This is a genomic window from Sphingobacterium siyangense (assembly GCF_023277505.1).
In the GTDB taxonomy this organism is placed as follows: Bacteria; Bacteroidota; Bacteroidia; order Sphingobacteriales; family Sphingobacteriaceae; genus Sphingobacterium; species Sphingobacterium siyangense.
Map to the genome: position 1 here is coordinate 4,898,730 of NZ_CP080574.1, position 57,671 is coordinate 4,956,400.

49 protein-coding genes (2 of these 49 cut by a window edge) are annotated in these 57,671 nt (G+C 37.8%); 25 read left to right on the forward strand and 24 right to left on the reverse strand.

Translation table 11 applies throughout. The features are described 5' to 3' along the window. From K2F45_RS20660 to K2F45_RS20680, 6 genes are all read right to left on the reverse strand, one after another. Window positions 1-3,327: the 5' portion of a SusC/RagA family TonB-linked outer membrane protein gene (locus K2F45_RS20660; protein WP_248932331.1), read on the reverse strand. 135 nt of this gene lie to the left of the window's left edge; only the first 3,327 of its 3,462 coding nucleotides appear in the window; it begins with the start codon at window positions 3,325-3,327; its stop codon lies off the left edge, out of view. Window positions 3,328-3,473: 146 nt separating this feature from the next. Further along, window positions 3,474-4,508: a FecR family protein gene (locus tag K2F45_RS20665; protein WP_248932332.1), complete on the reverse strand. Its 1,035-nt coding sequence runs from the start codon at window positions 4,506-4,508 to the stop codon at window positions 3,474-3,476. 84 nt (window positions 4,509-4,592) lie between these two features. Next, complete coding sequence (locus tag K2F45_RS20670; RefSeq protein WP_120336435.1) at window positions 4,593-5,159, reverse strand: RNA polymerase sigma factor; 567 nt, start codon at window positions 5,157-5,159, stop codon at window positions 4,593-4,595. A 358-nt stretch (window positions 5,160-5,517) separates the two neighbouring features. Beyond that, complete coding sequence (locus K2F45_RS20675; protein WP_248932333.1) at window positions 5,518-6,024, reverse strand: DUF4304 domain-containing protein; 507 nt, start codon at window positions 6,022-6,024, stop codon at window positions 5,518-5,520. Between the two features lie 2 nt (window positions 6,025-6,026). Next, window positions 6,027-6,161 (reverse strand): hypothetical protein, encoded by a 135-nt coding sequence (locus K2F45_RS27545; RefSeq protein ID WP_420833007.1) that lies wholly within the window; start codon window positions 6,159-6,161, stop codon window positions 6,027-6,029. Between the two features lie 216 nt (window positions 6,162-6,377). Next, window positions 6,378-6,749 carry a response regulator gene (locus tag K2F45_RS20680; RefSeq protein WP_075993718.1) on the reverse strand — a complete coding sequence of 124 codons (372 nt, stop codon included), beginning with the start codon at window positions 6,747-6,749 and terminating at the stop codon, window positions 6,378-6,380. Between the two features lie 457 nt (window positions 6,750-7,206). Here K2F45_RS20680 and K2F45_RS20685 point away from each other — a divergent pair, with 457 nt between their 5' ends. Further along, the gene (locus K2F45_RS20685; protein ID WP_248932334.1) at window positions 7,207-8,382 is read left to right on the forward strand and encodes a GAF domain-containing sensor histidine kinase; all 1,176 of its coding nucleotides are present in this window, start codon (window positions 7,207-7,209) and stop codon (window positions 8,380-8,382) included. A gap of 198 nt (window positions 8,383-8,580) precedes the next feature. Here the strand turns inward: K2F45_RS20685 and K2F45_RS27385 are convergent, their stop codons facing one another. The 3 genes from K2F45_RS27385 to K2F45_RS20695 all read right to left on the reverse strand — a co-directional run bounded on the left by K2F45_RS27385 (window position 8,581) and on the right by K2F45_RS20695 (window position 11,823). Next, window positions 8,581-8,703: a hypothetical protein gene (locus K2F45_RS27385; protein ID WP_257787001.1), complete on the reverse strand. Its 123-nt coding sequence runs from the start codon at window positions 8,701-8,703 to the stop codon at window positions 8,581-8,583. A gap of 281 nt (window positions 8,704-8,984) precedes the next feature. After that, on the reverse strand, window positions 8,985-11,207 hold the full coding sequence (locus K2F45_RS20690) for a glycosyltransferase (RefSeq protein WP_145331011.1): 2,223 nt from the start codon (window positions 11,205-11,207) through the stop codon (window positions 8,985-8,987). Window positions 11,208-11,514: 307 nt separating this feature from the next. Continuing rightward, window positions 11,515-11,823, reverse strand: coding sequence for a hypothetical protein (locus K2F45_RS20695; protein WP_248932335.1), 309 nt, complete (start codon window positions 11,821-11,823; stop codon window positions 11,515-11,517). Window positions 11,824-11,932: 109 nt separating this feature from the next. Here K2F45_RS20695 and K2F45_RS20700 point away from each other — a divergent pair, with 109 nt between their 5' ends. Continuing rightward, window positions 11,933-12,529: a hypothetical protein gene (locus K2F45_RS20700; RefSeq protein ID WP_248932336.1), complete on the forward strand. Its 597-nt coding sequence runs from the start codon at window positions 11,933-11,935 to the stop codon at window positions 12,527-12,529. Window position 12,530: 1 nt separating this feature from the next. Here K2F45_RS20700 and K2F45_RS20705 read toward each other — a convergent pair whose 3' ends face one another. After that, window positions 12,531-13,562 (reverse strand): hypothetical protein, encoded by a 1,032-nt coding sequence (locus K2F45_RS20705; RefSeq protein WP_248932337.1) that lies wholly within the window; start codon window positions 13,560-13,562, stop codon window positions 12,531-12,533. Window positions 13,563-13,778: 216 nt separating this feature from the next. Here K2F45_RS20705 and K2F45_RS20710 point away from each other — a divergent pair, with 216 nt between their 5' ends. From K2F45_RS20710 to K2F45_RS20720, 3 genes are all read left to right on the forward strand, one after another. Continuing rightward, entirely contained in the window at window positions 13,779-14,372 is a 594-nt protein-coding gene (locus K2F45_RS20710) for a hypothetical protein (RefSeq protein WP_248932338.1), read from the forward strand. 89 nt (window positions 14,373-14,461) lie between these two features. After that, entirely contained in the window at window positions 14,462-15,400 is a 939-nt protein-coding gene (locus tag K2F45_RS20715; protein ID WP_248932339.1) for a hypothetical protein, read from the forward strand. Window positions 15,401-15,412: 12 nt separating this feature from the next. Continuing rightward, complete coding sequence (locus K2F45_RS20720) at window positions 15,413-15,610, forward strand: hypothetical protein (protein ID WP_248932340.1); 198 nt, start codon at window positions 15,413-15,415, stop codon at window positions 15,608-15,610. 210 nt (window positions 15,611-15,820) lie between these two features. Here K2F45_RS20720 and K2F45_RS20725 read toward each other — a convergent pair whose 3' ends face one another. Next, window positions 15,821-16,339 carry a hypothetical protein gene (locus K2F45_RS20725; RefSeq protein ID WP_248932341.1) on the reverse strand — a complete coding sequence of 173 codons (519 nt, stop codon included), beginning with the start codon at window positions 16,337-16,339 and terminating at the stop codon, window positions 15,821-15,823. Window positions 16,340-16,648: 309 nt separating this feature from the next. On the opposite strand from K2F45_RS20725, the gene K2F45_RS20730 reads away from it, so the two are divergent. Then, window positions 16,649-17,896, forward strand: coding sequence for a hypothetical protein (locus K2F45_RS20730; protein ID WP_248932342.1), 1,248 nt, complete (start codon window positions 16,649-16,651; stop codon window positions 17,894-17,896). A gap of 191 nt (window positions 17,897-18,087) precedes the next feature. Here K2F45_RS20730 and K2F45_RS20735 read toward each other — a convergent pair whose 3' ends face one another. Then, a complete protein-coding gene (locus K2F45_RS20735; RefSeq protein ID WP_248932343.1) occupies window positions 18,088-18,369 on the reverse strand; it encodes a hypothetical protein in 282 nt (93 codons plus the stop codon). A gap of 455 nt (window positions 18,370-18,824) precedes the next feature. Between K2F45_RS20735 and K2F45_RS20740 the strand changes: the two genes are divergently transcribed. The 7 genes from K2F45_RS20740 (at window position 18,825) to K2F45_RS20770 (ending at window position 29,672) form a co-directional block, all read left to right on the forward strand. Continuing rightward, the gene (locus tag K2F45_RS20740) at window positions 18,825-19,391 is read left to right on the forward strand and encodes an RNA polymerase sigma factor (protein ID WP_248932344.1); all 567 of its coding nucleotides are present in this window, start codon (window positions 18,825-18,827) and stop codon (window positions 19,389-19,391) included. Between the two features lie 114 nt (window positions 19,392-19,505). Next, complete coding sequence (locus tag K2F45_RS20745; RefSeq protein WP_248932345.1) at window positions 19,506-20,651, forward strand: FecR family protein; 1,146 nt, start codon at window positions 19,506-19,508, stop codon at window positions 20,649-20,651. A gap of 162 nt (window positions 20,652-20,813) precedes the next feature. After that, complete coding sequence (locus K2F45_RS20750) at window positions 20,814-24,191, forward strand: TonB-dependent receptor (protein ID WP_248932346.1); 3,378 nt, start codon at window positions 20,814-20,816, stop codon at window positions 24,189-24,191. Between the two features lie 21 nt (window positions 24,192-24,212). Further along, entirely contained in the window at window positions 24,213-26,081 is a 1,869-nt protein-coding gene (locus tag K2F45_RS20755; protein WP_248932347.1) for a RagB/SusD family nutrient uptake outer membrane protein, read from the forward strand. Window positions 26,082-26,111: 30 nt separating this feature from the next. Further along, a complete protein-coding gene (locus K2F45_RS20760; RefSeq protein WP_248932348.1) occupies window positions 26,112-27,428 on the forward strand; it encodes an IPT/TIG domain-containing protein in 1,317 nt (438 codons plus the stop codon). Between the two features lie 66 nt (window positions 27,429-27,494). After that, window positions 27,495-29,045 (forward strand): DUF1565 domain-containing protein, encoded by a 1,551-nt coding sequence (locus tag K2F45_RS20765; protein WP_248932349.1) that lies wholly within the window; start codon window positions 27,495-27,497, stop codon window positions 29,043-29,045. Window positions 29,046-29,264: 219 nt separating this feature from the next. Continuing rightward, window positions 29,265-29,672: a DUF5367 domain-containing protein gene (locus K2F45_RS20770; protein ID WP_248932350.1), complete on the forward strand. Its 408-nt coding sequence runs from the start codon at window positions 29,265-29,267 to the stop codon at window positions 29,670-29,672. A 145-nt stretch (window positions 29,673-29,817) separates the two neighbouring features. Here K2F45_RS20770 and K2F45_RS20775 read toward each other — a convergent pair whose 3' ends face one another. After that, on the reverse strand, window positions 29,818-30,711 hold the full coding sequence (locus tag K2F45_RS20775; RefSeq protein ID WP_248932351.1) for a helix-turn-helix domain-containing protein: 894 nt from the start codon (window positions 30,709-30,711) through the stop codon (window positions 29,818-29,820). A 149-nt stretch (window positions 30,712-30,860) separates the two neighbouring features. Here K2F45_RS20775 and K2F45_RS20780 point away from each other — a divergent pair, with 149 nt between their 5' ends. Together K2F45_RS20780 and K2F45_RS20785 are read left to right on the forward strand one after the other, a co-directional pair. After that, window positions 30,861-33,914 (forward strand): SusC/RagA family TonB-linked outer membrane protein, encoded by a 3,054-nt coding sequence (locus tag K2F45_RS20780; RefSeq protein ID WP_248932352.1) that lies wholly within the window; start codon window positions 30,861-30,863, stop codon window positions 33,912-33,914. Window positions 33,915-33,924: 10 nt separating this feature from the next. After that, window positions 33,925-35,436, forward strand: coding sequence for a SusD/RagB family nutrient-binding outer membrane lipoprotein (locus K2F45_RS20785; RefSeq protein WP_248932353.1), 1,512 nt, complete (start codon window positions 33,925-33,927; stop codon window positions 35,434-35,436). A 443-nt stretch (window positions 35,437-35,879) separates the two neighbouring features. Here the strand turns inward: K2F45_RS20785 and K2F45_RS20790 are convergent, their stop codons facing one another. The 5 genes from K2F45_RS20790 to K2F45_RS20810 all read right to left on the reverse strand — a co-directional run bounded on the left by K2F45_RS20790 (window position 35,880) and on the right by K2F45_RS20810 (window position 40,123). Then, the gene (locus K2F45_RS20790) at window positions 35,880-36,581 is read right to left on the reverse strand and encodes a lycopene cyclase domain-containing protein (RefSeq protein ID WP_248932354.1); all 702 of its coding nucleotides are present in this window, start codon (window positions 36,579-36,581) and stop codon (window positions 35,880-35,882) included. Continuing rightward, window positions 36,578-37,036 (reverse strand): sterol desaturase family protein, encoded by a 459-nt coding sequence (locus K2F45_RS20795; RefSeq protein ID WP_075993729.1) that lies wholly within the window; start codon window positions 37,034-37,036, stop codon window positions 36,578-36,580. Before K2F45_RS20795 ends, K2F45_RS20790 begins: the two co-directional genes overlap by 4 nt. A 9-nt stretch (window positions 37,037-37,045) precedes the next feature. After that, window positions 37,046-37,882 (reverse strand): phytoene/squalene synthase family protein, encoded by an 837-nt coding sequence (locus tag K2F45_RS20800; RefSeq protein WP_075994923.1) that lies wholly within the window; start codon window positions 37,880-37,882, stop codon window positions 37,046-37,048. 4 nt (window positions 37,883-37,886) lie between these two features. After that, a complete protein-coding gene (locus K2F45_RS20805) occupies window positions 37,887-39,365 on the reverse strand; it encodes a phytoene desaturase family protein (protein WP_248932355.1) in 1,479 nt (492 codons plus the stop codon). A gap of 116 nt (window positions 39,366-39,481) precedes the next feature. Further along, entirely contained in the window at window positions 39,482-40,123 is a 642-nt protein-coding gene (locus tag K2F45_RS20810; RefSeq protein WP_075993731.1) for a MarR family winged helix-turn-helix transcriptional regulator, read from the reverse strand. A 280-nt stretch (window positions 40,124-40,403) separates the two neighbouring features. On the opposite strand from K2F45_RS20810, the gene K2F45_RS20815 reads away from it, so the two are divergent. Further along, a complete protein-coding gene (locus K2F45_RS20815) occupies window positions 40,404-42,866 on the forward strand; it encodes a TonB-dependent receptor (protein WP_248932356.1) in 2,463 nt (820 codons plus the stop codon). Between the two features lie 201 nt (window positions 42,867-43,067). Then, entirely contained in the window at window positions 43,068-43,577 is a 510-nt protein-coding gene (locus K2F45_RS20820; RefSeq protein WP_075993733.1) for an STM3941 family protein, read from the forward strand. 84 nt (window positions 43,578-43,661) lie between these two features. On the opposite strand, the gene K2F45_RS20825 is transcribed toward K2F45_RS20820, so the two are convergent. From K2F45_RS20825 to K2F45_RS20835, 3 genes are all read right to left on the reverse strand, one after another. After that, window positions 43,662-46,010, reverse strand: coding sequence for a TonB-dependent receptor (locus K2F45_RS20825; protein WP_248932357.1), 2,349 nt, complete (start codon window positions 46,008-46,010; stop codon window positions 43,662-43,664). Window positions 46,011-46,252: 242 nt separating this feature from the next. Beyond that, window positions 46,253-47,473, reverse strand: coding sequence for a TCR/Tet family MFS transporter (locus tag K2F45_RS20830; RefSeq protein WP_075993735.1), 1,221 nt, complete (start codon window positions 47,471-47,473; stop codon window positions 46,253-46,255). Window positions 47,474-47,597: 124 nt separating this feature from the next. Next, the gene (locus tag K2F45_RS20835) at window positions 47,598-48,515 is read right to left on the reverse strand and encodes a helix-turn-helix domain-containing protein (protein ID WP_248932358.1); all 918 of its coding nucleotides are present in this window, start codon (window positions 48,513-48,515) and stop codon (window positions 47,598-47,600) included. Between the two features lie 167 nt (window positions 48,516-48,682). Between K2F45_RS20835 and K2F45_RS20840 the strand changes: the two genes are divergently transcribed. Together K2F45_RS20840 and K2F45_RS20845 are read left to right on the forward strand one after the other, a co-directional pair. Next, window positions 48,683-48,862 (forward strand): lmo0937 family membrane protein, encoded by a 180-nt coding sequence (locus K2F45_RS20840; protein WP_075993737.1) that lies wholly within the window; start codon window positions 48,683-48,685, stop codon window positions 48,860-48,862. A 38-nt stretch (window positions 48,863-48,900) separates the two neighbouring features. Next, entirely contained in the window at window positions 48,901-50,097 is a 1,197-nt protein-coding gene (locus K2F45_RS20845; protein ID WP_276521431.1) for a GAF domain-containing sensor histidine kinase, read from the forward strand. A gap of 93 nt (window positions 50,098-50,190) precedes the next feature. On the opposite strand, the gene K2F45_RS20850 is transcribed toward K2F45_RS20845, so the two are convergent. Both K2F45_RS20850 and surE read right to left on the reverse strand, forming a co-directional pair. Continuing rightward, window positions 50,191-51,219, reverse strand: coding sequence for an aldo/keto reductase (locus K2F45_RS20850; protein WP_248932360.1), 1,029 nt, complete (start codon window positions 51,217-51,219; stop codon window positions 50,191-50,193). 22 nt (window positions 51,220-51,241) lie between these two features. After that, a complete protein-coding gene (gene surE / locus K2F45_RS20855) occupies window positions 51,242-51,976 on the reverse strand; it encodes a 5'/3'-nucleotidase SurE (protein ID WP_248932361.1) in 735 nt (244 codons plus the stop codon). Window positions 51,977-52,027: 51 nt separating this feature from the next. Here surE and K2F45_RS20860 point away from each other — a divergent pair, with 51 nt between their 5' ends. Further along, window positions 52,028-52,936: a diacylglycerol/lipid kinase family protein gene (locus K2F45_RS20860; protein ID WP_248932362.1), complete on the forward strand. Its 909-nt coding sequence runs from the start codon at window positions 52,028-52,030 to the stop codon at window positions 52,934-52,936. A 61-nt stretch (window positions 52,937-52,997) separates the two neighbouring features. After that, window positions 52,998-53,264, forward strand: a complete 267-nt coding sequence (locus K2F45_RS20865; protein WP_075993742.1) for a hypothetical protein — start codon at window positions 52,998-53,000, stop codon at window positions 53,262-53,264. Window positions 53,265-53,363: 99 nt separating this feature from the next. Here K2F45_RS20865 and K2F45_RS20870 read toward each other — a convergent pair whose 3' ends face one another. Beyond that, window positions 53,364-55,382, reverse strand: a complete 2,019-nt coding sequence (locus tag K2F45_RS20870; RefSeq protein ID WP_248932363.1) for a site-specific recombinase — start codon at window positions 55,380-55,382, stop codon at window positions 53,364-53,366. 197 nt (window positions 55,383-55,579) lie between these two features. Here K2F45_RS20870 and K2F45_RS20875 point away from each other — a divergent pair, with 197 nt between their 5' ends. The 4 genes from K2F45_RS20875 to K2F45_RS20890 form a co-directional block, all read left to right on the forward strand. Then, the gene (locus K2F45_RS20875) at window positions 55,580-55,783 is read left to right on the forward strand and encodes a hypothetical protein (protein WP_248932364.1); all 204 of its coding nucleotides are present in this window, start codon (window positions 55,580-55,582) and stop codon (window positions 55,781-55,783) included. Window positions 55,784-55,788: 5 nt separating this feature from the next. Next, the gene (locus K2F45_RS20880; RefSeq protein ID WP_075993745.1) at window positions 55,789-56,151 is read left to right on the forward strand and encodes a VOC family protein; all 363 of its coding nucleotides are present in this window, start codon (window positions 55,789-55,791) and stop codon (window positions 56,149-56,151) included. Window positions 56,152-56,295: 144 nt separating this feature from the next. After that, the gene (locus K2F45_RS20885) at window positions 56,296-57,096 is read left to right on the forward strand and encodes a 3-keto-disaccharide hydrolase (protein WP_145330981.1); all 801 of its coding nucleotides are present in this window, start codon (window positions 56,296-56,298) and stop codon (window positions 57,094-57,096) included. Between the two features lie 205 nt (window positions 57,097-57,301). Further along, a protein-coding gene (locus tag K2F45_RS20890) for a nuclear transport factor 2 family protein (protein ID WP_248932365.1) crosses the window boundary here: on the forward strand, window positions 57,302-57,671 show its 5' portion. It continues 5 nt past the right edge of the window; the window shows 370 of its 375 coding nt (coding positions 1-370); it begins with the start codon at window positions 57,302-57,304; its stop codon lies beyond the right edge, outside the window.

The following is a 57,671-nucleotide window of genomic DNA, read 5'->3' on the forward strand; positions in this document are numbered from 1 at the left end:
TACCTTGATATTGTCGATCACTTTGCTCCGTAAAGTCTTTCTGTCGAGGGTATAGCCAAGTGTAATATTTCGCACCCGAAGATAGGAGCCATCCGAAAGGTATTTGGTCTGTGTTCTTCGATTCGCTGATGTATTTAAACCTGCATTTGCATAGACGCGCGCATAGGTCGCATCAGTATTGTCCGGCGTCCAATAATCTAGATTATCCTTATAGAGCGTACCGAATTCGTTATTATATGGCCACATCAAGAAATTGCTCAACCATAGATCCCGCTTTCCTACGCCCTGTATAAATACGCTCAAATCAATATTCTTGTAGGAGAAATTACTGTTCAGACCGAACTGAAACCGCCTGTTATTATTGCCTATAACCTTCATATCACCAGGATCGGATACAGTGCCTGTACCACTGAAGATGATACCATCACCATTTAAATCAGCATATTTAATATCTCCGGGATTCTGAGCAACACCTTTGAAATATGGAATTCCCTCTCTTAGCTTCCCATTTAACAAACTGGCATTTAAACTATTTTCCTGAAAATCATCTACCGTATAATAACGGTCTGTAACATATCCCCATATTTCACCGAGTTCTTTTCCTTTGTAGAAGCCATCGATTAAGCCAGCACTATTATTGATTTTGGTAATGAAACCTCTATTATCTGAAAGATTGAATGTAAATGAATATTTAAAATCTTTAATCTTATCTTTCCAGGAAAGTTCCAGCTCCCATCCCTTTGATTCAAGATCCGTAATATTCTGGAATGGAGGTTGTGACCCTAGAACTGCCGGAAGGTCGGCCCCCTGATAAAGCATGCCTATTGTCTGACGTCTAAACCAGTCAAAACTTCCGTTCAATTTGCTATTGAACAAAGCAATGTCAACACCGAAATTTAAAGTACGTGCCTTTTCCCAGGAAAAAGTAGAACTGATTAAATTTGGTGGATTTATCGTCAGGTAGCGGATGCCAGTATTCGGATCAATCCAATTTGCATTGCCTGTCCCCATCTGAGGTATTGCAGGAAAATAAACTTGATTTTTATTGGTATCAAATACGACCTGGTTACCGATTTCCCCATAAGAAGCCCTGAACTTCAACATTGGGATACTATTTTTTAACCCCGTCATAAATTGTTCTTCAGCAACATTCCAACCGGCAGAAACGGATGGAAAAAAGCCAAACCTGCTACCTTTGAGGAAACGGGAGGAACCATCTAGTCGACCGTTCAGTTCCAATAGATAACGATTCTTATAATCATAGTTAATTCTACCAAAATAACCTAGGATAGCATACTGACTAAAACTGTCGGATGTATTTTGTGTCCCTGTACTTGTCCCCAATGAAGGTGAATCAGGACTTAAAATCCCATATCTTGTTGCTGAAAATGATTCGTTATAACTTTTCTCATAATTTGTTCCCACTAAAACTTTCACATTATGGTCATCCAATGCACGGCTGTAACTCGTATAGAGATTTAAGGCATTATAGTCTGTCAGGGAATTAGAACGGGTATAAAAATCTTGATTGAACAGGTATTCCGTATTAAAATTATTCGGGTTCATATACCTATTTCGGTTCTGCGCATTTTTATTGTTCAGATTATTTTTACTGAAGGTGTATTCAGCTGTGATATTCCAGCCCGGTAAAGGATTATACTCCAGTTTACCAAAGAGTCTAAGATTCTCTTCATATCTGCGTGAAGGATCTTCATATTTTAGATAATTGTTGGGTGTACCGTAGGGTATAGCTTTCCCATCGCTGTCTATCGTCTCGCCGGGATTAAGGTACGACCCGAATGTCAGAGCCCGATAAAACATCTCCCCCATATTGGCCGGGGTAAGGCGATTATCCTTTTTATAAAAGACATTGACGCTCGCATTAAAATTCTTGAACAATTCAGCGTTTACATAAGCATTGAAATTATATCTGCTATAGCTATCTTTTTTGGTAATCATAATACCGTCTTCGTTGCTATACATACCAGAAAGCCTATACGCAATCTTTTCCGAACCACCTCTGATAGAAAGATTATGCAAGTGTTCAAATCCAGTCTGGAATACCTCATTGTATAAATCGTATTCCTTTAGGGGATACTTTGTGTTATTTACCTCGGCTATTCCATCAGGATATTTTGTTGGATCCGTTTGATAGTCTTTTAATAAATCAAGCCAGGTATCGACATTTTGTCCGGCCCAATTCGAAGTATTTCCAAAGTCTTTTAACGCCTGCACAAATTCAAGTGGACTCGCTTTCTCAGGGAGCGTTGAAGGACGGCTCCAAGTCAGATTACTTGAGTAATTGATGCTGGTCGGCTGATTTCTGGATCCTTTCTTTGTGGTGATCAGAATGACTCCAAAGGCTGCTCTAGCGCCATAAATAGAAGATGCGGCAGCATCTTTCAATACGGTGACATTTAAGATATCTTTGGGGTTTATATCGTCCATATTCATAGGAACGTTGTCGACCAATACCAAGGGACTACCACCATTTATGGAAGTAACGCCCCGAATATTTAGTTCTGTCGATGTTCCGGGACGTCCACCACCAAAAGTAACTTGTAAACCAGGTAAAGCCCCCTGTAATGCTTGAGAGCTGCTGCTTACAGGTCGATCTCCCAACACTTTTTCCATATCAACTGAGGCGACAGCCCCTGTAAGATTTGCTTTTCGTTGTGTACCATAACCAACAACAACAACTTCTTCCAAGGAGGTCAGATCTTCTTGGAGGACAACATTCATAAATGATTGGCTAACCGGAATCTCCTGGCTGATAAAGCCTACATTACTGACAAGTAAAATGGCATTTGGCCCGCTTACTTTTAGATTAAATTCGCCTTTATCGTTTGTACTTGTACCGCGGTCCTTATCCTTTTCGACTACCGTGACACCCGATAAAGGTAAGCCCTGCCGATCCAAAACCTTTCCTTTGATATCAAGCCCTTGGACTTCTTTATTGTTGACAGTGATCACATAGGTGTTTTCATTCATATTCTCCATCCGGAGCTGAAATTTATTCAGCAATGGCGCTAAAGCGTTGGTCCAATTTTGGTTCTCGACAGAAATAAGGGGAAGGCTTTTATTGGCGATCACGTTGTCAAAATATATAAATTTGACTTTAGTCTGCTTTTCAATGTTTTTTAAAACAGTCTTAAGATCCGTGTTCTTTATTTTTAGGGATACCTTTTCCTGTGCTTTGGTACTTATTCCGAAGACCTTTACGGTAAATGCAAAAGTGAGCGCTAATGTTAATTTTGTCATTAATGCATATTTAATGGTACTAGATTTTCGTGCAAAAAATACCTGACCATGTAAATTTTTTTTCATAGTTTTAAATTGATTATGGAACCATAGAGTGCTTTATCTTTCTCAGGGACTTCGCACTCTTATTTCATGAACATGAAGGATACATCATTGGGTGTATCCTTTTTTTGAAACTTTATGTATAATCTTTCATTATCGTTTATTTAGGGTTAATATAAAATAATTGATTCGTTTTCTTCTCTGATATGTAGCTTCGGATTGGCCAATAAAATAGTCTTTAAAACCATCTCGAGGCTATAATTCTCCATCGTCCCGGTAAAAGTGGTTTTCTCCAGTTCGGTATTGTCGATTACGATATTTCTGTTATACCATTTGCCTATTTTGGACGCAACAATATTCATCGGATCGGCCTCAAAAGAAAGTTTATTCTCAAGCCACAATGCTTCGGAGGGCATTTTTTCTCCGTCCTGAACAATAAGTGCTGTCCGTTTTACCCCATTTGCGCTGCTCTCATCACTGAATTTGGATCCTATTGAATTGTGGGCTATAATTAACTTTTCTCCGGGTACCATCTTATACGTTTCGCCACTATTTTGGCTTTTCAACTCGATAGCCCCTTCCACAAGTGAAGTCTGTGTTTTATTCTCGTCCTGATATGCCCTGATATTGAATTTTGTTCCTAATACTTTTACCTCGGAATCCTTACATGAGACAATAAATGGGTGTTTTTTATCTTTGGCAACAGCAAAGAAGCCCTCTCCCACCAATTTTACCCGACGTTCCTTTTTATTGAAATCTGTAGCCAGATAAAGTTTGCTGTCACCATTTAACCAAACGGTACTCCCATCAGGCAGGCTAATTATCCGTTTCTCGCCCTTATTGCTGCTATAACTCATTCTATACTCAACAACTTCTTGTTGAGACAAATACCGCCACATACCAACAAAAAAGAAGATTGCAATACTAGCCGCTACTAGATAAATGAGGTAGCGTTTTTTTACCCTACTCCTTATTGGAATGTTTTCGGGAGTACTGTCTTCCAATTTCTTCCATAGCTGATCAAATGCCATTTCAGTTTTTTCGATGGTTGATGACGGAGTTCGTGGCTGATTTTTAATAAAATGATAAAGGAGTTGGTGATCTGGATTATCAATGAGCAGCTTCTCAAACAGTAACTTCTCCTCAGGTGTTAGTTTTCCCTGAATTTCTTTGTTCAATAATACTAGAAGTTGATCTTGATCCATCTTACGCTTGAGTCTTTAATATAAGAGCCAATTACAGACGAATCTCACCAATAGAAATTTAAAATAATTTTAAAACACTAATTTCTAGCTGTTTATTTTTCTACAAGTAATAGAATCTCTTAAACGACGGAGCGCCAGTTGAATGTGTCGGTCAACGGTATTCGTAGAAATTTCCATAATGGCAGCCGTTTCATGGTAGGTAAAGCCAAGCTCCTTGACTAAAGTAAAAGCCATTTTACATTTGGAAGGCAATTCGTCTATGATCTGTTGTATAATTTTCAGGTTTTCGCTGGAAATATATTCTTGCTCTACACTTGGATATTGATAGTTAAAGTCAATAATTTCTGAAATATCCACATGGGTATGTTGCCTTTCAAGGTATTTTATGGCATTATTTCTTACAGACCTAAAAAGATAAGTTTTGATGTTTTCAATTTCCATTAACTTATCTTCCAATAGCCACAATTTCATGAAAATTTCCGAAATAATATCTTCAACTGGAACTGGTGACTTAATAATTGCATGACCAAAGTCATATAAATCGGGATAAAATTTTTTAAATAAAGTTTTAAATGCAAGCTGGTCTCGATCGAATACAATTGCATACCGCAATTCAGTCCATAAAAAGGGATCTTGATTCAACTTTTGCATTTAAATAAAAATATGAAATGGTCTATGGGAAATAAAGATATCAATTTTTGCAAGAATATAAGAATGCCATTATCCAAATTCTCCGATCTCTTTAATTCTTAATTTGGCCCATAGAGTTAAAATTGGTTCGACAAATTTACAGCAGGGCCGGCTCATATTGGATGTCATGTATGCCATCAAAAAGACAAAAATGATCGAAGTTCTCCTATTTTCAAATAGATTTTCGAGACGAAAGATAATACTTTTCCATGAATAGAATGGTACCTGACTGATACCATGCTCAGGGCAGATTTCTGATACCAATTGCCCTGACTCCTGAACTGATAAGATCCTTATGACCTGATTTGTATTTCGACTTTTATGCTTTATTGAAACCGAAAATTGTTAAAATTTTAGCAACCCATATTTTAACATTTTTACGATTGGTTAAATGGAAATAATTCTTCACCACAAGAGGAATCATATTTAAATTGGGAAACCCCTGAATATACTCCGATAAATCAGATGCTGTATTTACCTTTTCTAAAACTGACAAGGCTCTATCCTCAATAATGACTTTTAATTGACTAACTCTTTCGTGCTCTGACATAGAGCTGTTTAAACTTAATACGCTGTTAATAGAAATTTGCTCATTATAATCTGACGATCCTAGGCGTTTAAAAACGTGCATGTTAAGATCGTTCAATTCAAGATTGTTAATAATAAATCCATAGTCAATATAATAGGTATTAGAATAATTTGATTGATATACTGAGATTACTTTATTTATTTCAGGGCTTTTTAATATCCAAGTATTTTTATTTCTAACAAACTTGTGTGGTAAAAGAATTTGATCTATTGCTTGCTTAAATTTAATCTTATTCATAATTAATAAAACGCTAAAACAGTATTAAAACTTTCTCCAATTTTTTTTTCCAAAACAGCCCTATATCTTTCTAATTGACCAATTCCTTTACTGATCTGGTTAGGATTAAAAGGTTTATATTTAAATATCAATGGCAAAGCTAATTTAGCAAAAAGGCAAGAAACGACACCGTATAATTACCAAGAGTACAAATTATTAAGAGGAAAAATGTATTACCTTTTTTAGTTAAAAAATTCGGCTATCACTGTTTTTAAGAAACCTTGAACCAATTAAATTAACAATAATATTCTTCAAAAATATTGGAAATTTCAAAAAACATGTTTCTTCCTTATGGTCGTGCGTAGTATTTGATATTAAGATTCACTTTCATAAACAAATCTCCGTATATAGTTTTCCAAGTCGATAAGATCAAAAGGTTTAGCTAAAAATCCGTCGGCTCCACATTCCACTGAAATACTCCGTCCATCGATATGACCTGAAATCATAATTACGGGCAGCTTATCATGTTTAGATGAACTCCTGAGGTCTCGCAGTACTTGGTCTCCGTTACGTGCAGACATATGAATATCCAAAAAAAGTATATCAGCATCTATACTGTCCAACACGTCTATCAGAACTAAGCTATTCGCTACCGTTATAACTATCGTATCTTGATCCTCCAATACTATAGAAAATGCATTCAGTATTTCTATATCATCATCACACACCACAATTTTCTTTTTCATCTTGAGTTTTTTTAAATTCTATCGATCAGAGATACATTTTTCAGAATTTTCACTTGCGTTACTTTTATGTGTTGCCATGGTTAGAAAGTTTATTGCCCTAGAGCTTTTAAATTAGAACATCCATCGAACAGTATTAGTTCTATTAGCAGAGCTATCACCTGCATTTCACGTGTATATTCCAACGAAGACGTATAAAAACATCTTTTTGTATTGAAAATCAAGGTCTTTTTAACTGGAATAATAAGTATCTCCAATTGGGATTCACCACTATTTGATACGATTAGATTCTAAAAAACGATTAAATTTTGCTTATATTTAGACATAAAGTCCGCTAACACAAGATTCGAACAGAAAATCAAACATCTTATTCTCCAATTTGTAATTATATAGTCATTCCTTACAAAGTGATATATTTTGGTTATTGATATTGACTTCGATTTTACCAACAGCAACAGATATGAAAGAAAATAAGGATGCCATCTCCCATTTGCTCATGCGGATTGAAGATATTCCTGCAGTAAAGAATATATTGAACACCATATGTCTATATACAGGAATGGATCTAGGGCTGGTGACCTCTCACAATGGCCATCAATGGATAGCCTGTGCTGTACGGGATTCGCTCGGAGTCGGAGTAACAGCGGGGCAGCAGCTCGAATTACATTACACCTTAGGAGATGAGGCACATGATAAACATGCTCCTATTATTATCCCCGATATCGACCACTGTGAAAATGAAGATTGGAAAAGAAAATTGTATGCAAAAGGTTTTAAAAGTTATATCGCATTCCCGATCGTTGACAATGATGGATTGTTCTTTGGAACCCTCTGCACGATAGATTATAAAGCCGTGTCAATTGATAGAGAACGAATAGCACCACTATTTGAACTTCTAGCTGAACTGATCAGTTTTCATTTGAGTTCGATCGCCAAAATAAAAAATACCCAAGCCCTGTTAGGTGAAGAATTACAATACTCTGAACGCAGGGATACGCTATTATCCGTGCTGGGGCATGACCTAAAAAATCCATTGAGTGCTGTCATTACCTTATCGCAATATCTCGCCGACAAACTCGAGAATGCAAAACATAAACAAACGGCCAAGCTTATTTATGATTCGTCCTATAGAATGAAAGGTCTAATAGATAACATGCTTGATTTTGCCCGGAGTAAGCTCGGCACGGGAATACATCTGAACAAAAATCTGGTCGAATTAGATAAAGTGATCCTTCAGGCCCTTCGTGAGATCCAAACAAGTGCACCCCACAGAAAAGTACAGACAAATCTCGGAGCAAAACATCCAGTAACATGCGATCATGAGCGTATGGCACAGGTGTTTTCAAATCTCATAGGAAATTCATTTCGGCATGGTTTGGCAGAAAATACAATCGTTATAAAGTCCTCTATTGAAAGTGACAGATTTATCTTCCAGATAGAAAATGATGGCCATCAGATAGCAGCGCCTATATTCACTAACCTATTTAAGCCCTTTGTTGGAAGAAAAAACCAGAAAGAAGGTGGACTGGGATTGGGCCTTTATATTTCCAAACAGATAATCACGGCTCACAGCGGTGATATCCATGTCAAATGCTTTAATGAAAAGGTGGTTTTTACCCTTTGGATACCAATATGATAGATGCTTTGATCATTTTTTTATAGGATTTATGCTCGACAATTATGCATCATAAAGATATAATATACGATACTCAAATTCAGTTTTGTTAAAGAAAAAAGCGAGCAAAAGCCTGGTCTAATAATCCAGCCTTTGTACCCGCTCCAAATTAATCTGCCTTTGTGCAAGTGCAAACAAATAAGCTATCTTTTCAATTGCCTATTTCTTTTTTTTACGGAAAACATTCTCCGTTAAGTCTTTCGAAACAGAATCTTTTTCTTTTTGATAAGAAGATTGCGTTTTCTCTTTTGTGCTTTTTTCCTTTTTAATGTCTTTACTCATGATGTATGGATTTTATAGTGCGTATTATCCTTTTCCCTTTTCAATGTTTATACTTGATCGGGAGGAATAAAAGTAAACTAAAACGTGTGCTCTCTTTGAGGTACGCTAGCAGCTAGTTGTTGAACTAAAAATTTCCGGAAAATATATTGTGGAGAATTTAAAGATAAAACAAGTGTATTTATCATATTGGACCTACGAAATGGGGTTATATGAAATAGTAGATCATAGTATTAAATATACAAATAATAATTGACAATGAAGCACCTACTGTTCAAAAGAAACTAACTCATAGGTTCGTGCGTATGATCCTCCATTTTAAGTCTTGCCATTAGATAGCTTATGGTGGATTCTGCACCTTGATTGATATTGATAGCATGCTCTTCCAGTCCATCAAAACAGCCTCCGGTAACAGGATTATAAACAATCTGTCTAATATGATTCCGTCCCAAAAACCAGTCGAATACTATTCGGATGGTCTTCTTATATTGCTCATCTTTTGTAAACTTATAGAATCTATCTAGTGCAATAATAGTATAAGCAACATCAATGGGCTGCTCTCCACCCCTGGGATCAGTTCTCAGCTGGCCACGATGTGCCCAGCCTTTGTTGGAAATCACATGAATCTCTTCGTCGACAATAATCCTGCTCAATAAGAAATCAAAGGATTGATAGGCGATATCTCTATATCTGTTGTCCCTAGTTGTCTCATAGGCGATCAACATGGCTTCTGGAATAACACTATTGCCATAAGTCATATAAGATTCATACCATTGCCAATCTGAAGAGCTCTCATGTTCAAACATAGCTGCTAGACGATCTGCCAGGACTTCTATGATAGCCTTATAATTTTTGCCTTTCATAAAACTTAGGCCCTTAATGGTAAAGGCCATCGATCTTGTCGAATAGTAAACTAATGCATGCTTGGATGCCCGCTCCAAAAGCTCTATTGCAAGTTTTACTATCTTTTCAGGCAAAAGATTAGCCATGCCCACCACTTCACCCAAAGCCCAGACAGCTCGGCCGTTGGCATCTTCAAGATTCTCCTGTTTATTTTGTATTGTAAAATTGCCACTCCTGTCTACATAATTCAGAAATGTACCATCTGCTTGCATACAATAACCTATAAAATCCAGGTATTTCTGAATCAGAGCAATGGTTTCATATGATTCATATATTTTATAGTGATGTAACATCGCTATAAGTGCTCTTGCATTGTCATCCAACGCATAACCGCTTGCAAGGTCGGGCATAGAGATATCCGCAAATTGAACAAATCCGCGTTCTTCAGACATCCGAAAAATATGATCCAGGTTGACGGGGGGAACTGAGTATATCATTTCCCTCTTTTTATCTATAAGTAACTCAAAAAGATAAACATGAGCTATAGCAACGTTCTGCCAGGAGGTTTTAACCATCTTTTGAAGATTCACACGATGAATCTTGCTTAATTTAAGTTCATCATCTAAAATTTGATTGACCGCAGCCGCAAGCTGGTCAGAAGCTTCAAAATCAATTATGGTCCCCATATCTTCTTTTAAAACCTCTTTTACGTGAGGGATTGGTGTCGACACAATGGGACAGCCAGAGCTCAGCGCATAAGAAAATGTTCCACTAACCGCCTGCAAAGGGTCTTTTGACGTAAAAAGATACACATCGGTGATCGACAGATAGGACAATAAATTTTCTGTTGAGAGAAATTCATTAACAAAACGGACATGATCTGAAATGTTATATTGGTCTATTATTGTCTCAAGTTTGTTTCTATATGTCTCTCCTTCATATCGTAAAAGATTGGGGTGTGTCATCCCTAAAATAAGGAACATTACATTTGGATTTTGTTCGATAATAGCGGGGAGCGCATAAAGTGTAGTCTCTATACTCTTACTGGGTCCAAGTAAACCAAATGTACTGAGGATTTTCTTGTCCACGAGGCTGTATCGCTCAAGAATGGCGTGTTTATCCGTCGCTGGAGCTAAATGCGTACCATGCGCAATTACGGTTATTTTACTGGTAGGAACTTCGTAAGTACTAGTAAGGATATCGGCGGATCCCTGTGTCATCACGATGATTTGCGAACAATTATAAGCAATGGCATATACATGTTCGAGCAGCATGCGGTCTGGTGCTGGCAACACTGTATGGAAAGTCACGACAATAGCAAGCTGTGCTGAATTAAGATCCTTGAGAAAAGTTATGAACTCAGTTTCTTGACCAACGAAAAGGCCAAACTCATGTTCGATACAGATCAATTTAATATCCTGATCAAACAAAATGTTTTCAAGAATAGTGTCGAAAGAGAGCGGGTTTGTTATATCTAATTTCCCTAGTGGACCATCTTCCTGAGACGTATTGCCATCTACTATCGGTATAGGAATTAGTCGATAAGACTCTTCAAATTTACTCGCGATAGCCTTCATTAGATCTGTTGTGTAAGTTGCAATACCGCAGGCGCGTGGAGGATAAGTGGATAGGAAAGCTATTCCTCTTTTTGTTGCTGAAATCATTATTGGATTTTTAAGTGAAGTCCTTGCATACGATCTTCTTGTATCTTTGACAAGGTGCTGCACGTAGGGAGGTTTATAAATATACAAAAATAAATTGAAAGAAAATTTTTATTATGAGGGTAACAAGAGTAATATATATCCGATAATTTAACGCTGCCAAAATTTAATAAGCAGGAAACAGTCTGCTGGAGCTGTTCGCCTAACTATTTTTTTAATAAATCGGCAGTCCTTACGATCGATGATAAGTTGATTATAACATCCAACAATGAAGACATCTTATTTACAGGTTATTGAATTTCGAAGTCTATCATTCACCTGATGCCTTTAAGGCTTTTATCTTTTCTACCAGCAACTTTAATACTGGTTTCATCGCGATTAAATTAAAACTCCAAATATCATCCGTGATGAAAACGTAATGTCCCTCAAAACTGTAGATATAATCGCCCCCTTCCAGTCCAATTAACCAGGCTTCTTTCTTAAGGTCAGGGTAAGTTCTCAAAACCTTCCAGCAATATTCTTTAATTTCCGCCTCTTCCTGAAAATCATCGAGCAAGCGTAAAATACTGCGCTTTTCGCTCAGCCCATATAGGGATAACATTTCATCGATCTCATTCATAAAAGTATGTAATCCAAGAGCAATTTACATGCAATTCACTAATTACCAACAAAATATCCATATATTTATTATAAAAGGTTATGGTTTTTTACTAGAAATTCAACTTACGATGAAGAGCTATCAATTTCGTTTTAATAACCGCAGCAAAACCTCAGCCATTCTTGTTTGGTTTTTTACGGTTTTATTGGCTATTACACTAACAACTACCCTTTTTCTTGTACGCCCTGCACATGATCTCTCGAGCTGGTTGTTACTGATATTATTTCCGTTCCTCTTAATAGCTATTTATAAACTATTTAAGACGACTTCCGAACGACAATCGACAGAAATAGTAACGCTGAATAAGGACGGATTTACAAGTGCCTGTTTTGGTTCGGTTTTATTTTCCGACATAAGTGCAATCAACATTCCTGCCCGTGAAATATCATTGTTGGGCGGAGAAAACTATGATTACTACAAAAAAAACGACGTAGATCCCCCTAACATTGTGATTTCGATTACGACCGACAGGGGCGATATATTTTGTTGGAGCTTAAATGAGTGGGGTGGCTTTTACAACTCAAAAGAGGACTTTTCTGTTTGTTTTGACTTTCTGACTGCCTTAACCGATCAACTGGTTCAATGTTTTCAATTAGAAGAATCGCCTAAAAGTTATTTAAAAATTCTCGATGAAAATGGAATATGGAAAAGAAGCAATGGTTATTGAGTTAGTAAAAACTATAAATTGCCTTTAGAATACGATCTTCAAAATAATGAGCCTTGGCAGCATCTGACTTTCGTTGTATAGAGACCAAAAAGCCTTTTTCATCATAACTCATTCCCAGCTCACTTACTTTTCGTCCGTTCCAACTATCTTCCATTAGTTTCAGGTTTCGGTTTTGGTCGTAGACATACTTTTCGGTTTTGGGATCAGGGGAAGAAGGTGCATCAGTGAGCTGTACCAAAAGTCCGTCTTTGAATTGATACAATTCAGATGGTGTTTTCTCGACAGCACAGCCATTATGTAGAAACAACACTACCGGATGCCCTTTCAAATAGTAATACGTCTTTTTTTGATAACACGTGTCTGAACCGCCGCTATTTTTACTAAAATTGAAATATTCGGTACGTTCTTCTGCCTCGAATTCGTTTTCGGTATAGGAACGATATTGCATGGAAGAAAAATCATTATTCGCTGTCATTTTCTTCCAAAGGCTTTCGTCCGGTAAAGCACCTTCTAAAATCATGTTGTCCACTCCGGGAAATTGCTTTCCCTGCCAATCATTGTTTTGTGGCCTATTTGGCATCTGAGCATTCAATGTGAAGATTCGGATGATATCAATTTTATTATTCTTATTGTATTGGAAGCTACTCACTTTTACGATGCCATTGGAATAATCTATCCTTGCTTTTTTATCGATGAGTCCGTTTAAATTATAAAAATATCTGGTATAAAAAGCGGTATCAGATTTTTCGTTATTATATCGTATGCTCGTCATACTTACCACCATACCGTCGGTGTTAAAACTGTAAATATATTTCATACCAATCTTCTCTTCACTCTGCAGTAGAATGCTTTTTACTTTATTGCTTTTCATAAAAGCAGGATTGAATGAAAAAACAGTTTTTGTAAAATAATCATCGTCCTCCAAGGGGGTGACCTTATAGAATGGGAGCACCTGAGCCTTTCCCAAAGCCACAATACAAAAAAACAAAATAAGGGTTAAGAAGTAGCTAAGATTATGTTTTGTGTGCATCATAAAGAAAAATTTTTGTTCTTTTAAAATCGGGGGTTTCAGAAAAATCCAATTTACCCAAAAAACTTAGATAAATGGCATCAAATTTCCCGATGTCATCATTCGTAGAATTCATAATTGATATATACAATATGAGCTATTTATTGTAGCTTTATCTCCAGCTAGTTAATCTTAATAAAGTCTACAAAGAATATTTGTCAGCCAATATCTGCTTTAGAAATGAAACGTATAATAACACTATTCCTAGTTTTTTTATCAATACAGATTAATGCTCAAGATCTTAAAAACCTCAATGATGTCGCAAGTAACGAAGGTATACCGAAAGGGAAAGCTATTATCTATGGCAACTTCATACAACGATTAGGATTCAGCAGTGGCGGTTTTCCGCAGGACATACGTTTGATCAATACAGATACAAAGGAGGTTTGTGCATTTAGAGTGAAACCAACATTCAAATCATCAAAGGAAAATATCTTCATATATACTATCGAGCCGGGTAACTACGCTATTCTAAATTATTGGTGGACCCATAGTAAGTGGTATGGTGGCAAAATGTTTACAGAATATATTTTTAAGAATACGGATACAACGGATGGTTTTGAAGATAAAGTAAACGCTGGTCTGATAAGTATAGATGAATTAGAACGCTTTACTTTTAAGATCACAGAAAACTCATTAAACTATCTGGGAACCTGGCATTTTAAAACCCCTCCAGTTTCATTCACGGATGACAAAGTCATACTCGACAAGAAAATGGAAGATAGGTACAAAGCCATTGACTTTTCCCAAGCTAAGCTAGTTATACCAAACTAATAAGCTCAAATCTGGAAATGAAGAACATGTAGTATAAAAATCCTAAGTATTAAAAATATAACAACACCGGATCTTAGCCCCATCACAATATGAGAATCGAAAATAGAAGAGTTGTTAATAGAAGACAGATTAATAAGGCTATTGTAGAGGATGATAAAAAAGGTTTAATCTTAACAGATTCTAACCTAAATATTTTAAATAATCTTGGTTTCGAAGAATTCCGTCTCTTAGATTTTGCCCCTAATGGCCACATTATACTTTTGAAATCCAAAAATTGGCTAACAATACGCAATGCAAATAAAACGACAATTACAGCTTTTGACATTGAAACTAAACAACAACTCTTTTCTACTGACAAATTTCTGGGATATAGAAGCATAATTGATAAGTCATCTAACTATTTTTTACTCGAATATTATTCTGGATTATGTTGTGTAAATATTAAAAACGGTGAGGTGGTTTTCAAAAAAGATAAAATTCACAAAAGTCTTTACAATGCAGATTTACACCTTAAAAGCAACATTGTTTATATCCCAACAGAAAAAAAATCTATTCTGAGATATCACTTTGACGATCATTATTTCGATGAAATAAAACTTGAAAATATAGGCGGTACGAGTTGGATAAAATTTGATAATACCCAAACCTATCTATTGGTAAGTGACAAAAAAAATTCATTACACTGCTTTACACACGACAACTTTGTCAAACCAATATGGACAATAAATTTTTCGAAACTTAAAAAAGATAATAGAATTTGCTGTTACAATATCATAACTACTGAGAGCAATTTGGCGTGTATTCACGGATTTATGCCTGCGAGTGACCAAACTGCGTACGCCGGGGGTACACTACATATTTTCGATATCCTCTCTGGTGAAATAATTGATTCTTTGGATTATGCAAACATTCAAGAAGAAATAATCACTGATTTCCAAGAAGATGAAATCATTATTGACGACTTAAGGTCACTATCATTGAAAACTAAAACATTCCGACAGACGCCGATAGCATCATATCTACACTAGAACTAAATCGATATGGATCATTTAGACCTTATACCATTATGGCCATTAGTAGCTAACATCAAACAGGAAATTAGCTATGGTCAAGGGAAAATGGAAACCCACAATGGCACGAAACAGTTTATCCCAGGCACCGAGTATATTATCGATTGGTATGCTGGGATGTGCCAAGATATTACCGTAATTGGCTTGTCCAGGACACGAAAAAATTAATTACCCTTGTTATACGGGCTGGATGGATCGAAAACTTCTGGGTAAAGTTATGCTACAATCCTAAAGTTTGCTCAAAAATAAAGGCCAACTTTGATAGAGAGGAGGCCGGAATTTAATGGTATACAGAAAAATTTGTAAATGATATGCTTGTCGGTATACCTCAATGGAATATGCTTTATCTGTCATTTCTAATTTTTCAAGCATGCTCGATTAAATACCCAGAATTTTTTGAATACTTATTTTCCCCTTTTTAGAAAATCCAACTTTTCTAAGTCCATCTCGTGAGTAATAGGTCCTTTCTTTAATTTCTGGATTTGAAATCAATTTATTACAACTCATACTGATATTAATATATCCTACGATATCGTCTTTATTTCCGTAAAGTAAAACAGAATAGCCAGTATCAAAACAAGCAATATCTTCAGAGCCATAAGTATGATGATCTGTAATAATCTTTATAAATTTATCTTTATCCTTAATAGTCCTAATATAATCAAAACAAGGAGCTATTCTATTGTTATATACAATTGAAATAGCTTTACTTTGGTTACTTTTCTTCTTTGGATTAAACCGATACAGCTCTATTTTAATGACCTGATTAATATCAAGTTTTTTTGCAATATTTATTACTGGATAATTGTCGTCTACTGCTTTCTTCTCATCTTTCAATTGACATTTAACACCTGTAAAATAGAACATCAACAATAACATAACCAAACTTGTTTTCATAAATTATTTTCTATAGATATTGACGCTCATAACATATCCACAATTTATTCTTTTATCTTTAAAATTTGACCAACTAATATATATTTTTTTGTTACCATTCATAATTAATCGTGTCTATTAGTTCTTGCATTATCGTTATTTTATTGTCCTTTCGTATTTTATCTATATCCTTTTTTACTAACCTTTCTTATAGCATTAGTCATAGAAATAACCAAATAAAATTATTTATATTCAATTACGCAAACGACACTGAAAGAAAAGACCTTATTTCATTTTTTGTTAGTAACAGTTAAGCCTATTCAAGAACTTATGAAACGTTTGGATAAAAATAAGACGAGTCCCGTATCAAAAACGGGGAATATCAATAGACAAAACATCTTAAGAACTGATTTTGAAACTCTTACTAACTTCTATGAGATCTGTAAAAAGAAAAAAATATCTGAACGAGAAGTTTCGTTTTTAATGGGAAAGACCAACAAATATTTCCAAGGGTGCCTCAAGCTGTTTTTTAAAAGTACGATTAAACCTGAATTTCTAACCATTCTGCCGGCCATTACTTCTAAAAACATTCAAGAAATTATACCAAATGACATCGCACCAAAAGAAACTATCGATATCCATGGTACTTATAAACAAGAGAAAAACGAATTTTCGGTCTCAGATTATTATAAATTTACTATAACTTATCAAAACGGAACCACTAGAAACTATCGTTGGAAAATAGAAATTAGGAAAGGGACAAGATCTAAAGTAAACCCAGAACTATTTGAGATATTGAAAAAATTAATCTCACGCCATTACTTTCACAAGCCAAAATTTGCGCTCAATATCTATACTACACTCTATTCGAGGTTTAAAAATGCTTTCAGTCCTTTAGCGCTACAAATTACGCTTTCGAAACTAACCAATAAAAGCACCAACCCAGCATTTTCTTTGCAAGAGGGCATCGATAATACGAGGACTACGTATAGTAAGATATTGACCGAAAGCGAAAAGTTTCTGGAACATTGTCAAGACTATATGATCTGGATTTTGAGCTATGTGCCATTAGACTCCCCTTCGAGCAAATATTTCATCTGGTATGAAGATACTGACGAAAATGATAAGCTGCTAACCTCTCTTGATGGAAAAGTACTACACTCACCTTCCATCGAAGAATTGCTGACTTTGTTGAAGAGTAATAACAGTATCTTTAAAGCGCCTGTTAATTTAGAAGCATGGTTGTCCGGTATAAAAGACTTACCTCCTATCAAGTCGGTCACTTATTCTCCCAAGGAAATTATTGACGGATTTAAAGTAGAAACTGTTTCTGTGGATACACTCGCTGATTTTGTAGACTTTTACAATCTGGCCGGCGATCTAGGCTATCAAGATGAACGATTCGACGCTCTTCTCGAATTTCGGAAGATTGGAGAACTTACAAAAGTTTGGGATTATTTTTGCAACAACCATCTTTTCAAAGCCAGGGGACATAAGGAACTTTCTTTCGATTGGGCAAAGTTTATTGTTGATTTTAAGAAATTGGTTGGAGGGGTTGAGGCGTTAATGCATAGGTAAACGATTTTGTAGTTACAGGCTTTCATCTGATTACTAAGATTGATTTCAGCAAAATTCCGAAAAATATATTTATTAAATATAAGGATGATTAGGCGATATTTACCAACTAACAATGGAAAAATAGACGGAAATCTAGCTTTGATCTCTTGGATGACTGGGATATTTGCATTTTTCACCCTTATTTTGCACCGTTATTTTTTATGGGTAGTTTTCAATATACTGATCAGGACAAAAAATGTAAGTACAAACATAATTGCCTGAATGATAAATACAGGGTAAAGTAAATCTCCTTGGGCATAACGATATCCAAAACTGACTATCGTTACCGGAAATGTAAATGCTAATCCAACAGTTGCCCAATCGCTGTACAACGGGTCGTCAGGATAAATAGAACATACAGATAGTGTACCTATACTGACATAAATCAATGCGATAAAAAATGGACCTTTCCTTTTCTTAAGGTATTTGATCATATCTATTTGGCTAATTTATTTGACCAACGCAATATAGCAATTTACAAAGATTGGTTATATCTCTAAAAAGGCATTAAATATTTTTTGCACTTGAACTTTAAATTTAATACACTCCTATATCAAAAACATCGAAATTTATTCAAGAAGTTCTCTAGCTCATCACTGTCAGAAGAATTATTGTAGTTTTCTATATCAGAATAGGCCCTACATTAACGCGGCCTTAACCGTTTTTTTTTTAATCGGGTTTTTCGGAAAAATCCAATTTTCCCAAAAAGACTTAGATAAATCGCATTTTGAATTCGCGTATCAACTATACCCAAATTGCCTGATCAATGATTTCCACAATTAGGTGGTCAAGATTTCAGAAATTTCAATGATATTCTTATTTTGCTTTTTAGCTATTTTGTATTTAAGTTTGAATTGTTTTAACTACCGACTATAAACATCCCGTAATTATGGATTACACCGTTTACTCTGATATGCAAATTTTTGAATTGGTTTGTAACGGCGATGAGCGGGCCCTTCAGCACTTTATGTCGCGTTTTTGGCAACAGTTATTTAAAACAGCTTTTCATACCTTTCCAGATGCTGTAGTATGCCAGGAACTGGTACAAAATGTATTTATTAAAATCTGGGGAAATAGAGAGAAAATCAGGTTAAAGTATTCAATTCATACTTATCTATTCAGTTGTATTCGTTATGAAGTATTCCATGAAATCAAAAAAACGATGAAACATGCTGAATTAAAAAATGACGAAATCAACTACATAGATTCATTTGACCCGCTTATAAGAATGGAATACACTGAGCTGCTCGACTATGTTGAACAATTAATCGATAACCTTCCAGAGAAATGTAGACAGGTATTCTATCTCAGTCGAATAGAACAATTAAATAACAAAGAGATCGCCCTGCAGCTAAACATTTCTCCAAAAACAGTAGAAAATCAAATCTCTATCGCCATTAAAAAGTTAAAGCAAGATATTTCTAAGAATACTATCTTATTCTTTATTTTCCTTTAAAATTTAATCAATTCAAAAACAAATACTTACATTTTATTTTATTAAAATCGAAATTTCCTTTTGGGGGTAAATTCAAAAATTGCACTCTATACCATAGAATCAATTTATAATTTCATGAAGGAGCCTAGATTAATATACTTAATCAAAAAAATTCTAAATAAAACTTCCACAGACCAAGAAATGATGGAAGTGGATAACGATTTATTGAATACCTACCACCACGCTCTTTTAGACAGTCAGGACCTTGCGGATAAAGATGAAATGGAAAAAAAAATACAGCAAAATGTATTAAATGCCATTCGTAAAAGTGAGCAGGGAAATAGGCTACAAAAATTGACGAGACGCTACCTGCCTTATGCGGCAGCCATATTAATCATATCAAGTATAGGATTCCTATTCTATATCAACATCAAATCCGACCATTTGGATAAGCCAAAAGAAGAACATGCAGTGCTTAAGCCTGCCAACGACAAAGCTGTGCTGCAAAACGACAAAGGCAAGCTGGTCAATCTTTCAGGACAAAAGGCAGGCGACACGATCCAATTTGGGGCATTACTTCTAAAAATAGAAAAAGAGGGAGTTATTAGCTACAAAAAGAAGGATGCCGATATTACCGGTCCACCAAAACTAGTCACATTAAAAACCCCGAAAGGAGGAAAGTTTCAGATCAATCTAGAGGATGGAACAAAAGTATGGCTCAATACCGAAAGTAGCATTGTATTTCCCGAACATTTTGATAAGGATCGGCGACTGGTCTCTATACAGGGTGAGGCCTATTTTGAGGTTGCGGAATCCAGGTCAAAACCATTTATTGTTCAGGGAGACAACTTCGGAGTCCGTGTATTGGGAACCAAGTTTAATGTATCTAGCAGAACAACCAATAAATTTTCAAAAGTTGCTTTATTACAAGGTTCAGTACAGCTAACGTCGAAAGTAGGGAACAAGATATTAAAACCCGGAGAAAGGGCCACGATGGATGCCTCTAGAGTTATCTATGATAAATTTGACCCTGAAACTGAACTCGCATGGAAAGATAATTATTTTATTTTCAAAGATGAAAATATCAAATCTGTAATGGATGAATTAGCCCAATGGTACGATGCCGAAATCATATTTCAGGGCAATGAATGGAACGACGTAAATTTTAATATTCGCATATCCAGAAGAGAAAATATAGAAGAAATCTTGTCCACAATGGAATTCACAAAATCCGTGCAGTTTAAGATCGAAGGAAGGAGGATCTATGTCATAAAAAAATAACCAATTACTAAAACTAATAAAGCCAAGATGCTCGAACATCTTGGCCGTGAATAAAGTTTTAAAATTTTCAGTCAAAAACTTAATAACCTTTTAATTCCTCACAAATTTATGAAAATAATATTGGGAAAGGAACATGCTATGTCCTTATCTAAGATAATCCTAATGATGAAATTTTACATATTTCTCGCTTTTTTAGCTACTGTAAAGGCCAACACGCCCGTTTACAGTCAGAAGGTGAGCCTACATTTTAAAAATAGTAGGCTGGATGAGGTGCTTACAGAACTCAGCAAGCAGGCGCACGTCGACTTGGTCTATGACACCAAGCTGCTGAAAAATGCCCGCCCCGTGACGCTTAGTCTGAATGGGGTTTCACTCAATGACGCGATGAAAGCTCTTGTCGAAGGGCAAGGCCTAGAGTTTGAAGTAAGGAAAAAAACCTTGGTCATTCGTCCCAAGATAGAAAAACTGGATATTCAGAACACAAACTATCCGACGGAGATCCAAAAAAGTGTCAGTGGAACGATCAGCGATCAACAGGGCAATCCATTGGCCGGGGTAACAGTCAGAATAAAGGATTCTCAACTAACCACATCAACAGATAACAAAGGTAATTTTACAATTTCCCCTCCAACTGGAGAACAGGTACTGACATTCAGCTTTATCGGTTACCAAACCCTCGAACGCAAAATTAACAAAGACCGCGAGAGTTACCTGACTGTTACCTTAACCTTGGCGAGCAACAACTTAGACGATGTCGTTGTTGTGGGATATGGTACACAGAAGAAAATTACAGTCACCGGTTCGGTAAGTTCAGTGAATATGGCCGATATGCGGACCCCTGTTCCAAATCTATCGAATGCACTGGCTGGAAAAGTAGCCGGGATCATCTCTGTTCAGTCTAGTGGTGAACCGGGTTATGATAATTCTACTTTCACCATCCGTGGTATAGGCACCTTCACCGGAAATAAATCACCATTGATTATAATCGATGGTGTACAGCGGGACGATGTCAATGGAGGCTTCGCTGGATCTTTCAATAATATAGACCCCGAAGATATTTCGAGTATATCGCTGCTTAAAGACGCTTCGTCTACAGCGATGTACGGTGCAAAGGGGGCAAACGGTGTAATGATCATCACAACAAAAAGAGGCGTTGCCGGTAAACCTAAAATCTCCTTCAAAGCTGAATCTGGGTTTTCAAGTTTCACGAAAACTCCGCAGATGCTGGATGGTATAAAATATATGGAACTCCAGAATGAGGCAAGAACAAATATGGGCTTAACACCCGTATACTCTGATGAACTGATCCAAAAAACACGGAGTGGCTTGGACCCTTATATGTACCCCAATGTCAATTGGATAGGCGAAGTATACAAGAAAAATTCCTTCTTAAACAATTTCAACCTGAATATCAACGGTGGCGGAGAATCTGTGAAGTACTACATTTCTGCATCTTATTATAATCAAAAGGGTCCTTACAAGGTAAGTAATATAAATAATTACAATCCCAATTTAGATTTTAAACGTTATGATTTCCGTAGCAATGTTGATGTCAATTTAACGAAAAGTACCTTGGTTCAGCTTAATTTGACGGGTATGTTGGTCAATTCAAGATATCCTGGAATATCGGCCGGAAACCTATGGTACCTAGCTTATGCAACTACACCCGTCGCCTACCCCACCAGGTATCCGGACGGAAGATGGGCAGGGCCTTTAAATAATGGCGGCAGCAATCCGTTAAATGAGGTTCAAAATAACGGTTATTCTGACGAGTTTAAACCGGTTATCCAATCGGTTCTGACCATCAATCAAAAACTAGATGCGGTTACTGAAGGGCTTTCTGCTTATGCTCGTTTTTCATTTGACAGCTATGGTGAATTCAATAACCGTAGGTCCGGAAGGAATGACTTATGGCAAGCAACAGGTCGTACACCACAAGGAGAGCTTATCTTCAACCAGACCCGCGTGGGTCAGCAATTCCTTGATTATAGCCAAGAATCAGCCGGTCAACGCGTTATGTACCTTGAAACCAATTTAAATTATGACCGTACTTTCAATGACCATAAAATAGGCGGAATGTTACTCTATAATATGCGAAACCGCTTGGTCAGTTTGGCCGGCTCGGTGATCGGTGCTATCCCCTACCGCAATCAGAGTATTGCAGGACGGATTACCTACGGCTTCCGGGATAAATATCTTGCGGAGATCAACGCCGGCTATACGGGATCTGAAAATTTTGAGAAAGGCAAGAAATTTGGTCTATTCCCTTCCATTTCGGGTGGCTGGGTCATCTCCAACGAAGAATTCTTCGAACCGCTGAAAAACACATTTAATCTATTAAAGATTAGGGGATCCTATGGAGTTGTCGGTAACGATAACATTGATGGGGGCAGATTTCCCTACTTAACACAAATTGGCGCTGGTGGAAATACAGGTTTTGGCCTGAATGGGACTTCGGCAGCGGGAATGACCGAGAATGTACTGGGCGTACAGAACCTCACCTGGGAGAAGTCTTATAAAAGTGATATCGGTCTAGAAATCGGTCTCTGGAACAAACTCAATATCGTATTGAGCAGATATCATGAAAACCGGAAGGATATTCTTATCCGGAGGAAATCAATCTCTTCGATTGCCGGTTATAGTAATTTGAATGTTTTCGCGAATCTTGGCGAAATGAACAACACCGGAGTAGACGCAAATCTGGAATACAATGATAAATTCGGCGGTGTCAGCATGCGTTTGTTCGGAAATGTAACTTACAGTAAAAATAAAATTATTTTTGCCGACGAGCCGATCCGCAAATATAGTTATCAAGCTGAAACAGGAAAACGTTTTGGCGAATATAAAGGGTATGTGGCTACAGGTTATTTTGTAAGCAATGAGGAAATTGCCAACTCACCCGAGCAAAAGTTTAATCCAGTGCAACCAGGTGATATCCGTTATAAAAACCTGAATAGTGCTGACGACAATGTCATTGATGCTTTTGATGAGACCTACCTTGGTAAATCGTGGTTTCCAACATGGCTATTTGGTGCTGGATTTGGAATCTCCTATAAGGGCTTTGATCTTTCTCTATTCTTTCAGGGTGTTGGTGATGTTGGTATTATGGCAAATGGTTCGGGAATTGATTTTCCGGGAGGTGGGGCTAAGGGCGCTGGCGTTATCCCATTTTCGGGCATTGGACTTTACCCCAACAATACCATGTCTATTGTCGAAGATCGCTGGACAGCTGATAATCCACGCCAGGATGCCTATTACCCACGCCTTACCATGGCGAACAACTCGGACAATAATTACCTGAATAGTACCCATTGGCTAAAGGACGGAGCTTACACACGGTTAAAACAGGCTTCAATCGGTTACAATATTAAAGCTAAAGGATTAGACAAGCTCGGATTTAACGCACTATATGTATATTCTTCGGGGCAAAACTTACTGACTTTCAGCAAATTTAAGCTTTGGGATCCCGAGTTGGGTGATAATGGCGCTAAATATCCATTGAACCGCATGATCACCTTTGGTGTTCGGGCACAGTTTTAAACCTATTTAATCTTAGCAAACATGAAATACAGATCAACAAAATATATTGCTTTGGGCTTACTGACACTAAGTTTAATGCAAAGCTGCACTTATCTCGACAAAAAACCGGACAATCTACTGACCTCCGATATGCTCTGGGAAACCCGCGCCAACGCAGAAGGTTACCTGAATCAGATTTATAGTTATGTAAAAATGCCCGTGGATGACTATACCGTTTTGGGAGCAAGTGACGAAAACTCGTGCAATATCCCAAGTGTAAATGTACGCAAGATGGTTGCAGGCAACTGGAATCCCCAAAGTGCTTATTGGCAAGAGTACTGGAATGATGCGTATAGTGCTATCAGACAATCATTTGTTTTCGAAGAAAACATCGATAAAGTTCCGGAAAGTGCGATGGGCTCTGACCTCAAGATACAGTATAAAGCCGAGGCAAGATTTCTCCGCGGATGGTTTTATTGGAAATTGCTCCGCCAATATGGTCCGGCAGTATTATTGGACAAACCACTTGGCTTAAATGAAGACTATAATAATTACCCTCGCAACTCATTTCAGGAATGTGTGGATTATATCAATAAGATGATGGATATGGCTGCGGCTGATCTGCCTGTTGTTTGGTCCTCCTCGGCCAATTACGGACGCCCGAGTAAAGGTAGCTGTCTAGCCGTAAAATCACAGGTAGCTCTTTGGGCTGCCAGTCCGTTATGGAATGGGAATCCCCGCTTTGCCGACTTTAAGAACAAAGACGGAAAAGCTTTAGCTCCGTTGCAAAACGATCCCAGCAAATGGAAAATAGCCGCTGATGCTGCAAAAGCTGTCATCGATTTAAATGCTTACAAGCTTTTTACAAATCTGGAGGAGGGAGATACCAATTTCGACCCGTACCTGTCCTTCCGTGATCTCTTCCTCACGAGCTTTAATAGTGAGATCATATTTTCTACTCACAGAGCCGATACCTGGCAATGGGGGCATGAAAAACGAAGCGCTCCTGAACCAGGTGGTATCAATATGATGAATGCGACTCAGAATGTGGTGGATGCTCACCTGATGCGCAATGGTAAAACCATAGACGACCCTACCTCCGGCTATAAAGAAGATGGCTTTGTGCAGCAAGATGATCCCGCTAACTATGGAAAGTCAAGGGACGGAGTAAATAGAGGCTACATCACGGGTAACTCTTCGATGTATGTGGACCGCGAGCCACGATTCTATGTCAACATTCTATACAATGGTAAGCCAATATTACCTGCGCCTACAACGGATGATCGTAACTATTTTTCATCGGATGTCAATAAAGATGGCCGTGGTAGAGCAGAATTCTATTATTCGGGGAAAGCAGGTGCAGGACAAAATTCAAATAGCGCTGACAAAACTGGTTATATCGGGCAGAAAAATGTGAGTCCAGCCTCCAACATCCGCCAGGACCGTGCTGTTTACCGTCCATTTATTCATCTTCGTCTTGCGGAGATCTACCTAAACTATGCCGAAGCAATGAATGAAGTCAACCCTGGCCATCCAGATATTCTAACCTATTTAAATCTTGTCCGTCAGCGGGGCGGCTTGCCGAAACTTGAATCGGTTTACCCTCAGGTGGCTGGCAACAAGGATGAACAACGCAAATGGATCTTGCGTGAGCGGCAGATTGAACTGGCTTTTGAAGGAGACCGTTATTTTACGCTAATCCGTCGCTTGATGATGGGAAATCCCACTGTTCAGACGATATATCGTCTGAACGTTAGTGCCAACGATAATGGTCAGGGCTTTGCTTTTCAGGATTTTTATAAACGGCAAACGCTGCAAACCCGGTATTGGAATGACAAGATGTATCTATTCCCCATCTTACAAGATGACATTGACAAGAATAATGCGCTTGTACAAAACCCGGGATGGTAATTAAAATATGGACTTTATTTTTAAAGATTTATGAAATTAACATATAACGCAACTAGTTTAATCTTTTTTGCTCTCCTTATCCTTAGTCTAGCTGGCTGTAAAAAAGAGGATGCCGGTTTTACCCACGATCCCAATACCCCCATAGTCATTACCGACTTTCTTCCAAAACAGGGATCTGGAGGAACTGAGGTATTGATCAATGGCGAGAATTTTTCCTTGGATACCGCAGCGATAGCTATAAAAATAGGTGGTGTTCCCTTAAAAGTTATCGCTTCCAATGGTACACAGATCATGGCTGTTGTACCGAAAAAAGGAGGAACCGGCCCTCTTGAAATTTCGATCGGTGGAAAATCCGGCACTTCGAAAGATACTTATACCTACCTTTACACAAGAACGGTAACCACATTAGCGGGTAATGGCGCTGCAGGATTTGCCAATGGTAAAGGTACCGATGCCATGTTTAATTTTAGCGGTGAAGCCTGGTACCGTAACAACGGTATAGTCGTGGATGACGCATTAAACGTATATGTAACTGACCCAGGTAATCACTGTATACGAAAAATAGACCCGAACGGAAACGTAACAACATTTGCAGGTTCTCCAGGTAATGGTGGTTTTGCTGAAGGGAAAGGCACTGAAGCACGTTTTAGTCTCCCCTATGGCCTTACCATAGATGAACATGGAAATCTGTATAGTGCTGATCCAGGTAATTGGGATATCCGAAAGATTTCTCCAGACGGAACCACCAAAATCGTTGCTTGGGGCCATAGTGCCCCATGGTTTATCGCTTACGACAGAACTTCAAAAAAAATCTATTACAATGTCGTTGATTCACCGGCCCCTATCTACCAGATCAATTTGGACGGTACGGCCTCTAATACTGTTATCACCGGACTGAATTATCCTGCGGGTATGGCCTGCGGTTCAGATGGCAGTCTTTATATCGCTTTACATGGCGATAATCAAATCCGCCAATATGATCCAAAAACCTGGAAGTATACAGTTATTGCTGGAACGGGCAAATACGGCTATAAGAATGGCCCAGGGAAAGACGCCGAATTCGCACTCCCTTGGGGCATTGCAGTCGACAGTCAAAACAATATTCTAATTGCTGGAAATGGTACCAATGGCGGCGATAGTAATTCTCCCGACCAAAGCATCCGCTTTGTAGACGGCAAAACATATCAGGTAAGTACCTTTGCAGGATCGGGCAAGTCTGGCTTCATAAATGGTATTGGAGAAGCGGCGGCATTCAATGTGCCTGAAGGCGTTGCCGTTGACAAAAACGGAACTGTGTATGTACTGGATAAAAAGAACAATAGCATTCGTAAAATCATATCAGAATAAGAATTCTGTAATTTCAATGAACAGCCTCTATTAAAAAGGAGGCTGTTATTATATACAGCCCTATCAATGAAATTAAAATATTTATTTTCACTTTTATTAATTGCTCAAAACACAACTCTGTCGTGTGCATCCTGTAAGAAATGCGCTCCCTTAGCTCATAATCAGACCAAGATCCCTCTGAAAAACAAATATGTCGACATAAACGGTAACGATAACAATTTTGGTACTAGAAATGCCCCTTTTAAGTCTATTTCAAAAGCAATCGCCAGTGCTTTGCCCGGTGATACGGTATTTGTAAGGAAAGGAACTTATCATGAGAAGGTATTTATTTCAAACTCCGGCACGATTGAAAAGCCGATAGTCCTAATACCCTATTCCAATGAGCTAGTTCGTATTAATGGAGACGGACTGTTAATTTCCGAAATGGAAGCGTTACTAACGATAAGGAATGCAAAAAATATACAGGTCGAAGGGTTTATAGTTGAAAATTTTAGAACAAGCGCCAAAGGAATTGATATAAATGGCATTATTATCGACAAGGGATCAAAAAATATTAGCCTCCGAAAGAATACAATCCACCATATCGAAAATAATGCTTCTCCACAGGATGGACGAAGTGGACATGGTATACTTGTTATAGGCAATACTGCCGAACCGCTAACAAATATTATTGTTGAAGAAAATATTGTTCACGATTGCAATACAGGATATTCTGAAAACATAACCGTCAACGGGTATGTTGACGGATTTACTATTCGCAGAAATAAGGTTTATAACGGTGAAAATATAGGAATAGTCGCTGCAGGTGGATATGCAGGTAATGCCAATCCAGCACTTAATTATGTACGCAATGGTCTGATCAGCGAAAATGAAGTTTACAATATTAATGGAAAAACAGGTCCTATTCCTGCGTTTGAAAAACATAATGGCGCCATCGGAATTTACATTGACGGTGCGCGAAATATAATCGTTGAAAGAAATTGTGTTTATCGTTGTGGCCGGGGTATTGGACTCGTAAGTGAAACTGATAATTTTCCCACACAGGATTGTATTGTACGGAATAATTTAATTTATAACAATTCCCTTGCGGGAATTAGTTTAGGTGGTTATCTTAATTACACCGGCGGTGGAACGATAAGATGCTATGTTGTCAATAATACCTTATATAAAAACAGCTTAGATCGTGGATACTTTGACGAGTTCGAAGGAGAAATCCGATTGGTCGAAAATTGTATGGATAATGTACTACAAAACAATATTATTTATACAATACCTGGACAGCCTTTTATAAACAAATATACCAAGTCGGGACGAGGCAATAATCTGGATTATAACCTCTATTTTAGCGAGAACAACGCTACTTGGATATGGGAAGGACAGACCATCTTATCTTCTGACCAATGGAAAAAAATCTGTAAAACCGATCTGCATTCTAATTATAACCAAAATCCATGTTTTGTGAATCCAACCGCAGCTGATTATAGCATAAAAAGAGGTTCTCCTGCAAGATCTTCCGCTAACTTTATTTCCCAACAGATCAATGGAAACTTAGATCTGAGCGGAAGACCGAGAATAGTTAAGGGATTGCTGGACAAGGGAGCCCATCAGCATAAATAAAAAACATCAGCGTGTTTTTGAATAGTGAAAAGTTTAGGCATTTAAAATTAGCTCGGGTATGAAATCAATTCATTACATTAGCTGAGCAAAATTCCTCATTGCACAAGTACAGAGATTTACAAAAATTTCTATCATGTCATTACGCAGCATAGAATTTTCTTGTAGATGAATCTCGAAAGTGGCGTTTGTCGGATAATACCTTTGTTCAAAATTTCAAAAATGAAAAAAACGTTTATTTTACCAGTTCTTGTTATCGGATTTTTAATTTGGTTTTTGGCAACGTTGGCTTTCCGATTTGCGGGACAATTCTTTTTTATTACCGATTCACCGGTCGTACTTACTAGTTTATATGCAGCAGTAATTCCTGCATTGATTTTGATTTCAGTCTTAACTTTCAAAAGATTTAAACTTTCAGGTTTTGAAAATATAGTCGCTGGCGTGCTATTGGTATTGCCGGGAATGATTCTCGATACATTCGCTATTCAATTTTTTGAAGAGATCTTTCCCAATATGCCGTCAAGCCGAGCTGCAACATTTGGTTCTTGGCTCATGTGGGCTTATAGCGTTGTATTATTAACATCAGTCGTTACAGGACTGCGACAAAATAGGATACTTGGCGGGGACTGAAGAACAGACATGCGCTATGGTAATAAATACCGTTTAGCGTCCTCTTTTCAGCATGCCTATTTCAATATGTTTTATAGTTATATCGTGTTCTCAACAGCATACACTGCCAAAGGTTAATAGAATATTACCGGAATTTATTGATTTTTTAAATAAGACCCATCTCTATAATCGCAGCCAGTTCATCACATCTCATGACCAATAGATAACGCAAACTATTAGGAACATAACCAAAGAATTTTTTGAAAGCTGCAGTAAAATGGCTTGCGTGCTTATAACCAAGTTTATTTCCAATAACGCTGATCGTTAATCTGTGATCTTTTAATAGATGTTGTGCTCGCTGCATTTTACACTTCAACACAAAATTGAATATCGTTATTCCATAATAGCTTTTAAAGTGCTGTTTAAGATATTGAACATTGGTCCCAACTTCTTTTGCAAGTTTATGTATGGTATAGGTCTCATGAAGGTTTGTTTCGATAAGCAATTTCACCTGGCTAATTTTCTCAATATCTGATTCGCGTAGTTCCAGTTTATTGGATGGAATACCGGGCTGCACAGCATCCATTAGGGTTGAGAGAATAAAAAGTGATTTGGACTTATAAAATGCAGGTAATAACAAACTGCTTCCATTCATTCGTATTAGATCCTTAGCTTTTACATACGTTATAAGCGACGTCTCCTCTGAAATTTTCTCCGCATTTAGTATTGCATCATTTATCGCAACTATATGCTGCTCGGAAATATCCATTTGCTTAAGATAAGAGTCTCGATATAACAGTATGAGACAGCGCGAATTGCTATGTTTGGATGTGATACTGACTGTATTCGCATGCAATCGTAGCAACATACTACTGCCCTCTTTCAAAACAATTTTCTTCGGCCCCGTTGACAAGCTGCAGCCCTCTTCAATAGCTATAATAACAAGATAGCTCTTATCTTCCGGAACAATGTTATGGTCTGTGTACGGATAGACCATCCTTACTTTATAATCCGGATGATCGTATTTAAATGCTTTTTTTTCTGCTTGAAGTAACTCCATCGAATAGAAATTTCCAATAGTATAAGTCTTATTTCCGATTGCGTTATTCGGTAAATTATCTTAGCAAGTATCTTCGTAAGCTATTTATTTAGACTTAATATAATCAAAGGTATTGAAATCATACTACTTATTCAATTAAACATTAAAAAATGTTAAAAAGCTACTTATTAATCCTATTTCTATTCTTCACCTCGCAGTTTTATGAAGAGGTGGCCGCACAGACTAATCTTACCGTGGAGGGGCGTATCCTGGATTTAAAAACCGAAGAGCCTATTAGTGGCGTTTCAATCCGTGTGAAAGAAAGAATCAAATCAAGTTCTGTGATGACAGGTTCACAGGGCAGTTTTCGTATCCGCCTTCATCAGGGACAGACATTGGTGATCTCACATCTCAATTATACGCCACAGGAAATTCAGGTTCGTAGTGGACAATCCAATCTTGTCATCCGACTAGCTGAAGACCCACACATGCTATCCGAAGTAAACGTAACTGGTGCATTAGGGATAAAAAGGCAAGCACGAGAACTCGGTACTTCGGCACAATCTGTAGACAATCAAGAATTGAACCTTGGTAAGGTCGTAAATCCTCTTTTGGCGTTATCGAGTAAAGTTGCCGGACTAAGGATCAATGCAACAGACTTAACAACAGGAAAAACTGACCCGGGGATTCAAATTAGGTTAAGAGGAACACGTTCTTTAAACCGGTCAAAAAATGATCCCATATATGTTGTGGATGGTGTACCACTGCCCGATATTACGCGAATAAATCCCAATGATATCCAAGACATTACTGTACTGAAGGGAGCTAATGCTGCTGCATTATATGGATCTGAAGGTGTCAATGGTGCAATTATGATCACCACAAAATCGGGTCGGGCAGAAAGAGGGCAGATCAACTATAGCAATAGTACGCTGTTTTCCAAGGTTTTCCTGCTACCCCCTGCTCAACAGCGTTTTGGTCAAGGACAAAATGGTGTGTACAGTCCTGTAGCAAATGAATCTTGGGGTGATCGTTTTAATGGTGAGGTCCGAGATTTTGGGTTGCCCATCAATGGTGTACAACCAACGAAGGTATATAGTGCTCCGGATAAAGATAACCGATTGGATTTTTTCGACACGGGGGTAACAGTACAAAACGATCTATCATTCTCTTCTGGCGATGACAAAGGATCTTATTACGTTTCTTTGCAGGATGTTCGTATCAAAGGTGTGATTCCGGGCGACAAATCAAGTCGTACGGGAGTACGATTTAATGGGTCGCGTCGATTTAACAAGTTGAATACCTCTTTCAATACAAATTATGTTTTTTTCAAGAACAATACGACAAGTGATGGCCCATGGTTATCTGTTTATACACAACCCGCCAATATCGACTATAAAGATGCACGAAACTGGCATGATCCAAGTTCGCCAAATCATCCTTTAAATTGGTATAATCCAGTTGCCGGGACTAGAAATCCCATTTTCATGGCTGACAATAACAGAAATACCTCTGATCAGCATACATTAAATTCAAAACTGGAGTTTAATTATGAATTTACAGATTGGTTAGATGCGACTTTCCGTACGGGACTATATTTCCAATCAGAACCTGGTCGTGTGACGAACAGAAAATTGGTTTCTAATATAGCAACAAGAAATATAAATGGTAGCGTAAATGATACACATAGAGGCTTTACCCGTTTCAACAATGATTTGATACTGAATTTTCATAAGAACTTTGGAGATTTCTCTACCAAGTTTTTGGTCGGACAAAATGTTCGAATGGATGATACGAAATCTATCAATATCAGTGCTACAAATCTATTATTTGAAGATATATTCAATCAGGGCTCTCGCACTGGCGAATTGGCCGGTGGTTCAACAATTACAAAATACCGTTCGCTCGCGACTTACGGAGAATTTATGGCTGGATATAAAAACTATCTTTTTCTAACGTTTACAGGAAGAAATGATCAGGTATCTGTGCTTGACCCAGGAAACAATAGTTATTTTTCTCCAGGTGTAAGTTCCTCTTTTGTATTTACAGATGCGATCGCGAGCCTGCAGAAGAGCAGGGTATTGAGCTACGGTCGTATTTTTGCTTCTTTTAATAAGACAGGAAACGTAACCTTAGATCCTTATCGTCTGAACCTGAGTTATAGCCAAACCGCGGGTTTTCCATTTGGTAGTTTGGTCGGATTTACTCCTTCCCTATCTGAGCCTAACCGATCGATAAAACCCGAATTTGTTAAATCATTTGAGGTAGGTACCCAGCTCGGATTTTTTAACGACCGTTTGCGGACGGATATTGTTTATGCTTATTCGGACTCGGATGGACAAATATTTGATGCTGGTATCTCGCGTGCAACGGGCTTCAATTCAACGATCGTAAATGCTGGACAGATCATCAATAAGACCTATGAAATCATGATCAATGGAACCGCAATTAAAAGCAAAGATTTGAACTTACAGTTTGGCCTTAATTTCAGTTATACCGACACAAAAGCCAAAAATCTATATGCAGGCGACGAGTTTAACATCTTTCGACAAGCTTACGCTATCAAAGGCCTACAATATCCAACACTTCGCATGACTGACTTTTTAAGGGAAGACGGGAAAATCGTTTTGGATCCAAACGGGAATGTAATCCCTTCGGAAGAAGAAAAGGTAATGGGAACGATGGTACCGCCCTATCTTTTTGGATTTAATACCAAATTCAACTATAAATCCTTTACAATGGGTTTTCAGATTGATGCAAGACTGGGAAGTTGGATGTATTCGGAGGTAATCCCGAGGATGTTTGCTGCCGGAACACATCCGGAAACTGCAAAATACGATAGACAGCCTTTTATTATGCCTAATTCTATGGTACGCCTGGCTGACGGATCAATTGTCGAAAATAATGAGGTATATTCTAAGGGAGATAAAGCGTGGTGGACGGCATACGGAAATATACAATCTGTCACCGCCGCCAAAGGAGATTACCTAAAGCTTAGGGAACTCTATATCGGGTATGATTTGCCGCAATCGTGGCTATCCCATCAACGGATAATCAAAAAAGCAAGCATTGGTTTTGTGGGAAACAACCTTTTCATCGTCAGGCATTCTTCCAATACAATCGGCGACCCAGAGGCACTTTATAATCAAACAGATGGCTACAACAGCTTCAGACAGATTCCGACATCAAGATCAATGGGTTTTAATGTCAACATTACTTTTTAATACTACGGAGATGAAATACACTATCATAAAATCAGCCTTATTTGCGATTACTTTACTTACAGCGAGCTCCTGTAAGGACTTTCTTGATGTAAATGATAATCCGAATGCGCCAATAAAGGAAAATTTAAGCCTAAATGCCAAGCTTCCTGCCGCCTTGGTCGTATCTGCCGTAAATGAATCTGTCCAACTGAATCAGATCGGTGGTTTGTGGGGAGGTTATTGGGGAACTTCAAATGAGGGAGTGAGTACTTTTACAGCATTAAAGACCTATAACGGTCCTGCGATAAGGGATACAAGAGACGGCATACCTGTCTGGGAATCCAATTATAACAACCTACTGTATTACAAAGAAATTTTGGATCAGGCCAATGTCGAAGATGCAAGATTTTATGCGGGGATCTGTAAGATCATGATGGCTCACCATTTCTTTACACTTGTTGACTTTTACAATAATGTTCCCTTCAGTGATGCTTTAAACGGCTCTGTTAACCTGCATCCGAAATATGAATCGGGAAAAGATGTTTATGCCAAGTCCGTTGATCTAATTACCGAAGGTATTGCAGATATCAAGGTTGCTTCTCTGTTGCCCACAACAGACGACGTTCTTTTCAAAGGCGATAAAAGCAAATGGACCAAATTTGGTAACACACTAAAATTAAGAGCTTTGCTGAAACAATCGGAAGTTTCTAGTCAAGAATCCTATATTAAGCAGGAAATATCGAAAATTATCGAAGAAGGTTCAGGATTTCTTTCCGAGAATGCAGCTGTCAATCCGGGATATCTCAACACTGCAGCAAAGATGAATCCTTTTTACGAGACCTTTTATCGGAACAATGCAGGTGTGGCAGTAGCAAATTATGCCAATATCAGACCAACACAATTTTTGATCAACACGTACAAAGCCTATAACGACCCGCGCTTACAACAAAACTATACGCAGGTCAGCGGAGAATTTAAAGGTGTCCTTTTTGGAAATAATACCATAGCTGAGGAGTTTGCAGCGGTTAATACTTCAGCCTTAAAGGGTCCGCTGGAGAATGGTAATCAGCCCGCTGGGATTATAAAATCATTTAGCCAGTCAACCGTTCTCATTTCCTTAGCGGAAACTGCCTTTTTAGAAGCAGAGGCCATCGAGCGGAAATGGATTAGTGGCAACGCGAATGAATCCTACCAAAAGGGAATTCAAGCCTCATTTAATTATCTGTTCAACCAAAATAATTACAATGCGCAATCCTACATAAACCAGAAAAGTGTTATTTATACGGAAGCGAGTAACAAAATTCAACAGATCATAACCCAGAAATGGCTTGCATTGCACAACATCAACAATATCCAGGCATGGAACGATTATAGACGTCTGGGTTATCCTGCAATACCAAATTCACTATCATCGCCAAGTTCAGGAGCGTATCCGTTGCGCTTTATGTATCCGGAGACAGAAATCAATACCAACAACGCCAACGTGCAAGCACAAGGAGAAAATGGAGTCCTGCTGGCAAGGGTATGGTGGGATACAAAATAGTATTGTTTATCAATATAGAAATTTAGATGAGAGAGCTAATGTTATCAATTGTGGGTAGCATTATTTGTCAGACGGGGTCCATTGCATGGGCCCCGTTCTTTTTATGACAAATTGCAGTTTTACCTCCTAGACTTCCAAAATCACCATCAAGATTTCTCCATATCTAATGCTCATTTTTTTACAATTACATTTAGTGAATCAGGCAGTTATAATACCCATACAAGTTATAATGAGACAGGTCTACCTGCTTTTGCGATGGATAGCAATTTAACTTTTATTTTGGCCTTGGATTTTGGCTGGTGACGCCAGAAAATAAATTTGTCCGCTCCGCTAATGTCAGCACATTTTTCTGGGGTGGCACATTCAATACACATTATTGGGTCGATCCACAGGAAAATATGATCGGTCTTATTTTCACACAGGAATATATGGTTAACTCTTCTTTATTGATTGGATTCATGCGACTTACTTTGAAATTTTTTAAAAAAGTAAAGAACCCACAAAAACTGGGTGTATCCGTACACCGCATCTTCAACCGGAATCGTTAATACCCTGATCCCCATAAATTCCATGGGATTGTAATTGACTATCGGAGATTCCAATCCTGTTCCGGTGAGTATACCATTGACAGGTAAAAAGCCCAACATAAGCAAGGTAAAGACTAGAGAGGCCTGCGTAATCCATTGTATCCGAAATGCAAAATGAAAAAGCAGCAAGGTCACGATAGTCACCGTAGCGGTAACAACCGTATAAATTCTGTCGGCATATCGAAGTGCCACCACAGCACATATAATGACACTCACAAAGACTACGATATTATTAAAGGCGGAAAGCGATTGTAATCTAAAAAATTTATCGATACAGAAATAAGTAAATATACAGGAAAAAGGGATAAATATAAAGAATAACCATTCTTCCAATGGCAAGCCTGCGATTATCAGGCCTAAAGTATATTTCGTATCAAACCACCACACTCCCCTACTGTTAAACCAGACATCCCAAGCGATAAAAAAAACAGCAACAAGGGCCGCTGCCTTTAAGAATGGAACAAACTCACGATCGAATCGAAGCCGCTTGTCGAAGGATGCGACAAAACAGATTACGACCGTAAAAAATAAGATAAGCGAGTAAGTATATGGCATCATATTTTTTCATTGTTAGTATACATTTTAAAGTATTTCATCGGAACATATAAAAAACCAAAACATTCGCCCTCCTCTTTACCTAAATGTTTATGATGTTGTTTATGAGCACGCCGAAGCGCCAAAAAGTAACGGTTATTTGTTTTACTCAACCATTTGAAGCGTTGATGGATAAATATATCATGCACAAAGAAATACGCCATACCATAGAGCATAATCCCTAATCCGATGTAAAACAGATAATTGTAATCCCTTAACGAACCGAAATACATCAACGCGATGGTGGGAAGAGCAAAAATGATAAAAAAGTAATCATTCTTTTCCAAAAAACCCGCATTGCTATGATCATGATGATCGCGATGTAATACCCAGAGAAAGCCGTGCATAATATACTTATGGATAAGCCAGGTTGCGCCCTCCATAGCAATAAAAGTGACCAATACAGTAATAAAATTCATAGCTTTATTTTATAAGTAAGCAGCTTTGTAACGCAGATAACTTTTTAAAGCAACATAGGCTTTTTGTGCATTTGGTATCCTCACCCTGCTTTCCAAAATCTCCTTTGAGGACTTTTTTCGAATCTTCGAAAACAGGGAAAGATAATATTTGTAAGCCAGATAAACGCCAAATTTTGCCGATGCAGGCAATTTTTTAATTCCCAAAAGCGCTTCCTTAAATTCGCTGTGTATCTCATCCTCAATCTGGCTTTTGAGTGCATTATCAAAGACAGTCATATCCAAATTCGGAAAATAGGTACGACCAAGAACATGGTAGTCGTCTTTAAGATCCCGCAAGAAGTTTATCTTCTGGAATGCAGAGCCCAGTTTCATAGCGTAAGGTTTTAACTCCTCATAACGCTGTCTATTACCTTCTGTAAAAACCTGTAAACACATCAATCCCACCACTTCAGCCGAGCCATAGATATATTCTTTATAGCGTTCAGAATTATAGTCGACTTTATTCAGGTCCATTTCCATGCTATGCAGAAATTGGCGGATTAGCTCGACGTCGATAGCATACTTATGTACCGTTTCCTGAAAAGATTGTAATATCGGATTTAATGAGATACCTTCCTCTAAAGCACAGTTTGTCTCGAGATATAACCGCGCCAACAGCCGCTTTTTATCATATCCATGAAAACTGTCTACGATTTCATCAGCCAATCGTACATAGCCATAAATCGCATAAATACTAGCCCTAATGCTGGGCTTGAGTGCCAAAATACCGAGCGAGAAACTTGTACTATATTTTTCAGTTGTTTTTTTGCTTACTTCATAAGCGAGTTCATCAAATAGCTTTTTCATGGTCTTATGTTTTACGATATAATTCAATGGCTTCTTTGGCAACAATTTTCCCTGATAAAATGGAGGGAGGCACCCCGGGACCAGGAACGGTTAGCTGACCTGAATAAAAAAGATTATGGACTTTCTTATTTCTGATCTTGGGTTTCCATACCGCTGTCTGTTTCAATGTATTTGCAAGTCCATAAGCATTTCCAGCGTAAGCATTATAATCGCTGATAAAGTCGCTTACACAGTAACTCCTCTTGTATGCAATCTGTTCATATAGGTTTTTTGTACCGGTACGCTTTTCCAAACGCTTCAACATCTTAATTAGATATTTTTCACGTGTTTCATCATCATCCGAGATAGCAGTTGCCAAGGGCATTAATAAGAAAAGATTCTCACTGTTTGCAGGGGCTACATGCGGATCCGTTTTGGATGGACAACATACATAGAACAGCGGATTTTCAGGCCACTTTTTTTCACCATAGATACAGTCAATATGATCATCCAACGGATGTTCAAAGAAAAGTGTGTGATGTGTTAGATTTGGAATGGACGATTTCATACCGAGGTAATAGATCAAACTTGAGGGGGCAAAGGTCCTGCTCTTCCAATAATCATCGTCGTAGTTTCTCAACTCCTTGGCAAGTAGTGTTTCGATATGGTGATAATCGGCCGATGCAACCACGAGATCAAATGGATGATTCACACCATTAACAACTACAGAAGTGATCTTATACTTTTCTATATTTAACGCATCAACATTATGATCAAAATGGAAAGTGACACCTTGTCTCTCCGCTACTTGCTGCATCGCCAGTACTAACTGAAAAAAGCCCCCTTTGGGATAATGAGTTCCAAGTGCATAACCGCCGTAGTTCATCAGGCTATATAACGCCGGAATATCCTTGGGTGAAGCGCCCAAAAATATAACGGGGAATTCCATCAATGTCCGCAATCTTTGGTCCTTAAAATATTTGGCAACATAGGATCTAAAATTAGAAAGTAAATCTAGCTTAAAAGCACTAAGTGCAATTTTTGGAGAGAGAAATTCGCCCCAATTGTGACAGGGTTTATTCACAAAATCCCGCATGCCGACTTCATACTTAAATTTTGCAGCTTCCATAAATCTATCCAACTGCATACCAGCCCCAGGTTCGATCTGTTCAAATAATTGTTTTAACTCCTGATAGGATTCAGGTACACGAATCTGTTCAGAGTTAAATATCATTTCAAATTGTGGATTGAGGGATACAAGCTCAAAGAAATCAGCAGTACAACACCCAAAATCTGAAAAAAAGGACTCAATGATGTCAGGCATCCAGTACCAGCTCGGTCCCATATCAAATCTAAATCCTTCTGTCGTACTAAACTGTCTCGCCCTTCCACCGGGCTGCGTATGTTTCTCAAAAACATGCACATCGTATCCTGCCTGCGCAAGATAGGCCGCCGCTGAAAGACCCGAAAAACCTGCACCAATAACTGCTACCTTCTTTTTCATTTCTGTTTTTTTTGCTAAACTATTTGGGTAATCCCCTCAATAGACTTACTGAAACCGTAATTTGGTAATGTACACATTGTAGTTCTTATGTTATTTCCATCGCACCGCAGTATGGACTATAACTTCACTTGTTCCAGCAATTTTTCAGGTGCAATATTTCTATCATAAATTAATTGATGAAATTTGCTCAATTTATCCAATAGACTTATCAGTGTTATTTTTTCACTGTAGGTCAAATCACCTGAAACAATCTGGGTAGCATGACGTATTTTTCCCATTTGTCGATCCAACGCCGATAAGCCATTTTCTGTGATATAAAGCACCTTACTTCGTCGGTCTTGCTCTGAATCTTGCTGACCGATCCATCCTTGTTTGATCAAACGATTTATAATCGCCATGCCGGCTGGCTTTTCATGAATATTCCGCCTGATCAATTCCATTTTTGTCATCTCGCCAAACGACCTTAAGGTTATAAGGTATATAAACTCCTCTTGTGTAGAAAAATCAGATTCCCAAATAGCTGCCTTTGAATAACTTTTTGCAAACCTATTCATATGCACTATTAATGTGCTGATCACACTCTCTGGACTACGCCCATTTTCCTTACCGTCCCATTCAGGTTCGACCAGAACATCGGTTTCTTTTGCCACTACCCAACGTTTAAATCCATCCGCGTCGGTACTGTAGATTCCATCTACGTTCTCCTGTTCAAACTCCTCTACTAATACAATGATTTCTTTTAAAAGTTGATATTTCATACACTTTATTTAGAACATAAATATACTATATTTGTTTTTATTTTTTTAATAAAGATTTTTTTTAGAATAAATATAGACCATAAATCTTATCTACTCTAAATTTTAACCAACTGCAACTCATATCGGGTAGAGACTTGCTTTTACTTATAAACAGACTTTTGTGCCAATTGGTAATCACTTTTATTATTAATCGTGCAACATTTTTTTCCTGAGCTCGACTAACCTATAGTCACTAACTGCAAACAATGGTCATCAAACTCTGCACAAGAACCTTAATTACATGAAAGTCTTAGAAAAAATTGCCCTACTCTTCCCATGCCTGCTTCTTTTCGCCATAGCTCATGGTTCATCTAATAGGATTATCCTTTCGCGCATCGATTCAACCTTTACTGTTACGGGCAAAGTAGTCGATTCTCTTACAAAAGAACCCGTTCACTTAGTTTCAATATACTTACTGGACCATCAAAATAGCAGCAATCCTGTCAAAACAGTGGGTACAAATGACAGGGGCGACTTCCAATTGACCTATAATCAGCGTTCATTTTACCTAAAAATCAATCACATGGGCTTTCAGCCTCAGATAAAAAGAATTGAAATGCCGAACGGTTCCAATATAGATATCGGCACTATAGAACTTCATAAGATTGACAATAAACTTGAGGAGGTTACAGTTTCCTCCAAGAGACCTACCTTGGAGCTAATTACCGGTGGGTATAGATTTAATGCGGAAAATAATATATTAGGAAATAGTACAAATATAGCAGAACTGCTCAAGCAGGTACCGGGATTAACCGTTGATGAAATGGAAGGCAAATTACAATTGCTCGGAAAAGGGGCTACTGTATTGATAAATGGTCGAAAAGTCAATTTGGGGGGTCAGGATTTATTGAACTACCTGAAATCTCTACCGAGCAACGAGGTTTTGTCTGTTAATGTGCTTACCAGTCCAGGCGCAGCATATGATTCCGCAGGAGATGGAGGTATCCTCGATATCAGACTTAAGAAAAATTCCAATTTGGGCTTCTTTGGGTCGGCAAGTACCAGTGTTTCTACCCTTTGGGGAACGGACCAATCGCTTAATTTAAATCTCAAAAAAAGTAAGTTTGAAATTTCATTGGGTTATAATTTTTCATATGGTGAAAATTTGCATAAACGAAACGATCTTATAAAAAACTATTACTTACCTGATTCCAGTTATCGCTATAGACAAGAACAGGTTAGTGAAAGATCCCAAAGGACACATTCCATGAAAATCAATACACTTTATACTATTGATTCAACAAGTACGCTCTCTTTTAATTATTGGTACGCCAGCTTTTATGGTAAATTTCCAAATGAACGAGATGCCACGATCTATAATCGGAAAGATGAATTTCAAAGGCAGCTTAAACAGCGGGACTTCATGTTTTTAGACAATAATTTCCATATCGTCGATTTGATCTACGACAAAGATTTTAAAAAGAAAAACAAGCTTTCAATCGGCCTGAATTACGCGAAATACTCGAATGAAAATAACACTTCATTCTGGAGAAAGGCATATGATTTTTCTAACACGGAAATAAATTCCTCAGAAAATGATAGCAGAAATTTTATTATTAAGAGACCATATGAAATCTGGACCTTCAATACAGATTACAAAACTAACATTGGAAGGAGTATAGATCTAAAATTTGGTGTAAAATATGCCCGTGCAAATACAGAAAGCTTCTTTAAGAATCTGACCACAGATGGAAATACCGTCGGAGGAGAAGCAAATATTGAAGATAAGGTTCAATATAACGAAAATATACTTGCTGCTTATTCTTCTCTGAGTGGTAAATATAAACACTTCTCCTTCGATGTAGGCTTGCGACTAGAATCATTCGATTATAAATTACGATCCCTTTCAACTGACGAACAGATTAAAAACAACTATCTTAATTTATTTCCCAACTTTAATATACGTTATGATTTCGAGGATCTTAAAAACAGCATTGCTTTATCGGGGAACAGAAGAATCGAACGACCAGGTTATAACATGCTCAATCCATTTGCGGTGACCAATAATCCTATCTATTTTACCAACGGTAACACACAGTTGAAGCCATATTTTGCAAATAGACTAGATCTGCAATATTCACATAAGTGGAATAGCAACCACTCACTGATCTTTTCTTTATATGGAAACTCCTCGAAGAATATGTTTACTTATATCTCAAGATATAATGAGGAGGTTGGGAGCCCGGAGTTTAACTATTATAATGATTATAATCTCAACCAAATTGGAGCTTATGTCATGTCGCAAAACAAATTTGGAAGCAGCGTGAATGTCAGTACATATTTATCGGCCCAACGACCTACTTTCAGATCGAATAATACAGAAGATATTTTGTTACCTGGTATTGTCAACTTTAGTGGGTCGATCAACACCTTTATTAATATTCTGCCAAAGACTACTGTTCAAATATTCGGCTTTTATGCTTCGAAAAGAAATAGTTTTCAAATGCAATATGGGGCAACAGGATATATCACGACGGGTTTACAACAAAAAGTGCTTCGGGACAAGCTAAACATATCCCTGACGATTGAGGATATTTTCAACTTACAAAAAGCACCTATTTCCATTTTAGGCAATGTGATTAGCATTGAAACAGTGAATAAATTGAAGTCGCGCTATGCAAAATTGAGTTTCAGTTACAATTTCGGAAAAACCTTCTCCGCAAAACAGACCAAAAAGCTGGAAAAAGATTCGAGGATAGATTAACCCATCAATAGGTTAATCGTCAAAGATGATTCTTGGAAGCATAGCGCTGGATATAATTGAGTTTAGAAAATAGCTTAAATACAGATAGACCTCAAAATACTGCGAATTTAAAACAAATCCATACGAATTGAAATTCGCATGAAAATTTGAAAAGCGTTGTTTTAACTTAGTCCGATAAACATGTGAAAGAGAACGTTAATTATGAATGAGACTATCATAGAATTCGATAACAAAAAACGTCTGAAATTAGCACTATTTGGCTTGATATTGACGATAGCGGCTTTGGCATTTGCTTACTATATTTTCTTTGTCGCTGAAAAAATAAGAATTTTCCCTGGAGCATTGATGTTGACCTTAGGGGGCTTAGGATGTTATTGTCTAATTGGCGGAGTAAAAAGTCTATTTGTTAAAGATCGGACTGGCCTAATATTGAACGCAAATGGCATTCGATATAATGGTACGCCAGTAGGAATAAAGGCTGGGACTGTAAAATGGACTGCTATTCAATCTGTCTCGACAGGAATGGCCCATGGTGTCCATTTTGTTTTTTTGAAGCTACACCATCCCGAAAATTATATGCAGCAGTTCTCTCCACAAGTACAACAACATGTGCTCGAAAATGGAATAGCCGTTTCGGCAGATCAATTGTCGCTTGATTTCAATACACTCAAAAAATTGATAGAAGAGTATTATGAGCGGTATAAGCGATGATAAGAGGGAAAAGACTCGCCATAAACAAGCCCCTATAAAAATCTTACAGGGGCTTGTTTCTATTAATCGTATCAAATTGTTGTATTACAAATCCAGTTGGATACCTAAATTCGCTATTGTTCCGCTTCCTTTTACATAATAACGGCCTTCATTTGTAGCTCCCCTCACCTCCGCGTGCAGTGGAAAATAATCATTATTAAGGATATTATTAACTGAAAAAATGAACGCCAGATTCTTTAATTTGTAGCGTGTTTGGAAATCCATCAGACCATAGCCGGAAATCGGATATTTGCCATAATTATATTCAGAAGGTTGAAATACATCGCGTTTCCCCAAATGTAAATACTGCAGATAGACATTCCACCGATCTGTCAATTTGAAATCTGCATTGATATTTATTTTAAAAGGTGAAATAATGGAATTATCCAATTTATCCTTATATTTTCCCTCATTTTTCAAATCTTGTCTACCATCCATATACCCGAGTATAGTACCAAACTTCAACCAGTCAACAGGGGTTACATCGACAACCAATTCCAAACCGTAGATACGCTGCGGTACTTGGATAAGTTCGTAATTACCCGGTGTCGAAGTTTCTGCGAAAGTATTGCCTTTCTTGGAAGAGCTATAATATCCTGTCAATTGGTAACTTAACAGACTATAACTTCCGTTTAGCCCCAACTCAAAATTATTGACAACTACAGGCTTCGGATCAATTTGACTCAAAGGGACTCCATTCCGTAACACAAGTCCCACATCGCCGATAGAATACCCTTGTGAAAATGACACAAAGGGCTGCAGGTATTTTAATTTATTATACCTTCCTGCCAAGTTGAATACAAATGCGTTTGAGTTGCTCTTATCTCCAGGGGTGACTTTCCCTGCTTTTGTTAGATCCCCCACCTTGAAATCCAAGTTTTCGTATCGCACACCACCTTTTAAGATCCAATATTCAGCCAGGTTAAACTTACTTTGAAGGTATAGGGCGCCACTTTTCATATTCATGTCGGGTGTCACTAATCCATCGTCCAACGTTTTTTGAACCGTGTGATCCTTTAAAAGATCTACTCCATAAATTAAAGTTACGTTATTGCTGTTGGGTAGATCAAAGGGCGTACTAAAATTTAGTCTGGCTCCCTTATGATCAGAATATGTTTGGTTGTAGCTTTCAAATACCGTGTTCATATCTTCATAATACAGACTCATATTTGCTGAGGTTCTACCAAAGTTACCATCATACTTTACATGAAAAGCTTTATTGTAAGGTGTCCCGCCGTTAATCACTGTATCTGAAGGTATCCCTATAGCAGGTTTACTGCCAAACTCCCCCTTAGTACCGACATATTTACTATCCTGAACACTTCTATAATAGTTCCCCATAAGTTCGATACGATGATTATCGTTAATCTGATAACCAATCTTCGCTAAGGCATTATAACTTTTTGTCTCGCCCAGGCCATAAAATGGACTTACAATGGTACCATCGGAGCTACGTACCACACCTGTTCGCGCAATCTTTCCTTGCACAACATAATCAAACTTGTCTTTCGATCCAGAAAATACTTGTGCCAAATTATACCCGTATGTTTCATCTGGTCTGACCAAGCTTAGGGAATTATTTAAAGAGGTTGAAGAATGAAAACTCCTGTCTGTCTTTGGCTTTTTTGTTATGTAATTAATTATACCACCAGCCGCGCCATTTCCATACATGGCTGAAGCCCCATTAATAACTTCAATATGGTCTATTGCACTAGCATCAATCGTCTTCATATCTCTTCCGCCATTTCTTAAAGGAGTAGATTGAGGAATTCCATCAATAAGTACCAAAAAATTCCGACCACGTATTTTAGCAATAAAATTGTTTTGGCTTTCCTCACTGGGAGAGATACTTGGCACTTTCTGCATTAAAATATTGGGTAGGTTGTCGTTTATCAGACGCTGATCTTCTAAAGTCTTACCTCCAATATAGGTAATTGATGATGGCACTTCGTCAATACTTTCAGCCAGTCGGCTCGCCGTTACGACAACTTCATTCAAGTGATTACTTGTTTGCTCCATGACAAAGTCTGGGAGCTCGAGGGTTTCCCTTTCCAGTGCGATCTGCGATTTGATTTCTTGAAAACCAATATGCTTTACGATCATGGAGTGAATTCCTTTAGGAATCTTTAAAAAAATAAAATTCCCTTCATGATCAGTCTTGGAGCTATTTATCCCGTCAATATTGATATACACATTGGACAAACCTTTCCCCTCTGAATTTTTCACCTTGCCCTTAATTGTCCCCGATTCTTGATCATTACCATTTTTCCTAACAGCAATCGGTCTTTCCCTTGAAAAACTTATTGCTGGAATTATGGAAAAACTTAAAACCAATAGACTGCTCGCCAATGTTGTTTTTTGGGTAATAAACCAAGATCTTGTTGTTGTTTTCACGTGTTGAAGGTATTTAAAAAATCACTCGTCCTGTCCGCATATTGATATCTGTCCTATTTCCAAACCTTTCTATCTGGGAAAGCCTGTTCTGAAAAAGATATAATTACTATTTAGACTAATTATTATTAATGGCAAATATAGTAAAGTTAGGAAATACTTAAAGCTAAAAATTTAGAATATGAGCCCATTATCGACACAAGTAACAATTTCTCATTACAACTGGCAGGCGTTATCTCCATTTCTTAATGGTTATTATTTCGTTGAAAAACAAAATATATCATAATTCCACTCATGCAAATTAAAATGGATCCCAGAAAAAATGGCACTCCCGAAAATTGAAATAGCGCGTTATCCTGTGTAAAATAATAAAATGAGTTTGTCATTACTGGAGGTCCAATAATAGATGTTGCACTTACCAAACTTGCCAACGCTCCCTGAAGTTCACCTTGTTCATTTGAAGGAATACTCTTACTAATAATGGATTGCAGTGCAGGTCCACAGATTCCGCCTAAGGAATATGGGATAAGGAAAACAAACATCATCCATCCTTCACTTGCGAATGCGAATAGCATAAGACCGATCGCATAAAAGAATAATCCAAAATATACACTTTTCTCGTCGCCTAATTTAGGGTTTACCCATCTTATTAGAAACCCTTGTACTAATCCAAGCAATAATCCGAGCAACCCAAGTGATAAGCCAACCGTCCGTTCTGTCCAACTAAACTTATACATGGTAAAGAAATGCCAATTACTCTGCACGGCGTGAAGAGCGATATAGACCAAAATCAAGGCAACAACAAGGCGCGCTATTTTCGATTGTTTTTTCAGAAAATTAAATGCTCCAATAGGATTCGCACGTTTCCAATCAAATGGTCGTCGTTTATCCTTATCTAAACTTTCCGGCAGGAAAAACAGCCCATAGAGAAAATTTACTAGGCATAATAAAGCGGCTGCATAAAAGGGTACTCGAGCGCCGTAATATCCAAGTAAACCACCGATTACCGGGCCCAAGATAAACCCCATACCAAAAGCTGCGCCTATTAAACCAAAATTTTTGGTTCTATCTTCATACGTGGATATATCAGCGATGTATGCACTAGCGGTTGAAATACTAGCCCCAGTCAGCCCAGCAATGATTCTTCCCAAAAAGAGCCAACTGATAGATGGCGCCAATGCTAATAATATATAGTCGATGGCAAATCCAAAAAGAGAAATTAAGATAATTGGGCGTCTACCATATTTATCACTGAGATTGCCCACTATAGGCGCACATATAAATTGTGTAATAGCATAAGCAAAGCCGAGCCATCCTCCATATTTTGCTGCTTCGCTAAGGTCTCCATGAATAAGTTCTGCAATGAGTTTAGGAACAACTGGAAGTATAATGCCCCAACCTGTAATATCAATCAACAGGGTAATAAATATAAATCCGATAGCTGCTTTTTTTCCTGTATTTTTCATGCCGTAAAATTAAACAGACGAGAAAAGGAGCTATTGACAATTTAATGGTGTTTACGTACCATTTGAAAGCTAATTCTACTTGAAAATCTGTAAATGCCTTCGACAGTTAAACGAATACCATCTATCACACGTTTCGATAAGTTGTTGGTGACAAACCAACAATTCGTTTGAAGTATCTGCAAAAGACGCTTGTTTCTTCAAAATGAAGTTCATTACTGATTTCTTTGATTGATAAATTAGAAGATTTTAATAATGTTTTAGCATGTAGAATTGTGATATGATCAATCCATTGTATTGCCGATCTTCCAGTTTTCTGTTTGAGGAAAGTTGAAAGATATTGAGGTGTTAAATGTAGTTTTTCAGCGTAAAATACAACACTTCTTTGTTGCCCGGCATATTTTGAAACAAGCAGATAAAATTCATCGATAATCTCATGCGTACGGCTTTTCACCAAATTTTTGTTATTTGGTAATTTAGAATAGACTTCAGAAATCATACTAACTAGCACCATGACGAGATGCCGTAGCATTTGTGTTTTATTGGGACTTGCTTTTTTATGGTAGAAGTTTTGTATAAGGGTCAATAATTCATTTTGGAGTTTAATTTCTTCCGATTGAAGTCTAATAATTGGCTGCCATCTTATTTGATTGTTCATTACAAACTCCCGTAGAACAGGAAATTCTGTAATGAAATCCAATGAAAGACCGATTGTTATAATTTCAGCATCTTCACTCAATGATTTTGTGTCGATCATCACTTGTGGCTGCAAAATAGCAATATCCCCTTTGTTTACTTCATATTCTAAGAAATGGATTTGGGATTTCATAGATCCCTGTACCATAAAACCTAATAATAAACCATCAAATATGCGGCTATGACTTGTATACTTCTTCCCGGGGCCATGTCGTTGACTAAGAATAACTATGCCTTCCGTCTTTTTTGAAAGGTCAAGATTATACAATTGATAGACATTATCCAAAGTTATTAATAGAGCCATGTTCAAATGTCGATAAAAAAAAACAGCATAACATGTATTTTTCATCACTTTTACCATTTTCCTAAGGGAATCAACGTCCTAAGCCGTAGAAATTGAAGAAAAAGCCGCAATACTAATGTAAAACGGCTTTTTTTTGTAAGTTTTCTTATCAAGTTACAAAATTACGAAACGATTCTATTTAGATATTGTTCTTCAATAAAGAATAATATTATATGGAAGACCTATTATATTCGGTAGCTATTAGCGTAATGATTGTTTGGGCAGTTACTTTTGTGGGCGGATTCATAACAGAAGATTTTATTCATATTCTTTTAATTATTGCAGCTATAGCATTTATATTTCGCGCAATAAAGGGTATTAGTAATTCTAAAGTGCACCAACCTCAACAATAAGTCAAAGCTATTCGTAAACAAATAGACCGGCAATAAAAATGACAATCCCAAACCAATTAAATCAAAATCAATGGTACGATAGGTATACGAAGAAGAGCGACTTCGACTCCTGTCAAAGAATTTTGGAGGCTTTATGTGGCCACACGAAAATGAGGTATGGCATGATACGCAAGAGAGATGGCCGTAAATGGGGGAATTGGTGCGTTTATGACTATCATTCTCAGAAGATCGTCAATAAAAACAGTGAAAACTACGTTAAAATATATCAGGAAATAAGGAAAGGTTTCTCACCTATTTACATTGACGATAGCGAGCAATGTTCTGTCGACGAATGGACACAAGTTCTTCATGAATTCGGTTTAAAAAGCTATATCTCTTATCCGATTATTAACAAAAATAATTCTATTGTTGGACACTTGAGTTTCATGAATGCGGAACCCGTACACTTCGACCCAATTAAATTGGAGACGTTGCTCCCTGTTTGCAGTGATTTGATTGCAATAGATTTTAAAACTGCAATTGAACGTAGAAATACGAGAAAAAAATTAGAACAGGAACTTAGTTATTCCAAAAACAGAGAACTCGTTTTATCGTCTTTGGCCCATGACTTAAATAATCCTGTCAGCATCGTAAAAGTGATATCACAATATCTTGGCGCAAACATTAAAGATGAAAGCCAAAAAAACTTAATAAAGAAAATAGAGGCGGCTTCATCACGGGTAAAAGGTGTGATAGATGATATTTTAGATTTCAGTAGTATCCGTCTTCAAGACAAGCTAATTAGAATTAATGATCATTACCGCATGGATTCATTGATTAAGCAAATCTTATCGGAATTTGAAGTATTACACAATAGAGCACTAATCGCCAACATCAACCTTCCAGTTGATGTACCCTGTGATCATCAGAAAATGGGACGGGCTTTCGCTAATTTAATTGGAAATGCTATAAAACATGGTAATCCTCATGAAAATATCGAAATAAATGCATGCATTCAAAAAGAAAATTTCATTTTTAGTGTTACAAATGAGGTCGCCTATCCTCAATATTCAGATCTTACAGATCTATTTAAGCCTTTCGTAAAAGGAGTCAATAGTAATGGGCTCGGATTAGGATTGTTTATTGTGAGTGAAATAGTAAAAATTCATAAGGGAAAAATAGTCGTAAATTTAAAGGACAATAAAATTACTTTTAACCTGATGATCCCCCTAAATTCAACTACAGTTGTTCAATAATAAAGTACAGGCAATGATTTCAGCGAGAATTAGTTTTCGCTGAGATACTTTATTCAACAGAAAAAGGGTGCGCTAATCACACCCTTAGTCTTATCAAGTATCATGGGTATTGGGTACAGGTGCGTGTTCTTCAATAAGTTTATCATGTTTCAACTCTTTCCAAAAGTCGGCGGGAATCTTTGCCTCAAAGGAATGTGCATTTTGCACGGCCTGTTCAGCGGTATGTGCTCCGGGTATAACACCAGACACTGCGTCGGGAGCCGCTGCAAATTGCAATGCTGCTGTACGAAGATCTACAGCGTGATTTTTCGAGACCTGTTGCAAAGCATTTAGCTTTTCTTTAACCCCGGCAGGAAACTTCCCATCATAGAGATAACGGTCTTTACCCGATAAAAATCCAGCACATAATGGCGCTCCTACAATAATGGAAATATCTCTTTCAGCAACTTTCGGGAAAATCTGATTCAGTTCATCGTCATGTTTTATCAATGAATACTGGCAGGCCGAAAGAAAAATATCTGGATCAGCAACTTCCAATGTCTTTAAGATAGGCGCAACGGTATTGACTCCCAGTCCCCAACCTTTAATAACTCCTTCTTCTCTCATCTTAGTCAATTCGGGCATTGCTCCATGAATAGCTTGCTCAAAATAATGTGTATAGCTGTCTTTCATATCACCATTGTCAGGTGAAAGGTCATGAATAAATACCGCATCAATGGAAGATAATCCTAAGCGCTGTAGACTATCTTCGATACTTCTTCTCACTCCCGAGGCGCTATAATCATATTGGTAAGCAAAATTTAATTTTCCTTTCCATAGCGATTGTTCCATTTTAAAATCCTCCCCTGGCAACATTAATCGGCCTACTTTTGTTGACAGCGTAAAACTTTCTCGAGGCTGATCTTTTAAAAATAAGCCCATTCTACGTTCACTGATACCCAAACCATACCATGGCGAGGTGTCAAACAATCGTATCCCTGCATTCCAGGCGGCTTCGACTGCCTTTAAGCATTCGATATCTGAGTTGTGCTGAAATCCATTTCCCAATGCCACTCCGCCAAATCCAGCTTTGTTGGCGGGACGGAATTTTTTCTTTTGTATTAAATTTTCGGCTGTTACCATCTTGTTCTTTTATTATTTCCTATTATTTATGTTCGCTAGTCTGTCTGGCCGCAAGTTCATCATGTGCAGTTAGGTCAAGACGTAAAGGCGTAATAGAGACCAAATTGTGTTCTACTGCCCAGCGATCAGTCCCCTTTTCAGCTGGTTCTAATGGTACCACTGTGATCCAATAGTTTTTTCTTCCCATGGGATCCTGTCCAGAAACCACACTACCATCATATAAACGTACTGATTGTCTTGTCCAGGAAATCCCTTGGGGTTTAGGCGGAAAATTCACATTATAAAGAGCGGGGCCCTTATTTTTCAGCAATATCTTGAGCACCTCGATTGTCCACCGAGATAGCCCTTCAAAATCAGGTTCTGTCTTTCCAACAGGTGTACTCAATGCAATACCAGTAATCCCGAGCAATGTGGCCTGCTTCGCTGCAGCCAATGTTCCTGAGTGCCACATTGAATTGCCTAAGTTTGGCCCCATATTAATACCAGAAAGTACAACCTGCGTATCTGGAAACATATGTAAACCCAAGGCTACACAGTCTGCCGGTGTGCCATTGACCCTATAGGCATCAATATCCTCAAAAGTAACAGGCGCATGCCGATAGCTTAGGGGCCGAGAATGCGTAATAGCATGCCCCATTGACGACTGCTCAACATCGGGTGCAACAATCTTTACCGTTCCAAACTCTTTCGCCGTCTGTGCCAGTGCCGCAATCCCCGGTGAATAGATACCATCGTCATTGGTGATAAGTATATTCATAGCTGTCCTTTTCTATGAAAACCAATCTCAAGCATGCTTTGTTCTGCTGTTATGAAAGAACATGGCAAAAACATAAGGTTAGTTCACAATCCTGCTGCTGGGGATGACTCGAATGGAGATAAAGACGAACTATGTCAATTGATTGAAGATCTTGGCCACAATTGCACTGTAGTAACAAAAAAAGATGCTGTCAAAAAGATCGACCCACAGACAGATATCATCGCCTTGGCCGGCGGTGATGGCACCATAAGAATGACCATTATGGATCTACTGGAAAAAAAGCTAAGATTTAAGAGGCCGATCGCCATATTACCACAAGGCACTGCAAACAATATTGCTATCTCTCTTGGTATTCCGCTAGACTGTGAAAAAGCTATTAGTCTGTGGAGAAGCGCTATACTTAAAAAATTCGATGTAGGGATGGTCATAGGGTTAGAAAGAAAACCTCTATATTTTATTGAATCTATCGGTTTTGGGGTATTTCCTACACTAATGAAAAAAATGGATAAAAAAAACACCGAAGATCTTAATGCGGAAGATGAAATCAAAACTGCACTAAGACAGCTCCGCAAGCTGGTGGAAACATTCCCCGCTACCACACTAAGGCTTACAGTAGCTGGAAATAACTATGAAAAAGAGTGCATACTGGTTGAGATCATGAATATACCAAGCATCGGACCGAGGCTAGTGCTTGCTGCTGATGCTGATCCTGGTGATGGACAATTTGATATCATCATTGTCACTGTCGATCAACGTCAGGAACTTTTAAGCTATATCGATGGACTATTGAATGGAACCAACGTCGAATTTAAAATAATACCTATCCGGGCTAGTCAATTGGCGATGGAATGGGAAGGCAAAGAAATACACATCGATGATGAGCGCAAGAGTTACTTCGGCCAACAATTGAAGCTTACCTTACTGGATGGTATAGTTGAAATTATCACAGGCAATAAATAAGATACGATTTCAGCCAACGATAATGGTTTGAAAAATGTTCTCTTTTAAAAAACGAGTTAAAATGAACAGATCAAAAAACATAAATAATAAACTAAGCATGGTGGCCCTTCTCATGACTGCTATCCCAAATCCGGATCCACGTGAGCCAAGCCCAGACTTGTCCCAGTCACAACAAGAGGAAGATTCCAAAGAAGAAGAAAAGGGCCCTAACACCAATCTGTCTGGTCTCAAAGACGATCGCACCCATAACAAGGAGGAAGCACAGGCTGAACAGGAAGAAAAAGATGACAAAGATAAACCCGACCTTTCTGGTGAGATCAATGTTTAGATCATAGCAAAATGATACGAAATCTTTACGTGTAGTATTTACGTGGGACACATACCTCTCGGCATCGAAACATTGCAGTCAACGATAATATTAAGCCCCTTAACCTTTTCGAGGTGGGAAGAAAAACAGCTTTGGATTTATTTTAAAATAGATCCAAACAGCCTTTGCCATTTTAATCAATTCTTTCGACGATAGATTTCGCGAGCGGAAGGCTAACATCAAGGATAGCGAAAAGCTGACCATAAAATTAAAAAACCCTATAATTCCAATCCCTAAAATGCCCCAAATCCATATGTCGGTAGAGAGCTCCATCCCATGACCGAATAAGCCCAGGGCCAAATTTCCACTAGCAAATGTAATATGCCTAATATCAAGATTTAAACCTAAAAAAAGTCCGATGGAAGCTGTTGACCCCATAAAGATCCCGAACCACACGTTAGACACGATTCCTGCCCATTTTTTTTCATAAAACGAAGCTATTTTGTTTGTTTTTGCTTGTCCAAATATCTTTTTCAACATGGGGTGTTCCTGAATACGATAGTATACAGAGTTATGCTTATCCCGATTTGAAATACTGCCGGCAATAATACCGGAAAGAAATAAAAAAACACCTGCAATAGAGGCATGCAAAACCAAGGGTGTTTTTATCGGATTGAGATCATTGACCAGATGCAACCACTTGCCACTCGCAATATTAACCTGAAACAATTGTTGAATCACCCAAACAAGAAAAAGACTCATCGGAAAAGCCATCAAAACATTACCGACAAAAGCAATAAACTGAGACCGAAATAATCGTGCAAATAATTCAGCAAATATCCAATATCGATGTTTGTTGGTCGCCTGTTCGGCAATCCCCTGCTCAATTGCGTTGACCAATGCGGAAGCAGTCATTGCTGGTTGTTTGGTGGCTAAGGTAGCACCAAAAAGATAAATTAACGTAAAGCCAATAGCATAATTCAGGCTATATAAAAATGCATGGCCAAACTCACTGCTGTGAACCTTACCTAACAATAATTTAACGATGCACATTACGCCTACAATGAGGCCGCCACCGCAGGCAGACCGGAACATTTTCCAATATTCCTGCCGACTTGAAGTAATGTAATGTTCTCCAGTCTGTGCAGTATGATGAGTAATCTCGTACGCTAAAAGCTGTGTACTCTGTCCTACCAATTTGCGAATATTGCTTTTTCGGGAATTGTATCCAATAAGGGTCATTGCCAGTGCAATCGTCTTTTCCTTTTTTTCTTCCGGATGATCAATCACTAAAAAAAGCAAGATTTCTCGGATCCTTTCAAGTTGTTGCCGCATGCGCAAAAGTGATTGATTAACCTTTATGGAAATTCCGAAACGATGTGAATTATCGAAGGCAGTTTCAATATACGATTCGCATTGCTTATGAAGTACCAAAATTTGTTTATAAGTCAGATCATCCGAAGAGATAAACTTATTGTCCGACTGCAAAATACGATCATTCAATTCGGTGAATTCCCGCATAATGGCTATAAATGGACTATCAAAATTTTGAAACTCAGGTACCATCTTGTTTACATCCGTTTCCATTGCACGCCCCGTAATACGTTGAACCAACAGTTCCAACCCATACAATATTTCGATCATTCCAAAACCAGTTTCATCATCATAAATTGTTTCGAATCCACATAAACGAAAGAGTTCATCGACCTGCTCTTGCGAAACCGTAGCAATCCAATCAGCATCACGAGGTTTGTAAAAAACCTGATTTAATATATATTGCAAAGTAGACTTGGGTGGCTGAAAAGGTAAGTATCGTTCGGTGATCCTTTTTTTAAGTTCGTAAAAAAAATCCGCATAGCTGATAATTCCTGTATCTGAAATCAACTGATCAAAATCTTTACTAGCCAGAACTCTTTTTAAATAAAGCTGAAAGCATTTCAGCTCCTCAGGTGCGGCATGGAGATAGTCCAGCAAAAATTGAATATCGATCTTATAGAGCAGATTGGTATGCTTGGGACGAATGATATCCACTAGTAGGACCAAAAAATCGACGCTTACATAAGACGAGTCTTCCAATTGAGTTTTATATCGTATAAACAAACTGCTTACCTGCTGCTCTTTTTCCTGTTCTTTTTTCATAAATCATAAAATCCCTGATTTAGATACCAAATTTAGGTACATTTTGTTTTTTTAAACTGAAAGAATAACACGCTACATTGTGTCGAATAGCCACTTGATTAGATGATTTTGATCATTTTGCAGCCCTTTTCATTTTCATAATTTTATAGCTAAGAAATTATAAATCAAAAGTTAAGCCCAACGTAAAAAAAACAAAAATGAAAAACTACGATAAAGTAAAGTTCGCAAAATTATGTTACGAACATATCGGCGGAAAACTCGGCCAGCTCTTATTGGAGGCATTAATAGCAAAAGGCTGGCTAGCAAAAAAAGATCCCAGCGATAAAGACCTCTATATTACCGAACTCGGAGAATCCCAATTGACAGCATTTGGTGTTGACTTATCACAAATTAAAGCGTAACCATCATGAACTTACTCTTAGATTACGACAATTTCTTTCTACCAGCACAGGACCTGGAGAGCGCCAAGGAATTTTATGGAAATCAACTTGGTCTTGAAACTAAATTCGATTTTTCGGATAAGGGAATGATTGCGTTCAAAATAGGCAAAAATGAACCTGCAATCATTCTTAGTACAGTACAACATACCAAACCGACTATTTGGTTTACTGTTGACGACGTGAAAACTACATGTGAATATTTAAAGGAAAAGGGAGTCGTATTTTTAAGCGAGCCATTTGAGATCATGACAGGTTTAGCGGTTGAATTTAATGATCCATTCGGAAACAAACTTGGAATAACAGATTATTCCAAATCAAATAAAGTTTGATGAGTATCGTTTAAATTGTCATATTATGCTCTAGCCAGCGCTTAAGGGCAATGAGCTACGGCTGCCCACGATATCTCTTAGACTGTAAAGTTTAATGGAATATATCGTATCTTGCTATCCAATTTTAAACCAAATATCACTTCAATGCGAAGAATTATCTATTCAATAGTAGCTAGCGGTCTTATTTTTACAGGATGCGCAGGAATGAAAGGTCAGGGCGATAATAATGGCTGGAAATCCTTGTTTGACGGAAAGGACATCAATGATTGGTTTGTCAAAATTCATCATCATGACGTTGGGGTGAACTACGGAAATACGTTTAGAGTTGAAGATGGAATAATTAAGGTCAGATATGATCAGTATAGTGATTTTAATGATCAATTTGGCCATTTATATTATAAAACACCCTTTTCTTATTATCATTTAAAATTTGAATATCGATTTGTAGGCGAGCTGCATAAAGGTGCCCCCGCCTATACACTTCGTAATAGCGGCGTTATGTTTCATTCGCAGGACCCCAGAACCATGTTGAAAGAACAGGATTGGCCCATTTCTGTCGAAATGCAACTTTTGGGAGGACTGAGCGATGGTCAGCCCCGCCCTACAGGCAATATGTGTTCTCCTGGAACCAATGTGGTCTATCAGGGCAAAATAGCTTCCTCACATTGTTTAAATTCTACTTCGAAGACCTATGATGGTGATCAATGGGTTAAAGGGGAGTTGATTGTATTAGGAGATTCGTTAATCAAACATATCATTAACGGAGATACCGTACTAGAATATTCAAGACCTCAGATTGGAGGTGGAACAGCCAATGGATATGACCCCAAAATTAAGATCGATGGTAAGTTGCTCAGCAGTGGATTTATCGCATTACAGAGTGAAGGTCAACCCGTAGATTTTAAGAATATATGGATTAAGGAACTACCTAAACCAAAGAAGTGATTAATTTTTCCGACAGGAAAAACATCTTCATTTTAAACTTAGCAGTTTAACAAGTTCACCTCCATTATTAAAATATTACGAAATTCTTGATCGAGATAAACCTTAAATAGTCGCATACAGTCTCATAGTCAACCGAATAATATCTAGATTTATTATTTTTAAAGTAAAAATCAAAACAATAGAAATATAAATGCAAAATTAGAATATGGATAAAATCACGAAAAAAGAAATTGCAGAAGCAGAGAACCAACTTTTCTTGGCGCAGCTAGCCAGTAATGTAGACGGTCTTGATCTCCTCCTATATGACGACCTGGTTGCTGTAGCACCTGATGGTCAAATGTTAACCAAAGAAATGGATCTAAATGCACACCGATCAAAGGCTATAATTATTGAAAATGCTTCAACAGAAATTGATGAGATCAGAATAATTGGGAATACCGCGCTTTCCGTTACTACGATGACGGCAAAAGGCAAGGTAATGGGAGCACCATTAGAAGGAAAATTTAGATATTTTAGGGTATGGAAACGCATTGATAACACACTAAAAGTCATTGGTGCCAGTTTTATGCAATTGC

Coding starts and splice junctions, on each gene's coding strand:
- K2F45_RS20705 (WP_248932337.1), bottom strand. CDS start 13,562: ATGATGCACACAAAACATAATCTTAGCTACTTCTTAACCCTTATTTTG.
- K2F45_RS20765 (WP_248932349.1), top strand. CDS start 27,495: ATGAAATTAAAATATTTATTTTCACTTTTATTAATTGCTCAAAACACA.
- K2F45_RS20790 (WP_248932354.1), bottom strand. CDS start 36,581: ATGATGCCATATACTTACTCGCTTATCTTATTTTTTACGGTCGTAATC.
- K2F45_RS20840 (WP_075993737.1), top strand. CDS start 48,683: ATGGAAGACCTATTATATTCGGTAGCTATTAGCGTAATGATTGTTTGG.
- K2F45_RS20770 (WP_248932350.1), top strand. CDS start 29,265: ATGAAAAAAACGTTTATTTTACCAGTTCTTGTTATCGGATTTTTAATT.
- K2F45_RS20830 (WP_075993735.1), bottom strand. CDS start 47,473: ATGAAAAATACAGGAAAAAAAGCAGCTATCGGATTTATATTTATTACC.
- K2F45_RS20740 (WP_248932344.1), top strand. CDS start 18,825: ATGGATTACACCGTTTACTCTGATATGCAAATTTTTGAATTGGTTTGT.
- K2F45_RS20775 (WP_248932351.1), bottom strand. CDS start 30,711: ATGGAGTTACTTCAAGCAGAAAAAAAAGCATTTAAATACGATCATCCG.
- K2F45_RS20675 (WP_248932333.1), bottom strand. CDS start 6,024: ATGAATAAGATTAAATTTAAGCAAGCAATAGATCAAATTCTTTTACCA.
- K2F45_RS20755 (WP_248932347.1), top strand. CDS start 24,213: ATGAAATACAGATCAACAAAATATATTGCTTTGGGCTTACTGACACTA.
- K2F45_RS20670 (WP_120336435.1), bottom strand. CDS start 5,159: ATGCAAAAGTTGAATCAAGATCCCTTTTTATGGACTGAATTGCGGTAT.
- K2F45_RS20690 (WP_145331011.1), bottom strand. CDS start 11,207: ATGATTTCAGCAACAAAAAGAGGAATAGCTTTCCTATCCACTTATCCT.
- K2F45_RS20745 (WP_248932345.1), top strand. CDS start 19,506: ATGAAGGAGCCTAGATTAATATACTTAATCAAAAAAATTCTAAATAAA.
- K2F45_RS20805 (WP_248932355.1), bottom strand. CDS start 39,365: ATGAAAAAGAAGGTAGCAGTTATTGGTGCAGGTTTTTCGGGTCTTTCA.
- K2F45_RS20720 (WP_248932340.1), top strand. CDS start 15,413: ATGGATCATTTAGACCTTATACCATTATGGCCATTAGTAGCTAACATC.
- K2F45_RS20685 (WP_248932334.1), top strand. CDS start 7,207: ATGAAAGAAAATAAGGATGCCATCTCCCATTTGCTCATGCGGATTGAA.
- K2F45_RS20725 (WP_248932341.1), bottom strand. CDS start 16,339: ATGAAAACAAGTTTGGTTATGTTATTGTTGATGTTCTATTTTACAGGT.
- K2F45_RS20780 (WP_248932352.1), top strand. CDS start 30,861: ATGTTAAAAAGCTACTTATTAATCCTATTTCTATTCTTCACCTCGCAG.
- K2F45_RS20710 (WP_248932338.1), top strand. CDS start 13,779: ATGAAACGTATAATAACACTATTCCTAGTTTTTTTATCAATACAGATT.
- K2F45_RS20815 (WP_248932356.1), top strand. CDS start 40,404: ATGAAAGTCTTAGAAAAAATTGCCCTACTCTTCCCATGCCTGCTTCTT.
- K2F45_RS20865 (WP_075993742.1), top strand. CDS start 52,998: ATGAACAGATCAAAAAACATAAATAATAAACTAAGCATGGTGGCCCTT.
- K2F45_RS27385 (WP_257787001.1), bottom strand. CDS start 8,703: ATGAGTAAAGACATTAAAAAGGAAAAAAGCACAAAAGAGAAAACGCAA.
- K2F45_RS20715 (WP_248932339.1), top strand. CDS start 14,462: ATGAGAATCGAAAATAGAAGAGTTGTTAATAGAAGACAGATTAATAAG.
- surE (WP_248932361.1), bottom strand. CDS start 51,976: ATGAATATACTTATCACCAATGACGATGGTATCTATTCACCGGGGATT.
- K2F45_RS20820 (WP_075993733.1), top strand. CDS start 43,068: ATGAATGAGACTATCATAGAATTCGATAACAAAAAACGTCTGAAATTA.
- K2F45_RS20850 (WP_248932360.1), bottom strand. CDS start 51,219: ATGGTAACAGCCGAAAATTTAATACAAAAGAAAAAATTCCGTCCCGCC.
- K2F45_RS20875 (WP_248932364.1), top strand. CDS start 55,580: ATGAAAAACTACGATAAAGTAAAGTTCGCAAAATTATGTTACGAACAT.
- K2F45_RS20870 (WP_248932363.1), bottom strand. CDS start 55,382: ATGAAAAAAGAACAGGAAAAAGAGCAGCAGGTAAGCAGTTTGTTTATA.
- K2F45_RS20795 (WP_075993729.1), bottom strand. CDS start 37,036: ATGAATTTTATTACTGTATTGGTCACTTTTATTGCTATGGAGGGCGCA.
- K2F45_RS20885 (WP_145330981.1), top strand. CDS start 56,296: ATGCGAAGAATTATCTATTCAATAGTAGCTAGCGGTCTTATTTTTACA.
- K2F45_RS20785 (WP_248932353.1), top strand. CDS start 33,925: ATGAAATACACTATCATAAAATCAGCCTTATTTGCGATTACTTTACTT.
- K2F45_RS20845 (WP_276521431.1), top strand. CDS start 48,901: ATGACAATCCCAAACCAATTAAATCAAAATCAATGGTACGATAGGTAT.
- K2F45_RS20800 (WP_075994923.1), bottom strand. CDS start 37,882: ATGAAAAAGCTATTTGATGAACTCGCTTATGAAGTAAGCAAAAAAACA.
- K2F45_RS20735 (WP_248932343.1), bottom strand. CDS start 18,369: ATGATCAAATACCTTAAGAAAAGGAAAGGTCCATTTTTTATCGCATTG.
- K2F45_RS20880 (WP_075993745.1), top strand. CDS start 55,789: ATGAACTTACTCTTAGATTACGACAATTTCTTTCTACCAGCACAGGAC.
- K2F45_RS20750 (WP_248932346.1), top strand. CDS start 20,814: ATGATGAAATTTTACATATTTCTCGCTTTTTTAGCTACTGTAAAGGCC.
- K2F45_RS20835 (WP_248932358.1), bottom strand. CDS start 48,515: ATGAAAAATACATGTTATGCTGTTTTTTTTTATCGACATTTGAACATG.
- K2F45_RS20680 (WP_075993718.1), bottom strand. CDS start 6,749: ATGAAAAAGAAAATTGTGGTGTGTGATGATGATATAGAAATACTGAAT.
- K2F45_RS20760 (WP_248932348.1), top strand. CDS start 26,112: ATGAAATTAACATATAACGCAACTAGTTTAATCTTTTTTGCTCTCCTT.
- K2F45_RS20860 (WP_248932362.1), top strand. CDS start 52,028: ATGAAAGAACATGGCAAAAACATAAGGTTAGTTCACAATCCTGCTGCT.
- K2F45_RS20700 (WP_248932336.1), top strand. CDS start 11,933: ATGAAGAGCTATCAATTTCGTTTTAATAACCGCAGCAAAACCTCAGCC.
- K2F45_RS20730 (WP_248932342.1), top strand. CDS start 16,649: ATGAAACGTTTGGATAAAAATAAGACGAGTCCCGTATCAAAAACGGGG.
- K2F45_RS20810 (WP_075993731.1), bottom strand. CDS start 40,123: ATGAAATATCAACTTTTAAAAGAAATCATTGTATTAGTAGAGGAGTTT.
- K2F45_RS20665 (WP_248932332.1), bottom strand. CDS start 4,508: ATGGATCAAGATCAACTTCTAGTATTATTGAACAAAGAAATTCAGGGA.
- K2F45_RS20695 (WP_248932335.1), bottom strand. CDS start 11,823: ATGAATGAGATCGATGAAATGTTATCCCTATATGGGCTGAGCGAAAAG.